General features: G+C 55.2%; 50 protein-coding genes (2 of these 50 running past the window's edge). 20 read left to right on the forward strand and 30 right to left on the reverse strand.

The features are described 5' to 3' along the window. From PGQ95_RS11690 to PGQ95_RS11735, 10 genes are all read right to left on the reverse strand, one after another. Window positions 1–873, reverse strand: the 5' portion of a protein-coding gene (locus PGQ95_RS11690) for a hypothetical protein (protein WP_430918176.1). It extends 288 nt beyond the left edge of the window; 873 of the gene's 1,161 nt are visible here — the first part of the coding sequence; it begins with the start codon at window positions 871–873; its stop codon lies beyond the left edge, outside the window. Beyond that, on the reverse strand, window positions 870–1,127 hold the full coding sequence (locus tag PGQ95_RS11695) for a PAAR domain-containing protein (RefSeq protein ID WP_087860650.1): 258 nt from the start codon (window positions 1,125–1,127) through the stop codon (window positions 870–872). The genes PGQ95_RS11690 and PGQ95_RS11695 overlap by 4 nt, the downstream gene beginning before the upstream one ends. A 39-nt stretch (window positions 1,128–1,166) precedes the next feature. Further along, window positions 1,167–3,545, reverse strand: coding sequence for a type VI secretion system Vgr family protein (locus PGQ95_RS11700; RefSeq protein WP_430918178.1), 2,379 nt, complete (start codon window positions 3,543–3,545; stop codon window positions 1,167–1,169). A 200-nt stretch (window positions 3,546–3,745) separates the two neighbouring features. After that, window positions 3,746–5,425: an OmpA family protein gene (locus PGQ95_RS11705; RefSeq protein WP_430918180.1), complete on the reverse strand. Its 1,680-nt coding sequence runs from the start codon at window positions 5,423–5,425 to the stop codon at window positions 3,746–3,748. Then, window positions 5,422–6,087, reverse strand: coding sequence for a type VI secretion system protein TssL, short form (gene tssL / locus PGQ95_RS11710; protein ID WP_430918182.1), 666 nt, complete (start codon window positions 6,085–6,087; stop codon window positions 5,422–5,424). The genes PGQ95_RS11705 and tssL overlap by 4 nt, the downstream gene beginning before the upstream one ends. Then, window positions 6,084–7,427, reverse strand: a complete 1,344-nt coding sequence (tssK, locus tag PGQ95_RS11715; protein WP_430918184.1) for a type VI secretion system baseplate subunit TssK — start codon at window positions 7,425–7,427, stop codon at window positions 6,084–6,086. The genes tssL and tssK overlap by 4 nt, the downstream gene beginning before the upstream one ends. A 772-nt stretch (window positions 7,428–8,199) precedes the next feature. Beyond that, window positions 8,200–9,207, reverse strand: coding sequence for a FecCD family ABC transporter permease (locus PGQ95_RS11720; RefSeq protein ID WP_183269062.1), 1,008 nt, complete (start codon window positions 9,205–9,207; stop codon window positions 8,200–8,202). Beyond that, on the reverse strand, window positions 9,204–10,160 hold the full coding sequence (locus PGQ95_RS11725; RefSeq protein WP_430918187.1) for an ABC transporter substrate-binding protein: 957 nt from the start codon (window positions 10,158–10,160) through the stop codon (window positions 9,204–9,206). The genes PGQ95_RS11720 and PGQ95_RS11725 overlap by 4 nt, the downstream gene beginning before the upstream one ends. Window positions 10,161–10,175: 15 nt before the next feature. Beyond that, window positions 10,176–10,958: an ABC transporter ATP-binding protein gene (locus PGQ95_RS11730; protein ID WP_430914533.1), complete on the reverse strand. Its 783-nt coding sequence runs from the start codon at window positions 10,956–10,958 to the stop codon at window positions 10,176–10,178. Window positions 10,959–11,444: 486 nt separating this feature from the next. After that, window positions 11,445–12,014, reverse strand: a complete 570-nt coding sequence (locus tag PGQ95_RS11735) for a tyrosine-protein phosphatase (protein ID WP_430918189.1) — start codon at window positions 12,012–12,014, stop codon at window positions 11,445–11,447. Window positions 12,015–12,192: 178 nt separating this feature from the next. Here PGQ95_RS11735 and PGQ95_RS11740 point away from each other — a divergent pair, with 178 nt between their 5' ends. Further along, the gene (locus PGQ95_RS11740; protein ID WP_430918191.1) at window positions 12,193–12,879 is read left to right on the forward strand and encodes an RluA family pseudouridine synthase; all 687 of its coding nucleotides are present in this window, start codon (window positions 12,193–12,195) and stop codon (window positions 12,877–12,879) included. A gap of 4 nt (window positions 12,880–12,883) precedes the next feature. Here PGQ95_RS11740 and tdcG read toward each other — a convergent pair whose 3' ends face one another. The 7 genes from tdcG to PGQ95_RS11775 form a co-directional block, all read right to left on the reverse strand. Beyond that, window positions 12,884–14,248, reverse strand: coding sequence for an L-serine ammonia-lyase (gene tdcG / locus PGQ95_RS11745; protein ID WP_430918193.1), 1,365 nt, complete (start codon window positions 14,246–14,248; stop codon window positions 12,884–12,886). Window positions 14,249–14,335: 87 nt separating this feature from the next. Next, window positions 14,336–16,630, reverse strand: coding sequence for a formate C-acetyltransferase (gene pflB, locus PGQ95_RS11750; protein WP_213316898.1), 2,295 nt, complete (start codon window positions 16,628–16,630; stop codon window positions 14,336–14,338). A gap of 32 nt (window positions 16,631–16,662) precedes the next feature. Further along, window positions 16,663–17,871: a propionate kinase gene (tdcD, locus tag PGQ95_RS11755; protein WP_087860639.1), complete on the reverse strand. Its 1,209-nt coding sequence runs from the start codon at window positions 17,869–17,871 to the stop codon at window positions 16,663–16,665. Window positions 17,872–17,899: 28 nt separating this feature from the next. Next, window positions 17,900–19,231 (reverse strand): threonine/serine transporter TdcC, encoded by a 1,332-nt coding sequence (gene tdcC, locus PGQ95_RS11760; RefSeq protein ID WP_045390456.1) that lies wholly within the window; start codon window positions 19,229–19,231, stop codon window positions 17,900–17,902. 21 nt (window positions 19,232–19,252) lie between these two features. Then, a complete protein-coding gene (gene tdcB / locus PGQ95_RS11765) occupies window positions 19,253–20,242 on the reverse strand; it encodes a bifunctional threonine ammonia-lyase/L-serine ammonia-lyase TdcB (protein WP_015366079.1) in 990 nt (329 codons plus the stop codon). Window positions 20,243–20,339: 97 nt separating this feature from the next. Next, entirely contained in the window at window positions 20,340–21,278 is a 939-nt protein-coding gene (gene tdcA / locus PGQ95_RS11770) for a transcriptional regulator TdcA (RefSeq protein ID WP_087860638.1), read from the reverse strand. A 584-nt stretch (window positions 21,279–21,862) separates the two neighbouring features. Next, a complete protein-coding gene (locus tag PGQ95_RS11775) occupies window positions 21,863–23,008 on the reverse strand; it encodes an MFS transporter (protein ID WP_430918197.1) in 1,146 nt (381 codons plus the stop codon). A gap of 91 nt (window positions 23,009–23,099) precedes the next feature. Between PGQ95_RS11775 and PGQ95_RS11780 the strand changes: the two genes are divergently transcribed. The 5 genes from PGQ95_RS11780 to PGQ95_RS11800 all read left to right on the forward strand — a co-directional run bounded on the left by PGQ95_RS11780 (window position 23,100) and on the right by PGQ95_RS11800 (window position 29,944). Further along, window positions 23,100–23,870, forward strand: a complete 771-nt coding sequence (locus PGQ95_RS11780; RefSeq protein ID WP_087860636.1) for an AraC family transcriptional regulator — start codon at window positions 23,100–23,102, stop codon at window positions 23,868–23,870. Window positions 23,871–23,992: 122 nt separating this feature from the next. Continuing rightward, on the forward strand, window positions 23,993–25,726 hold the full coding sequence (locus tag PGQ95_RS11785) for an alpha,alpha-trehalase (protein WP_430918199.1): 1,734 nt from the start codon (window positions 23,993–23,995) through the stop codon (window positions 25,724–25,726). 222 nt (window positions 25,727–25,948) lie between these two features. Then, window positions 25,949–28,069: a TonB-dependent siderophore receptor gene (locus tag PGQ95_RS11790; protein WP_430918201.1), complete on the forward strand. Its 2,121-nt coding sequence runs from the start codon at window positions 25,949–25,951 to the stop codon at window positions 28,067–28,069. 187 nt (window positions 28,070–28,256) lie between these two features. Further along, entirely contained in the window at window positions 28,257–29,108 is an 852-nt protein-coding gene (locus tag PGQ95_RS11795; protein ID WP_430918203.1) for a hypothetical protein, read from the forward strand. A gap of 14 nt (window positions 29,109–29,122) precedes the next feature. Next, window positions 29,123–29,944 (forward strand): TIGR04222 domain-containing membrane protein, encoded by an 822-nt coding sequence (locus PGQ95_RS11800; RefSeq protein WP_430918205.1) that lies wholly within the window; start codon window positions 29,123–29,125, stop codon window positions 29,942–29,944. 57 nt (window positions 29,945–30,001) lie between these two features. Here PGQ95_RS11800 and emtA read toward each other — a convergent pair whose 3' ends face one another. Beyond that, window positions 30,002–30,613: a membrane-bound lytic murein transglycosylase EmtA gene (emtA, locus tag PGQ95_RS11805; RefSeq protein ID WP_015366071.1), complete on the reverse strand. Its 612-nt coding sequence runs from the start codon at window positions 30,611–30,613 to the stop codon at window positions 30,002–30,004. A gap of 95 nt (window positions 30,614–30,708) precedes the next feature. On the opposite strand from emtA, the gene ldcA reads away from it, so the two are divergent. Both ldcA and PGQ95_RS11815 read left to right on the forward strand, forming a co-directional pair. Beyond that, window positions 30,709–31,623 carry a muramoyltetrapeptide carboxypeptidase gene (gene ldcA / locus PGQ95_RS11810; RefSeq protein WP_430918207.1) on the forward strand — a complete coding sequence of 305 codons (915 nt, stop codon included), beginning with the start codon at window positions 30,709–30,711 and terminating at the stop codon, window positions 31,621–31,623. 90 nt (window positions 31,624–31,713) lie between these two features. Continuing rightward, window positions 31,714–33,447 (forward strand): potassium/proton antiporter, encoded by a 1,734-nt coding sequence (locus PGQ95_RS11815; protein ID WP_015366069.1) that lies wholly within the window; start codon window positions 31,714–31,716, stop codon window positions 33,445–33,447. 16 nt (window positions 33,448–33,463) lie between these two features. Here PGQ95_RS11815 and dadX read toward each other — a convergent pair whose 3' ends face one another. Together dadX and PGQ95_RS11825 are read right to left on the reverse strand one after the other, a co-directional pair. Beyond that, complete coding sequence (dadX, locus tag PGQ95_RS11820; RefSeq protein ID WP_213316888.1) at window positions 33,464–34,534, reverse strand: catabolic alanine racemase DadX; 1,071 nt, start codon at window positions 34,532–34,534, stop codon at window positions 33,464–33,466. Window positions 34,535–34,543: 9 nt separating this feature from the next. Further along, on the reverse strand, window positions 34,544–35,842 hold the full coding sequence (locus PGQ95_RS11825) for a D-amino acid dehydrogenase (protein WP_087860629.1): 1,299 nt from the start codon (window positions 35,840–35,842) through the stop codon (window positions 34,544–34,546). Between the two features lie 321 nt (window positions 35,843–36,163). Here PGQ95_RS11825 and PGQ95_RS11830 point away from each other — a divergent pair, with 321 nt between their 5' ends. Next, a complete protein-coding gene (locus PGQ95_RS11830; protein WP_015705842.1) occupies window positions 36,164–37,696 on the forward strand; it encodes a SpoVR family protein in 1,533 nt (510 codons plus the stop codon). Between the two features lie 52 nt (window positions 37,697–37,748). On the opposite strand, the gene fadR is transcribed toward PGQ95_RS11830, so the two are convergent. Continuing rightward, the gene (fadR, locus tag PGQ95_RS11835) at window positions 37,749–38,468 is read right to left on the reverse strand and encodes a fatty acid metabolism transcriptional regulator FadR (protein WP_045390428.1); all 720 of its coding nucleotides are present in this window, start codon (window positions 38,466–38,468) and stop codon (window positions 37,749–37,751) included. Window positions 38,469–38,703: 235 nt separating this feature from the next. On the opposite strand from fadR, the gene nhaB reads away from it, so the two are divergent. The 3 genes from nhaB (at window position 38,704) to PGQ95_RS11850 (ending at window position 41,381) form a co-directional block, all read left to right on the forward strand. Then, window positions 38,704–40,254: a sodium/proton antiporter NhaB gene (gene nhaB / locus PGQ95_RS11840; RefSeq protein WP_430918209.1), complete on the forward strand. Its 1,551-nt coding sequence runs from the start codon at window positions 38,704–38,706 to the stop codon at window positions 40,252–40,254. A gap of 131 nt (window positions 40,255–40,385) precedes the next feature. Beyond that, a complete protein-coding gene (gene dsbB / locus PGQ95_RS11845; RefSeq protein ID WP_015705844.1) occupies window positions 40,386–40,916 on the forward strand; it encodes a disulfide bond formation protein DsbB in 531 nt (176 codons plus the stop codon). Between the two features lie 120 nt (window positions 40,917–41,036). Then, complete coding sequence (locus PGQ95_RS11850) at window positions 41,037–41,381, forward strand: DUF1971 domain-containing protein (protein ID WP_087860627.1); 345 nt, start codon at window positions 41,037–41,039, stop codon at window positions 41,379–41,381. A gap of 520 nt (window positions 41,382–41,901) precedes the next feature. Here the strand turns inward: PGQ95_RS11850 and PGQ95_RS11855 are convergent. The 3 genes from PGQ95_RS11855 to PGQ95_RS11865 form a co-directional block, all read right to left on the reverse strand. After that, window positions 41,902–42,348: a YcgN family cysteine cluster protein gene (locus PGQ95_RS11855; RefSeq protein ID WP_015366058.1), complete on the reverse strand. Its 447-nt coding sequence runs from the start codon at window positions 42,346–42,348 to the stop codon at window positions 41,902–41,904. Between the two features lie 93 nt (window positions 42,349–42,441). Then, window positions 42,442–43,101, reverse strand: coding sequence for a fumarylacetoacetate hydrolase family protein (locus PGQ95_RS11860; RefSeq protein ID WP_087860576.1), 660 nt, complete (start codon window positions 43,099–43,101; stop codon window positions 42,442–42,444). 17 nt (window positions 43,102–43,118) lie between these two features. Further along, entirely contained in the window at window positions 43,119–43,400 is a 282-nt protein-coding gene (locus PGQ95_RS11865) for a YcgL domain-containing protein (RefSeq protein ID WP_026612271.1), read from the reverse strand. Between the two features lie 126 nt (window positions 43,401–43,526). On the opposite strand from PGQ95_RS11865, the gene minC reads away from it, so the two are divergent. Genes minC through minE form a run of 3 tightly spaced genes read left to right on the forward strand, consistent with a single transcriptional unit; the run spans window position 43,527 to window position 45,337 of the window. Beyond that, the gene (gene minC, locus PGQ95_RS11870; protein ID WP_087860575.1) at window positions 43,527–44,228 is read left to right on the forward strand and encodes a septum site-determining protein MinC; all 702 of its coding nucleotides are present in this window, start codon (window positions 43,527–43,529) and stop codon (window positions 44,226–44,228) included. A 23-nt stretch (window positions 44,229–44,251) separates the two neighbouring features. Continuing rightward, window positions 44,252–45,064 carry a septum site-determining protein MinD gene (minD, locus tag PGQ95_RS11875; protein WP_015366054.1) on the forward strand — a complete coding sequence of 271 codons (813 nt, stop codon included), beginning with the start codon at window positions 44,252–44,254 and terminating at the stop codon, window positions 45,062–45,064. A 3-nt stretch (window positions 45,065–45,067) separates the two neighbouring features. Continuing rightward, the gene (minE, locus tag PGQ95_RS11880) at window positions 45,068–45,337 is read left to right on the forward strand and encodes a cell division topological specificity factor MinE (RefSeq protein WP_015366053.1); all 270 of its coding nucleotides are present in this window, start codon (window positions 45,068–45,070) and stop codon (window positions 45,335–45,337) included. Window positions 45,338–45,432: 95 nt separating this feature from the next. On the opposite strand, the gene rnd is transcribed toward minE, so the two are convergent. The 5 genes from rnd to PGQ95_RS11905 form a co-directional block, all read right to left on the reverse strand. Continuing rightward, on the reverse strand, window positions 45,433–46,548 hold the full coding sequence (gene rnd, locus PGQ95_RS11885; RefSeq protein ID WP_162750170.1) for a ribonuclease D: 1,116 nt from the start codon (window positions 46,546–46,548) through the stop codon (window positions 45,433–45,435). A gap of 242 nt (window positions 46,549–46,790) precedes the next feature. Further along, window positions 46,791–48,476, reverse strand: coding sequence for a long-chain-fatty-acid--CoA ligase FadD (fadD, locus tag PGQ95_RS11890; RefSeq protein WP_087860573.1), 1,686 nt, complete (start codon window positions 48,474–48,476; stop codon window positions 46,791–46,793). Between the two features lie 208 nt (window positions 48,477–48,684). Next, window positions 48,685–49,266 carry a Slp family lipoprotein gene (locus PGQ95_RS11895; protein WP_045390409.1) on the reverse strand — a complete coding sequence of 194 codons (582 nt, stop codon included), beginning with the start codon at window positions 49,264–49,266 and terminating at the stop codon, window positions 48,685–48,687. A 38-nt stretch (window positions 49,267–49,304) separates the two neighbouring features. Continuing rightward, complete coding sequence (gene tsaB, locus PGQ95_RS11900) at window positions 49,305–50,000, reverse strand: tRNA (adenosine(37)-N6)-threonylcarbamoyltransferase complex dimerization subunit type 1 TsaB (protein WP_087860572.1); 696 nt, start codon at window positions 49,998–50,000, stop codon at window positions 49,305–49,307. A 145-nt stretch (window positions 50,001–50,145) separates the two neighbouring features. After that, on the reverse strand, window positions 50,146–52,056 hold the full coding sequence (locus tag PGQ95_RS11905) for an ATP-dependent DNA helicase (protein ID WP_430918211.1): 1,911 nt from the start codon (window positions 52,054–52,056) through the stop codon (window positions 50,146–50,148). A 131-nt stretch (window positions 52,057–52,187) separates the two neighbouring features. Here PGQ95_RS11905 and PGQ95_RS11910 point away from each other — a divergent pair, with 131 nt between their 5' ends. Next, the gene (locus PGQ95_RS11910; protein WP_015366047.1) at window positions 52,188–52,532 is read left to right on the forward strand and encodes a RidA family protein; all 345 of its coding nucleotides are present in this window, start codon (window positions 52,188–52,190) and stop codon (window positions 52,530–52,532) included. On the opposite strand, the gene PGQ95_RS11915 is transcribed toward PGQ95_RS11910, so the two are convergent. Next, window positions 52,533–52,718: a YoaH family protein gene (locus PGQ95_RS11915; protein ID WP_045376054.1), complete on the reverse strand. Its 186-nt coding sequence runs from the start codon at window positions 52,716–52,718 to the stop codon at window positions 52,533–52,535. A gap of 85 nt (window positions 52,719–52,803) precedes the next feature. On the opposite strand from PGQ95_RS11915, the gene pabB reads away from it, so the two are divergent. The 4 genes from pabB to PGQ95_RS11935 form a co-directional block, all read left to right on the forward strand. Beyond that, the gene (gene pabB / locus PGQ95_RS11920) at window positions 52,804–54,159 is read left to right on the forward strand and encodes an aminodeoxychorismate synthase component 1 (protein WP_430918213.1); all 1,356 of its coding nucleotides are present in this window, start codon (window positions 52,804–52,806) and stop codon (window positions 54,157–54,159) included. A gap of 3 nt (window positions 54,160–54,162) precedes the next feature. Then, window positions 54,163–54,741, forward strand: coding sequence for a CoA pyrophosphatase (locus tag PGQ95_RS11925; protein ID WP_087860569.1), 579 nt, complete (start codon window positions 54,163–54,165; stop codon window positions 54,739–54,741). Window positions 54,742–54,904: 163 nt separating this feature from the next. Further along, window positions 54,905–56,269, forward strand: a complete 1,365-nt coding sequence (gene sdaA / locus PGQ95_RS11930; RefSeq protein WP_329502732.1) for an L-serine ammonia-lyase — start codon at window positions 54,905–54,907, stop codon at window positions 56,267–56,269. A 130-nt stretch (window positions 56,270–56,399) separates the two neighbouring features. Continuing rightward, on the forward strand, window positions 56,400–57,671 hold the 5' portion of the coding sequence (locus tag PGQ95_RS11935) for an EAL domain-containing protein (RefSeq protein ID WP_308958432.1). Its footprint extends 324 nt past the window's final position; 1,272 of the gene's 1,596 nt are visible here — the first part of the coding sequence; its start codon is at window positions 56,400–56,402; the stop codon falls past the right edge of the window.

Consider the following 57,671-nt stretch of genomic DNA (forward strand, 5'->3'; position numbering starts at 1 on the left):
CATCGCCCGCTGACAGACCTGCTGGATATTTTCCACCGCAGCGCCTTCATAAACCTCGCCGCGGGTCAGTCGCGCCTCCCCCTCCCGGGCCAGTAACCACAGCACGGCAGATTCACCCGCCGGTCTTGCGGAATCCGCCGTCGCCGCTACCGACTGGCACCCTGCCACCAGAATGAAACATCCGTCGCCGGCCGCATTCATTCGTGCGGTAATCTCCGATAAGCAGGCCTCGCCCTGCCAGGGTTCAGCCATATGCGGCAACTGAGCGGTGGGATAGCGCTTGCGCAGCTCGGCGCAAAATTCTTGCCATGCCGGTTCGCTGCCCTGCCAGTAACAGCCGCTCAGGCAGGGAAATTGATGGTCGCCTCGCTGCGCCAGCCATTGTTGCGCCAGCATCCTGGCCAGCTGCTGTTCGCGCAGGTCGATATCAACGATATCCGAGTGAATCAGCCGCAGCGCCCGCGCACCGGCCTCCAGTTTCTCTTTTGGCGTCTGATGTTCTCGCTTCAGCAGCGCATGCCAGTGCTCGGGTTCACACCCCACCGGCCCCAGCAGCACCGTTTCCACCAGCCCAACGCTATATTGATGCCGGGCCCACCACGTTTGATGATCAAAATCGATCAACTGCTGGTAGTACTGGGTATAGTGGACCGACAGGCGGTAATAAAGCAGACGCAGCATCCAGATGATGAAGACCAAAAGCACGGCGCTAACGATCGCGACGGCAATTAACGCCCCGCCACGCGCTTCGCCAGGCATTAACGCCGCGCCTCCACCGCTAATCAGCGTCAGCCCCGCGCCGACGGATAACCACCGTCCGTTGCGGGGCGGCGTGGCAGTTTTATAAGGCAGATAGTCGGTGAGCTGTCTCATAACGCGACGTCGCAATCAGGGCGTGAGCTCACCAGCGTACAGCCGCAGGCGCAACGATGCCCGTCAAGAGCCACCGGAGAACCATCCACTTCATACAGCGAGCTTCCTTCGGCTATGACCGTCAGGCCATGTTCATTGCAGCTCACCTGGTCGCCTTTGCAGGCGATGCCTTTACCAAAACAGAGATAATGGCCGCCGATCACCGTACCGCCATGCTCACGCAAGGTATCACCCTGCCGAATAATGGGTTTCAAGGTCTGTTCCTCCGGGTAAGTTATATCAATGGGCGATTGTCAGGCGGCACGCGGAACAAAGGTCTGAGCCAGTTCTTGCGCATGAATCAGGCAGTCTTTACATATCGATGTGGGAAGATCGGGAAGCGGAAACGTCTCGCCGGCCGGCCCCTGCATCTTATGCGTGCCTTTAAAACTGAGCAGACCGGGGCTGTGAAGATGGATTTCTCCCTGCGGCGTCAGGCGAATGTAGCCGCCGCCGCAGCCCAGGGTGATGCCATTTTTGGCGGTAAGCTGCAGATGTCCCTGCGTTGATTGAACGGTAACATCCTTCAGTGAAGTGAGCGCCAGGGTATCGCCGTGCGACTCTATCGCCAGCGGACCTTTCACTGATACCATACGCATCCCTTCGCGGTGGGACAGCAGCGAGATAGCGTTTTTGGTATTCACCGAAAGCCGATTGCCGCTGGCCAGCGCAATATCGCTGGCGCTTTGCAGGTACAACCCTTTACCACTCTGTAGCAGCGTCGTTTCCGCCGTCACGATGCCGATGCCTTTCGGCGCGCTCATTAGCAGGACGGGGCTCGCGAGGTTGACGGCTCTGCCGACGAACTGCTTTAACGTGCTGACATCCGGCGGGGTGTTGTAGTGGGTGCGGGCTATCTCCTGCCAGTCGTTGAGCTGAACAACGGCACTGCCGAGCAATTGACTCGCGGGATCCATTTCCACGGTCGCGCCCATCGCTTTCAGCTGTTCATCGGCGGTAATAAATATTCCCTTCCCGCCGCGGATCGCGCCGTAGCTGTCGGTGCGTAACTCAAATCCCTCACCGCGCGGCGTGTTCTGATGATCCACCAGGTGGCCGAGATTGAGTTGGCTCTTGCCGCCATATTCGGTGCTGACCTTAACGTGCTCTTTGCCCCGTGTATCATCAAGGCGAATCTTGTTATTCGCCGGCGTGCGCAGCACGTTGCGCTTGTAGTTGTAAAGCGTCACGTGGTCCTGGTGCGTGGAATCGTGCAGGGCGCCGGCAATATAGGGCCTATCGGGATCGCCCTGCTCAAAAGCGATCGCCACTTCGGTGCCCGCTAACAACGGCAGATGCAGGCCAAAAGTTTCACCGGCGTAAGGGCGCGACTGGCGCACCCACAGGCTTTCCTCGCCCGGCTGCCAGCGATCGCGGTCGAACAATAAGTTCACCCGATAACGTCCGTCGCGATCGATATGGCCGTAGAGATCGTTGATTTTGGTGCTGGTGACGCGCGCCGGTAACGTCCCGGCCATCTTGGGTTTGCTGATGATTGCCGGGCGAAAGCAGTAGGTCTCAACACTGGGAATGGCCTGAAATGTCACTTCGAAGCTGCGGTCGCGGCGGGCGCGACAGTGAATCGCAGCGATCGCCACACCCTGGCGCCAGAGGTCCGTCACCTCCTCGCCGCCGCTCACTTTTAGCTGCTGTCCGGGAGACAACGCCGCACAGTTTGTTTCTCCGTTCAGCCGCGTCTGCTGGTTGAGATAGCGCTCATGGCGAATACGGGCATAAAAGGCCCCGCTCTCCGGGTCCGGAGTATGCTGATAGCGATTACCTGGCGTCAGGTAGTTGTCCGCCCAGTGATAGGCTTCACCGTAGGTGGTACTATCGCCCCGGCTGACATTGACATTGAGATTCATATCCTCCGGCGCGTTACGATAGTTGTAGTCACGGGTGAAGACCGAACGCTCAACCACGCGGTGTCGGCTTTGTAAATCCCACACCGATTCGCTCCCGCCGTCATGCTGCCCGGAGGGGGCGACCGAGGGCAATACCAGCCCCGCCTCGTAGTGTTGCTGGTCGTCGTAGAACTCCGCTACATCAATATTGAGCCGGGTATCGGCGATAAAACGAAACCAGATCCCCACCTCGCCCAACAGGCGGGAGATAAAAGTCAGATCGTCCTCACCGTACTGCATCACCTGTTCACGCCGCGGATATTCATGCGCCAGTTGAAAGACAAAATCTTCACCGCGCATCTGGTGACGGGTTCTGAGGATGTGCTCCACAATCTGCGGCGCCGACATGTCCTGATAAATCCGATTCTGATGGCTCTTCGACAGTAGCGCCAGACGCGGCTGTAACGTCAAGGCGTAGCGCGTTTCCTCTTTTGAGGTGGAAAGCCGTTCAAAAGCGGTGATCACTCCCTGCACAACGCGCACCGGTTGCTGGATCTTAATGCCAAATCCCTGGTCAACCGGCGCCTGCAAGGTCAACGAGGCATTTTTCAGCAACATCTGCTGCGGGGTGATGGCACGATCGCTGCTGGTAAATTCAATGGTATAGCGGAAAGGCTCGCTTAAGTTTTCCTCGCCTTCGAAGCACAGAACGTCCAGCAAGGAGTGACAACCATGCACCTGTAAAAGATGATGACTGTGGTTGAAAAACAAAGGCTTTATGTCATTCATGGTTTATTTTCCTGTATCAAACGCCATTCTCTTTATCTCCCTTCCATCGCTTTCAGCCACGCTACCGCCCGTCGCTGTTTCCTGTTGATAAGGAGCCCAAAAGCGCACAAGGTTGGGCAGGTTGTGTTGACCCCGGTACCCGGCAACAAAAACGACGGACAGGAAAACCTGTCCGCGCAGAGCGTCATGAGATGGTCGGTTTAGAAAGCGCCATCCGCCGGGGATGAAGCGGAGGTTGTCGCAACACGGCAGGCATCAGCCTGCGGCACCAGGCTAATTTCAACCCGGCGGTTGAGCGCCCGGCCTTGTTGCGTCTCGTTGCCGGAGACAGGACGGCTTTCGCCATAGCCCTGTACCGCAAAACAACTTTCCGGCACGTCACCGGTGTCGCGCATCCAGTTGCGCACCGATTCGGCACGCTTCAGAGAGAGTGTCTGGTTGGATTTATCATCACCCACGCTGTCGGTATGCCCGGCGATGACGATAAGCCAACCTGGCCTGGCCTTTATCCCCACCAGCGAGTTCACCAGCAGCTTTGTGGAGCCCGGTTTCAGCGTCCACTTGCCGGTATCGAAAAGAGACATGCTGTCGAGGCGGATAATTTTCGGCACGATTTTTTCTACCGCTTTCGGCGGAGGCGGGGGGACGTAGGAGCGAATCGCTTCCAGTAACGGCTGGCGCAGACGCTCGCCGCGATAGAGCCCAAGGCTGAGCGCCAGCGGCGCGCCGTCACGCGCGAAGGCGTCCAATTGCGCCGCATCCTGGCGTAAAATCTGTACGGCGCGGGCTTTTGCTGCATGGTCGTCCATCGCCGTCCGTTCATAACGCTGAACATCAAAACCAACCCGCTGGAGGAGTTGATGGTTATTCCATGCGCTGCAGCACAGCGCAATCAGAGCCGCGAGGGAGAACAGACAGAATGCCCGCCGCAGAGCACGGCTTTTCGGCGTAATGCCGCCGCCCTGCGGCAGTATCGGCAAAATAAAATCCGGCAGTTTCCGCGCATCGGCAGCAATTTTCGGCAACCAGCCCGGTAGTGAGTTGAGGGAAGTATGCTCAGACAGCCAACGCTGCCATAGATTATCCGCCACGGCAGGCGCCCCGGCTGGCGTGAAATGATACAGTACGACCGCCGGAGCGATCGGGGGAACATCGTCGGTGGCCGCCGTCAGTACGCTCAACGCTATCTGCTGCGTAAAGCGGGCAAACGCATTCATCCTCACCAGCGCCGCCAGGCGATGAGCGCCATCAGCCTGCATCAGCCAGCTTGCGCTGCTGAACGGCACGCCGTCAGGCAGCCACATCTGCATCGTCTCTTCGGCACGCGCTGTCTGCCATAACGGTTCCAGCGATGCGCCGAACAGGGTGCTGTTCAGCAGTAACGGTATCGCCCGACGGGTATCACGCCGCACCTGAGCAAGCTGCCAGCGTAGCTCGCGAAACCGGGCCGTCAGCGCCGCGTCATCATCATGTTGTTGCGGCTGCACGCAGTACATCACCGCCAGCTGGGCGATGAGCGCCGGCCGCTCACGCTGCAAATAACGCGCCGTCTGCTGCAACGCGGCGGTGGCGACTCTCAGCCAGCAACCCTGCGCCGTACGGTAAACCGCCCCTTCTCCCGGCCAGTCCGCCGTGTCGCCGCAGACCAGCACAACCGGCTGTCGATACGGCGCCGACGGTAGCTCAACCAGCCAGTCGGCATCCGCAGGTCGCTCACGTTGTTGGCGCCCGACGTAGACCAGCCCGGCCGCTACGCCTGCCGCCATCAACCCAACAGCCAGCACCCGGCCGCCGGTGGATAACGGCAGAAACAGCAGGATCATCAACACCGCCAGCAGCCCGCCCCACAGCCATAGCAGGCGCTGATAGCGCGCGCTCATTGTCCGCCTCCCAGTCGCAACGCCGCCACCAGGGTATCCAGCCAGTAGTTTAATCCCAACCACAACGCGGCTACCGCCGCCAGCGACAATCCAAGACAAACCGGCCAACGGCGCAGCCAGTCAGCCATGCCTCGGCGCCCGGAGAGGGAGGCCAGTATCGGCAGATGCGGGTCGCACGCAAACAGCGGTACGCGCTCGCCAAGCGCGCTGACAAGCGCTGCGCGCGCCGGATCATTGAGGCTATAGCGCCCCTTAAAGCCCAGCGCCAGTACCCGATGAAAACAGGTCAGTACAGCTATATCCGGCGCCGGTTCGCGCAACGTCTGGCGTATACGCTCATAGAGCGCATCTCCGGCTTCCATGCCGCCAAAATATTTGACCTCAAGCGGCCGGTCGTACCAGGCGATACAGGCGTCATCTTCCTCTTTGCGGCCTTTCGCGGTTTCATCCAGCAGCGCGCACCACGCATAGAGGATGTGCTGGCGGTTCGTCTCGCTGACATCAGCGGCGACCAGCTGCGCCATCACCTGTTCAATGTTATCTACACAACGCTGCCAAAGAAGTTTCCCCTCCCCCTCGGCCAGTTTGGCGCCAAGACGCAGTTCCGTCACCGTTAGCCAGCTATCCGCCAGCAGAGCATCAATATTGATATCCTGGGTCATGAGCGCAGCACCGCATACAGTTCGAGTTCAGGATCGCCCAGCAGGCCGGGCACGTAAAAGACGCAACTCCCTTCCGCCAGCATCGCCTGCGCTGCCGGATGAGTCATATCAAGGGTGAAATACTGATTCTCAAGGCGCAGCGGAATAGCGGCGGGAACATGGCTCATGGCTTTCAGCGGAATGCCCGGCTGCGAACCGTTGACCACCCGGTCAACCTCATCGGGGCTGCCGGTTTTACACTGTTGCGGAAATTGCTCCAGCAGTTGCGACGCAGGCAGCGCGGAACGCACCGAGAGATAAAAATCGGCTTCTTCGCGCAACCTTGGATCGTGCAGGCGGGCATGCCAGCGCTTACGCCGGTCATCGTGCGTCATTTCAATCGCCACAACCCGGGATGGCAGGCTGGCTTCGAGCAGTACGCCGAGTAATTTGAATAGCGGTGGAAAGACTTCGGTCAGCGCCTGATGGCGATAGGGCGGGATATCCGCCGTGGTGTGGTCAAGGGAGAAAGTCAGCAAGCTGCCCGCCAGGCTGGCCAGCGCTTCATACAGCCGTTCCGGATGTACCTGGGGATGACGCAGAAAATGGCTCAACACCGGCTCCGCGCTGTTGAGCGCGTTCAGCAACCAGAACAGTGATACATCCGCCACCGCAAAATCCGCCATCCTGGCGTTGCTCTCCCGGCGCATGGCCATCAGACGTTGCAGGCGCGTGCGCAGCTGATTCGTCAGTTGTTCCGTCTGTTCGTGCAGCCAGCGGCTGGCTAACACTTTCAGTAGCGGTGGGATAAAGTCCTCATCCAGCGACCAGCACTCCTGACTGTCGCGACGTAGCCTGGCGAGGGCGACGGTTTGATAATCGCCGTTATCGTCATCCGCAGCGCGCAGCGTCAGTTGCGCAAGCATCACCGCAATTTGTCGACTGTCTTCGCCATATCTGTTGCGCACTTCTCGCCAGGTCTGGCGCCAACGTACCGGACGCTCTGCACGTTGCTCCACCTGCAAGCAGTTGCCGCCGTTGCCATGCTCATGGGGCAACGCCAGCACCACCGTTAATTCATGGCAGTCCGCTTGCGGCAATACCATGGCTTCAGGCAGCGCATCAGCATTATCACTGTCAATTAGCGTTCCATCAGGAAAGCGTACGTACAGGTGGCTGGCTTTCAGTGTCCCTTGCTTTAGCAGAGCGGCGTCAAATTCGACGCGGATGACGCCCCAGGGATTCATCACTCCCAGACGGGCGATACATTCGCTTTGCCAGGCCGCCTGGTTCACCTGTTGTTGAAAATGTTGTGGGGAGATCATCTGACCCCTGCCCCACAGTGGTCGTAATGTCTTCATCGCACCTCCTGTGCGTTACTCTCGCTTCTCTAATAAGGTGTTCTTAAACTGCAAATTTAATTTCACCTTGCTAACTCACTGGCAAACGGCACTCAGAAACAGAAAAACTTGAATTATTGTTATTGGTATTTATTTTTTCTTGAACGAATATTGGGTGGGCTTTAATATTACCGGAACGACTAACGGCCAGGGATTTAAGCGTCAGTTTGACGGCCCTCTGTTCAATTTCGATATGCAGTGACAACAGTGAAGGAATACGGGTATTGAGTCGCTCACCTGGGCAAGCGCTGTTCATTACACCCCTTATATATCTGAACCACATCAGAATGAATCACTGGTTACCGTTAACCACCCGAATTAATGAACTATATTTAGATTGATATCAAGAATATTCATCACGGGAATAGCGAATAAAATAACCAACAATTGCAATATCTCAATATATCGCGTGGCCTCATGTGTTTTGAGCAGGGAATTAAACCAGGAACTTACCAACTAACGGGTCATGCGCCAATGATGTCTGTTTCATTGATATAAATCATTACTTACCGCCATGCCGCAACAATCGTGGCCTGAAAAAAATTTCTGTCCAATTATATTTTTGGCGAATCATTTAAAAAAAACCACCTCGTCCAAAAGCGCTCTATCCAGAAAAGTTCCCCCTTCAACGACGGAGAGTACCTTTATAATCGGCGAGTCACATTCATTTAAATAATAGAACCCATTATTTGCGCGCAATAATGGGTCAACCGCTATTTTCCCGTGGCTCGGCTTATCGTGTTGCCCGCATTAGCAGGCTAACAATAAACGCGCCGCCAAGCCCGGCAGTAATAATACCAATCGGTAATTCTTGATTCGCTATCAGACTTCGACTAAGTATATCGCCGCCAATGAGCAATATCGCGCCCAGCAGACCGCACATTGGTACGGCCAGCCGGTGCCTGACGCCAACGACCCGACGCGCCAGATAAGGCACCATCAGGCCGACAAAACCAATGACCCCGGTTAAAGAGACCAGTAAAGCGGTAGCCAACGCGCAGCAGAGAAAGGTTTCGCTTCTCAAACGCTGCACATCGACGCCCAGCGAGCAGGCCGTCTGCTCCCCCGCCAGCAGTGCATCCAGCGCCCGCCAGCGACGCAGGGTAAATCCGCTCAACAACCCCAGGCTCAATAATGGAATGAACAAGTTGTCCCATCGCGCCAGTCCCAGACCGCCCAACGACCAGAATAGCAACGAACCGGCCGCTCGCTGGTCGCCGGAAAAGACCAGATAGCTGGTCAGCGCGCTGAAAAGAAACGACACCGCCAGGCCGCAGATAATTAACTGTTCCGCTCGCCTTAGCTGATTGACGCGAAACAATATCATCACCGCCAGCGCGGATAATATCCCGCCGACGAAGGCCGAGACCGGCAGCGTAAACGCCCCCAGTACATCGCCGAAGCGGGTAATCACCAGCACCGCGCCGGCGGAAGCGCCTGAAGAGAGACCAAACAAAAATGGATCGGCCAGTTCGTTACGTGTCGTGGTCTGTAACAGCAAGCCGGCGATCGCCAGTCCTGCGCCGGTCAACGCCGCCAGCAGGCTCCGTGGTAGACGTAAGTCAATGACGATAGTTTTCAAAATTTCGGGAACGGGAGCGGATGATATCCCTAACGCTGATATCACTTGTTGCCATGAGAGTTCCACACTCCCCAACCGCAGGCTCGAAATCATCAAGCCGCATAAAACCACGGATGCCAGCGCCGTCCACAGAAGAAAACGTTGCACTGACGGCTTCATTTCACGTCCGTGGCATATAAGAGATGCGCCAGCTTCTCAACCGCCGCAATATTCGCCGGGCCCGGAGTCAATTCAGCATACTGTAGCTTAAGATAACGCTGCTGCCGGACGGCGGGCGTCAATTTCATCAGTGGATGAGATTCCAGCACGTGCTGCAGCGCCTCGGTTCCCGTGCCGGTTTGGTAATCGAGCAGAATAATCACCTGTGGTTCGCTGGCCGCCACCGCCTCCCACGTCGTCGTGGTCCAGTTCGCGTCCAGAGTATCCATCACGTTGCGTCCCCCGGCCGCCTCGATAATGGCCGTCGGCATCCCGTACTTGCCGCTGGTAAAAGGTTTATCTTCGCCGGAGTCATAGACGAAGACCCGCTGCGGCTGCATATCCGCTGCCCTGGCTGGCAGATTCGCCAGGCGACGCTTCCACCCTTCCACCAGCGCTTCGGCCTGTTGTTGCTTGCCAAAAATCTTGCCCAACTTGAGTTCATCGTTGTACAGCAAGCCCATATCGGCTTTCTTCCCGCGCCCGCCGGCCTGGACGCAGCTTTCACTGAGTACCAGCGTGTTAATCCCATATGGCGCCAGCGTCTGCGGCGTCACATCACCGCCGATTTTCATGCCGTAGTTCCAGCCGGCGAAGAAAAAGTCCGGCCGAACCGCCAGCAGCGTTTCCAGCGACGGGTATTTAGGCGCCAGCTCGGGGATGGTCCCCATCGCTGCTTTGAAATGTGGCGTAAGTTTGTACCAGCCGGTGATGCCGGTTAGCCCCACAATACGCTCCTGGAGATCGAGCGCAAAGGCCATTTCCGCCATATTAAGATCGTTAATCACCGCACGCTGCGGGGGTTGATTAAAGGTGATGGGCTTACCGCAGCTGTCCACGGTAACGGGAAAGGGATTAGCTAACGCTAACGGGCTACTTAACAGCAGCCATAAGATAGTTAAAAGTCTGTTCATATTTACTCGAGGTCATTAAGCGCGATGAGGAACTTCAAAAATGCGTAGCGCTTTACCGCTAACGGGATGCGCCACGCGAAAACTGGTCATGCCAAAAACCGGATAGCTTACGTTGGGGTGCAGCGCAGCCTCGGGTACGTCGCAAATCATCTGCTTGCCGTGGTGGATAACCAGCATTCGGTCGGCAAAGGCTTCAGCCGCGGCAAGATCGTGTAACACCGCAATCACCGCAACTTCTGTGCGCTTTACCAGGGTAAGCAACTCGCTTCTCGCCAGCGGATCAAGGTGATTGGTCGGTTCATCCAGCAGGAGTAATGCGGGTGATTGCGCCAGCGCGCGGGCGAGCGCGGCGCGCTGGCGCTGACCGCCGGAGAGGTTGCCCAGCGGGCGATGGCGTAAAGGCTGCAGCCCCGTATCGCTAATCACGCTATCCACGATGCGCCGTCCCTGTGCCGAGGAGGGTGATTCACGATACGGTAAACGCCCCAATTGAACATACTCTTCCACCGTCAGGCGCAAATCAGGGGTATCGTTTTGTGACAGGAAAGCAATATTCCGCGCACGCGCTTGAGGCGACAGTTGCCGTAGTGGACACCCCTGCCAGTACAGCGTTCCTTTATCCGGGCGAGCGTCGCCAATGATCGTCCGCAGCAGGCTTGATTTACCACTGCCGTTGGGGCCAATGACCGCCAGCTTTTCGCCGGTATGGAGCGTGAACTGGATATCATCAAGTATCGTTGTACCACGCCGGGCGTTAAGACTTATCCCGTCAACGTGCAGGATCGCAGGTTCGTTCATATGATTCATAAGCTATGTTATAACATAACAATTGTTGTACCACGTTCGCCTACCAACTGCAATTCCGCGCCTGTGGATTTTTTACTAACGATTCGAGTAAAATACCCACACTATAAAAATAACAATTTAAATATTCAGTAAATTCATAAAAGGGATGTAAAAATTACACAGCAATTATTATTGCTGTGTTTCATTCTTATTAGCGCGGTGATTTTACTATATCAATGCATTATATATCGCAGTTGGTATATTGGCGAAAACCATTCTTCATAATAAAATCACAGGGAATAACATGTACCTACTCGGCAACTTAATAATAATTATATGGTTTTTCTATAGTTTAGTAGGCGGTAGCTTTGCCGCTGTATTCATTTGGCTTTTCTACAAAAGAATCAATACATTCAGCCGTTTTATAGCACTGTGGTTTAGTTGTATAGCCCTCATTTTCATTATAATGATTTTTCGTATATTATAAATTAGGATTAGTTAATAAACTCCCGCTGATAAACTCAGAACCCGTGCTCGCAATTGTTCTACATCGATCGACTCAATATAGCGGGCAATGTCGGGATAATACTGTTGGTGATAGCCATATTCCGGGCGGTGCAGTTCCGCCAGCACTTCTGACTTTGTCGCACGGCTAAACAGCAGTTGGTAGAGCGCGACAATCATCCCGGTACGATCGCTGCCGTGCCAGCAGTGTACCAGCGCCGGTTTTACCGCACGATGTAAAAAGCTCAGCGCAATCACCACATCATCGTCGTTAATCGCAGCCGCGTTCATCGGCACCCTATACAAAATAAGCCCCGTGCCCTGCGCTTCGTGAGCATCGCTGTGCCACTGGCGCAAATTTAACACTGAGCGTATTCCTATACGCTCCAGGCTCTGCATCTGCAGTCGATTGGGTTGCGCCGAACGATACAACTCAGGCGTGACGCGATAAAAATTATCCGGCATATTTTCGCTTGCCGCAGCGGATAATCCTGCGGTAAGGCTAATTAATAATAGTAACCATTTAACGCAAGAATAAATACCATCCTTAATTAGCAATATCATGAATAATCCTTTTCATTTGCCGCGAAATATTTACGCTGCAAGTTGAATATCTAATAATACCCGTGAGCGCAATCCGAATTGTTAGCCGATCCAATCTCCTTTGATAGCCATCAAATTCATTCGCCTGTGGCCGGTAATTTCGCTATCATCCGCCCTCACCCTTAAGCAGCGCCTGCCCATGCCTACCGTAATAGATACCTTTATCGCCCCACCTTGTTCCGCGCAGATTAACATCCTCTACAAGGACGAACACTTGTTGTTGATCGACAAACCCAGCGGTCTGCTCAGCCTGTCGGGGAAGAACCCGCAGAACCTGGATTCAGTCCATCATCGCCTGGTGCAGGATTTTCCGGGGTGCACGCTGGTGCATCGGCTCGATTTCGGGACGTCCGGGCTGATGGTGGTGGCGCGTAACAAAACGATCAACGCCGCGCTGTGTCAGCAGTTCAGCCAGCGGGCGGTAAGCAAGGTTTATCACGCTCTGTTGTGTGGGCATCCAGAGGAAGATGAAGGGGTGATAGACGCGCCGATTGCCAAAGATCCGGCGCTGTTTCCACGGATGGCGATTAGCGCGCGTAACGGTAAACCGGCGCGCTCGCGCTATCAGGTGCTATCACGGGAATGGTTGCCAACAGCCAGTGGTTCGCTGGCGGTAACTCGCGTACGATTGCAACCGGAAACCGGACGCACCCATCAGCTACGCATCCACTGCCAGCATCTCGGCTATCCGATTCTCGGCTGCGATCTCTACGGAGGGCTGGCGGCACATCAGGCCTCACGCCTGATGCTCCACGCCAGCGAACTGCATTTTCACCATCCGGTCAGCGGTGAAGCGATAGCGGCGCGCCAGCCCACTCCTTTCTGATTCGTCAGTCGCAAATTACTTTTATCGCCAGCCCGCCGCGCGAAGTTTCACGATATTTATCGTTCATGTCTTTGCCGGTTTCATACATCGTCTCAATGACGTTGTCGAGACAGACCCGCGGCTCGCTGGTTCGGCGGAGCGCCATCCGCGCGGCGTTAACCGCCTTCACCGCATTGATAGCATTGCGTTCGATGCAGGGGATTTGCACCTGCCCGGCCACCGGGTCGCAGGTCAGACCGAGGTTATGTTCCATCGCAATCTCCGCGGCGTTGCATACCTGCGCCGGGCTGCCGCCAAGGAGTTCCGTCAGCCCCGCCGCCGCCATGGAACAGGCCACGCCAATTTCTCCCTGGCAGCCAACTTCTGCGCCAGATATAGAGGCATTCATCTTATACAGTGAACCGATAGCCGCCGCAGCCAGCAGATAGCGAGCAATCGAGTTGGCATTGACCGGACGGCGAAACTTGTCGTAATAGGCCAGAACCGCGGGGATAATCCCGCATGCGCCATTGGTAGGCGCAGTGACGACCCGGCCACCGGCGGCATTCTCTTCGCTCACCGCCAGCGCGAACATATTGATCCAGTCGATGACGTTCATCGGATCGCGGGAGAGGCTGTCGCTGGCCACCAGCTGTCGGCGCAGCGCCGCCGCCCGGCGCGGCACGTTGAGCGGCCCCGGCAGCACGCCCTCGGTATTCATTCCCCGCTCAATACCGTTACGCATCACCGCGTAAATGGCGGCGAAACCAGCCTCGATTTGCCCCTTATCGCGCAGCGCCAGTTCGTTTTGCATCATCAGGCCAGAGATGGAAAGACCATTATGCTCGCACAGCTGAAGCAGTTGATGGGCGGAGCGGAAATCAAAGGGGACCGGCGTTGCGACATCGTGAGTCTGGCCAAAACGCGCTTCCTCAACGATAAACCCGCCGCCAATTGAGTAATAGGTTTTGCTGAGTAGCGGCTGCTGATGATCCCAGGCGCTGATACGCATACCGTTCTCATGGCGGGCCAGCGCGCTATCATGAAATACGATGCTCTCCGGCAGCGGGAAATCGACCTGCCGACTCCCCTTCGCCACCGGCAGACGGCCGCTCTCTGTCACCCGCTGAATAAATCCCGGGATGGCGTCAATATCGACATCCTGCGGACTATTGCCCGCCAGCCCCATGATGATGGCGACATCGGTCGCATGCCCTTTGCCGGTCAGCGATAGCGAACCGTACAGATCGACGACAATGCGCGAAGTCTGCGTCAGGTCGCCGCTGCTCCCCAGCTCAGTGATAAAACTTTTTCCTGCATTCATCGGCCCCACCGTATGGGAACTCGAAGGGCCAATACCAATTTTGAAAATATCGAAAGCGCTAATCATATCTACACCTCGGTTTACCGTGCAGTGAAGACCAGGTTTCACACCGATGATAAAAAATGGGGCGACCATGATCGTCGCCCCGTTGCGTTACAGCGCCTGGGTGAAGGTTCGCGAAATGACATCCTGCTGCTGTTCGTGGGTCAGCGCATTAAAGCGCACCGCATAGCCAGAGACGCGGATGGTCAGGTTCGGATAATTTTCCGGATGAGCAATGGCATCCAGCAACATTTCGCGGTTCATCACGTTGACGTTCAGATGCTGGCCGCCCTCGATCCGCTCTTCGTGGTGGAAGTAACCGTCAAGCAGACCGACGAGGTTGGTTTGTCGGACGCTCGCCTCTTTGCCTAACGCCGCCGGGACGATCGAGAAGGTATAAGAGATTCCATCCTTCGCGTAGGTAAACGGCAACTTCGCCACGGAAGTCAACGAAGCGACAGCCCCTTTGCGATCGCGGCCATGCATCGGGTTTGCTCCCGGCGCAAACGGCGTACCGGCGCGGCGGCCATCCGGGGTATTACCGGTTTTCTGGCCGTACACCACGTTTGAGGTAATCGTCAGAATCGACTGCGTGGGCACCGCGTTACGGTACGTCGGCAACACCTTAATTTTCTTCATAAAGCGTTCAACGAGATCGCAGGCAATACTATCGACGCGCTGATCGTTATTGCCGTACTGCGGATAATCGCCTTCAATCTCAAAATCGATCGCCAGGCCGCTGTCGTCGCGGATGGGTTTCACCTTCGCGTGCTTAATAGCCGAAAGCGAATCCGCCGCCACCGACAACCCGGCAATCCCGCAGGCCATGGTGCGGTATACGTCGCGGTCGTGCAGCGCCATCAGCGAGGCTTCATAACTGTATTTATCGTGCATGTAATGAATGATGTTCAGCGCGCTGATGTACTGCACCGCCAGCCAATCCATGAAATGATCGAGGCTGGCCATCACTTTGTCGTAATCCAGCACGTCGTCCATCAGCGGCGCGGTTTTCGGCCCGACCTGGATTTTGAGTTTCTCATCCACCCCGCCGTTGATTGCGTACAGCAGCGTTTTGGCGAGGTTGGCGCGAGCGCCGAAGAACTGCATCTGTTTGCCGATAACCATCGGGCTGACGCAGCAGGCAATGGCGTAATCATCACTGTTGAAATCGGCGCGCATCAGGTCATCGTTTTCATACTGCAACGAGGAGGTGACGATCGAGACCTGGGCGGCGTATTTCTTAAAGGCAATCGGCAGCGCTTCCGACCACAATACGGTAAGGTTGGGTTCCGGCGCCGGGCCCATGGTGTGCAGCGTATGCAGATAGCGGAAGGAGTTTTTAGTCACCAGCGTGCGGCCATCCAGCCCCATCCCGCCAATCACCTCGGTTGCCCAGATGGGATCGCCGGAGAACAGCGTATCGAATTCCGGCGTACGCAGGAAACGCACCATGCGGATCTTCATAATGAAGTGGTCGATCAGCTCCTGCGCCTGTTGTTCATTGAGGATCCCGGCGTGGAAGTCGCGTTCGATATAGATATCGAGGAAAGAGGCGGTACGCCCCAGCGACATCGCGCCGCCGTTTTGCGATTTCACCGCCGCCAGATAGGCGAAGTATAACCACTGTACAGCTTCCTGGGCGTTGCGCGCCGGGCGGGAGATATCGCAGCCGTATTTCGCCGCCATCTCCTGCATTTGCAGCAGCGCGCGGCGGTGCTCCGCCAGCTCTTCACGCAGACGAATAGTGGCTTCCAGATCCTGCCCGCGCTCGAGCGTTGCCTGCAGATCGGCAAACTGCAGCTCACGTTCACGCACCAGATAGCGGATGCCGTATAGCGCCACCCGGCGGTAGTCGCCAATGATACGCCCGCGGCCATAGCCGTCCGGCAGCCCGGTCAACACGCCGGATTTACGGCAGCGCAGCATATCCGGCGAATAGGCGTCAAACACCCCCTGATTGTGGGTTTTACGCAGCTCGCTAAACAGATATTCAAACTGACTATCCATTTCCCGGCCATAGGCATCAAACGAGCTTTTAATCATGTTAATGCCGCCAAACGGATGCAGCGCGCGCTTGAGCGGTTTATCCGTTTGCAGACCGACAATTTTCTCCAACGCTTGCTCAATATAGCCGGCATCATGGGCGGTAATGGTGGTGGCGATATTGGTATCAAAATCAACCGGCGCGTGGGTAGCGTTCTCTACGCGAATGCCGGCCATCACTTTTTCCCACAGCGCGGTCGTCGCCGGCGTCGCCTCCGCAAGGAACGATTCATCCCCGGTATATGGTGTATAGTTGTGCTGAATAAAATCACGGACATTAATTTCTTCTTTCCAGTCCGTACCGTTAAATCCGTGCCATGCTTCGGCGTACAGCATATCGCTGGTATCGATATTTACCTTCATGAAAATAATCTCTCTACAGGACCACAACGTAATTAAGCAAATTCCAGGGATGTGTTAATTTTGCCTAAATGAATAGCATCGAGCGCAATCATCTTCTCTTCATTAGTGGGGATGACTGCAGATATCACGCGTGCCTCGCGGGAAGAAATAATGCGTTCACCGGCGGAGTTGGGTTGTTTATTTAGCGCATCATTCAGGCTGACGCCGAATACCGCTAAATGCTCAATCACCAGTTGGCGGATTAATACCGAATTTTCGCCGATACCGCCGGTAAAAATAATCGCGTCAAGGCGGCGTAGCGAGGCGGCATGGCCGGCAATGTGGCGGGCAATACGATGCACGAAGGTTTTAATCGCCAACCGCGCGCGTTCATGCCCCTCATGCCAGGCTTTTTCCAGCACCCGCAGGTCGGATGACAATCCGGATATCCCCAGCAGGCCGGACTCCTTATTCACCACGCGCTCCAGATCGCTGAGCGTCTGGTTAGTTTCGCCGGCAATCCACGCCATCGCGCCAAAATCGACATCCCCGCTGCGGGTGCCCATCATCAGGCCTTCCAGCGGCGTCATGCCCATCGAGGTGTCTACGCTGCGGCCGTTGCGTACCGCGCAAATCGAGGCGCCGTTGCCAAGATGGGCAATGACCAGCCCGCTATCCTGCTCGGGTAAATCAAGCAGCGCTAGCGCGCGCTGAGACACATAACGGTGCGAAGTGCCGTGGAAGCCGTAGCGACGCACGCCCAATCGCTGGTAATAGTCCCACGGCAGGCCGTAGAGAAATGCCTCTGGCGCCAGCGTCTGATGAAAACTGGTATCAAAGACCGCCACCTGCTGTACGCCCGGGAATAACTGCTGCGCTGATTCAATACCGCTGAGATTGGCGTAATTATGCAGCGGTGCCAGCGGCGACACCTGGCGAATATTGTCGATAACTTCATCGGTAATGATCGCCGATTCGGTAAATATGCTGCCGCCGTGCGCGATACGGTGGCCAATTAACGCCACGCTATCCATTAAATCGCGTTTTTCTAATTCAAATGCGATCGCCTTCAATGCACCTTCATAACTGCGGTGAGCCAGCTTAGCCGGCTCTCCCCCATTTATTGACAGGAACGCATTTTCAGAATTAATGCCATCTGCAATACCAGCCATTAATACTTCACAGCTGGCGGCATCCAGTACTGAAAATTTAATTGAAGACGAGCCGCAGTTAATGACCAGTACTACCGGATATTCATTCATGTCATCACTCCGCTCGTCCTGAGCTTAATTAAAACAGTTTGTAAACGATGTTCAGAATGGTCAGCAGACCGATTACCGTGACGAAAACGTTGTCCAGGCGGCCGCGATATTTCGCCAACGATGGCGCTTTACGGATGGCGTACATCGGCAGCAGGCACAGCAGCGAGGCAATAATCGGCGCGCCCATCGCTTCAATCAGGTCGAGAATGTTGGGGTTGGCGTAAGCGACGATCCACGTTGAGCCCATGATAAAAATCATGCTGATGGTGTTGAGCTTGCCGCTGGAAACTCGGGTTTTATCGCCTTTGTAGCCAAACTTCAGCACCAGACCGTTCAGGCCTTCCAGGGTGCCGAGATAGTGGCCGAAGAAGGATTTGAAAATCGCCACCAGCGCGATGATTGACGCGCCATATTCAAGCACCGTAGCAAAGGTGGATTTGGTGCCGGACAGCGAGGCGAAGTGGTTCGCCAGGTAAGAGAGAACCGGGATATTCTGCGCTTTGGCATCCGCCATATTCTGCGGCGACAGGGTAAACAGGCAGCTGAAGGCGAAGAACATTACCACGGCCACCATCAGCATGCTGGCGCGAGAGATAATCTGTGAACATTTGCGCTCGGTGAACTCGCGACCAAAGTCTTTTTCATACTCTTCGCGCTTGGAGACCACGAATGAAGAGACAATTGGCGAGAAGTTAAACGAGAACACCATAATCGAAATACCCAGCCAGACGGTCACCAGAATACCATCGTGGCCGGTCAGCGAGATCTCGCTTAAATTCACCTGATCGATAACCGCGGAGTTCCAGTAAGGGATCAGCGACAGCGAAATCAGCACCAGGCTGGCGATAAACGGCCATACCAGATAGCTCATTACCTTCACCATCAGATCTTTACCGAACCAGATGACAAACGCCATCAGCAGCAGCAGGAACAGCGCGACAAAACCGCGGTTCAGCGCCGGCAGCTGCAGCTGGTTTTCCCAGAAGGTCATAAAGGTATTGGTGATCGTCACGCCGTAAATCCACAGTAGCGGGCAAATCGCGAAGAAATAAAGGAAAGTAATCACCACCCCGCCGGTTTTACCAAAGTGCTCCTCTACCGTTTCAGTGATATTGCCGGAAGGATTTGAGCCGGAAAGGCACAGCCGGGCCAGCGCCCGATGGCAATAGAAGGCGATCGGGTAGGCCAGCACTAACATCAGTAAGATGGGGATCAGGCCGCCGAAACCGGCGCGGATCGGGAAGAATAATACCCCGGCGCCAATGGCGGTGCCGAATAAGCCCAGGGTCCAGGTGGTGTCCGATTTGCGCCAGGACGACTCTTTTGTCTGGCTGGATACAATGCTATCTGTAGTACTCATATCCTTTCCTCATCAAAAAGATTAAGCGTCAACTAAACCAGTAATTTGCGATACGCGAGACAGGTCGATATTGCCGCCGGAAATAATGCTGACGGTTTTTCGGTTTTGAATATAGCTGTCCAGTTTACCGCTTAATAATGCGGCACAGGCTAACGCCCCGGCCCCTTCGGTAATGACTTTATTGCGTTGAATAAGTGCGACCATACTGTTGCGAATTTCGTCTTCGCTGACCAGCACAATATCGTCCACTAATTCACGCACGATTTGATAGGTAATATTCCCTGGACGAGAAACGTCGCAACCGTCAGCCAGGGTGGCATTAGTGCGATGATTGGTAATTTCTCCGGCGTAATACGAGGCGGCCATGCCGTGAACATTTTCCGACTGCACGCCAATAATACGAATAGTCGGGTTAATCGATTTAATCGCCACCGCGATGCCGGCAATTAAACCGCCGCCGCCAATCGGCACAATAACGTTATCGACATCATATAAATCCTCCATGATCTCCAGACCAATCGTCCCCTGGCCGGCTATCACTTTCGGGTCATCGTAGGGAGGAATAAATATACGCCCTTCCATTTCGACAATTTCACTGACTTTGGCGATGGTGTCGTTAAAATTATCGCCATGTAGCACCACTTCCGCCGAATAGTCGCAGGTGGCGGCCACTTTTGATTTTGGCGCGCCCTTCGGCATTACCACTTTGCCGTCAATGCCGAGCATAGCGCAGGAGAGTGAAACGCCCTGCGCATGGTTACCGGCGGAACACGCCACCACGCCTTTGCGCTTTTCAGCATCGGTCAGCGAGCTGAGTTTATTAAACGCGCCGCGAATTTTAAAAGAACCGGTGCGCTGCATATTTTCAAACTTAAGGAAGATTTCGCCTTTGCATCGTTCGCTGAAATAATTCGAACGCGGCATCCCCGTTTTATATATTTTACCTGCCAATCTTTTCTTCGCTTCGAGGATATCTTCAATAGCAACCGGAAGATCGTATGTAATATGCATGAGAACCTCTTAACCTGGAATTAAAAAAAAATAGCGTTAATGGGCAGCGATTGATAAATAAATCGCAGCTTGAGTTTCGATTAATATAAATAGACAATCAATCCACACTGATTAATTGTCGTCGTCGGCAACCGCTATGGGCTGAATATTCTTTCGCTAATTCGACTAACGCCGAGGCCGCGCTTTTTATGCGATAATTCTTCGACCATACCGCAGCATAATGCGCTACGGGTAACGCGTCCTCGACAGGAATAGTAATAAATTGATTAGAGCCAAATGGTGCGGTCATATCACAAGGAATAACCGTCAGGAAATCAGCATTGAGAACAAGATTATAAATAGTAACGACAGAGTCTGTTTTAACGATGTTTTCATTGTTGATGCCGCTGCGTTGAAGCGTGGCGAGGAGTTCACTGTAGTAACCCATATTGGTTTGCGGCAATACCCACTGTTCGTGTTGTAACGATGCCAGCGTGGCACTGCCGCTACGCGTTCGCGATTTGCTGGCCACCAGCACGAACTCTGATTCAAATAGCGGTTCGACATGTAGATCGTGCAGCTTCATTTCATCGCTCAGCGTGCCGATGGCGAAATCGAGACGGCCATCGCGGATCGCCGGCAGGAACGAAGAAAGCTGCGCTTCGTACATCGAGACCTGTGCTTTTGGAAATAACTTTTTGAATTTATGGATCATGTCCGACATAAAAGTGAAGCCGATCAGCGACGGGAAACCGAAAGAGACGTCAACGACGGTGCTGCAGGTCATACTGTGCATTTCGTTAACCATATTTTTCATTTCGCGGGTAATCGATTCCGACCAGCTCAACAGCACCTGTCCGGCTTCAGTCAACGTAACACCGGTATTTTTACGGACAATGAGCTCAGTGCCGAAATAGTCTTCAATATCATTAATTGTTTTACTGACTGCAGGTTGAGTTAATCCTAATTCTTTCGCTGCTGAACCAATCGAACCACTTCTGATCACCTCCTGGAATACAACCAGGTGCTGAGTTTTAGGGAGCGGAATAGTATTCATATTGGTTATCCACGTTAATGACTTTGTTGACGGCGGGAAGTGTATCAAATGATGATCCGCTGGTTGTGTGAGACTACTCACAAAGCCCTTCCACCTATAATCAACCTTATCCATAAAACAAAATAAAACAATTAAAATCAATAACATAAAAGCAAAAACATGAAATTAAGCATGATTTTAGTCAAAGAAATATGAGGGGATAAAAAATATTTATGGGGATAAAAAAGGTTAATTTTTAAGCTAAAAATGAGCAGGAAAAGGGTAATTTTCAAGCAATAAAATGAGGTATTTCACATTATTTTCTGATTAAACCTCAGGTGTAAACAATCAAATAAAATGAGAAAACTGTATTTATTTCGATTCATTACGGGATGAGGTCACAATTTTTCACGTTATTTGTATGTAAAGATATGTTTCATTAATTTAATTGAAAACAAAAACAAACAATAATTTATCATTTTAAACATTATTTTAACTTCATTTTTTGGCTATTTTATAGCAGGTAATTCCTTGATTAAAATCAATGTCGATTTTTCATCTACCAACAAAGCTACTAAATAGTGATTTGTGCTAATCATCACAAATCAGGAAAACTCATCAAGCATGTGCCGCAGATAACGCCAACCGGTTAGCGCGCTAACCACCGCGCAGATTGCCAGCGTGATACCCAACGATTCCCCCCACCCCACAAATGCCAGCCCCAAGCCGATAATCAAATAATAGGCCAGGCCAAAAAGCGCGCCGGCGCTACCACGACATTCGGCGTAGTCGCTAAGCGCCGTACCCAACACCACGGGGATCGCCATGGCATATGCCGCCGCCACCCCCATCATCGGCAGTAAAAAGAACAATGAATGCGTTAACAGGCCGACGCCTGCGCTGGAGAGCAGTAACAGCAGACCGGCACAGATAAAAATGTGCCGTTGAGCGGCTCCACGTCGTAGCAACAGACGATTCCCCTGCGCGCCGGCTAACGCCCCTGCCGCCAGCGCCATACCGCTATAGCCAAAAGCCTGCACATCCAGTCCCTGCCGGGCAAAAAGGAAAGGTCCCTGGCTGTAATAGCTGAACAAACCGATATTCAATGCCGCAACTAACACTACCGCTAAACGGATTTTCGCATCCGCCAGCATGCGCAGCATTAACGGCCAGAGCGTCTGATCCCCTGTTCGCGGCGGCCGGGTTTCCGGCATTACCACTGCGCACAGCAGCAATAATGCCGCCGCCAGCAGCGCCAACGCCCCGAAGACGCCATACATTCCCCACTCCCCCGCCAGCACGCCGCCAAGATAAACGCCAATGGCCGGGCTGATAGCCAGCGCCATGCCGACGAAGGAAAAGATGGCCGCCAACTGCCGGCCATCAAACGCATCGCGCAATACCGTTTGCCCAACCACCGACCCGATAGCCGCGCCGAAAGCCGCTACGATGCGAGCCGCCAGCAGCACGCTAAAATTTGGCGCCGCCAGCGCCAGCATACAGCCTGCGGTATACACCGCCAGACCGAGCAATAACGCCGGCCGCCGTCCACGCCGGTCGCTGAACCAGCCCCAGAACAGCACGCCGATGGCAAAGCCGATGAAATAGACCGCCAGCGTCTGCGCCGCATCGGCGGCGCTAACGGAAAAATGTGCGCTGATATCAGTCAGCGCCGGGCTATAGATGGTTTCCGCGATTTGCGGAAACATGAGTAGTGCGGTAACCAGCGCCATCGCCGAATGACTTAACATATCCACCTCCCTTATCAGAGGCGCCATTGTAGGGAGCGGCATAATCGGCGATTATAAATATAATGACTTTTAACATCGAGAATCAGACATCATGGCATGGCTCAGCGCGGATGCATCCTTTGACCCTGATACGCTCAATACGCCGCTGATTGGCGTGCAAGCGACCCTTAACGGCGATCATGACGATGGTCTGCATCATCATCAAATGGGGCAGATGCTATTTACCCGTCAGGGTTGTATCCGGCTGACGTTAAACGATGGCGCGCTATTGTGTATGTTGCCGCCGACCCGCGCGGCGTGGATCCCCGCAGGCGTCACCCACCGCGCCGAAATGCAGCACATCGTTGATTACCGTTCGGTGTGGTTCGCCACTACCTCATACCCGCAGCTGCCCCGTCAGCCTGCGATTCTCAACGTTACGCCGCTGCTGCGCGAGTTGCTCGAACGCATTAGCGCCAGCCCGTGGGATACCGACTGGCGACAGAGCCCGGCCCGGCATCTGGCGGCGCTCTGCGTGGCGGAAATCGGCGCGGCAAAACAGGAACCGATGATGCTAACGCTGCCGCAGGATAAACGCCTGCGTCATCTCAACGGCAATGCGCAACCACCGCTACTTCAGCAACTGGCTGCGCAATGCGGCGCCGGAGAAAAGACCATCAGCCGCCTGTTTCAGCGCGAAACCGGCATGTCATATCAACAATGGCGCCAACAGTGGCGGCTAATGAAAGCTGTAGAATTGCTGTCTTGCGGCCAGCGCATCACGGATGTCGCCCAGGCGCTGGAGTTTGCCAGCGATAGCGCCTTTATCTACTTCTTCCGTACCCAGACCGGCAAAACGCCGGGACAATACTTCACCAGGTAAATACTCTGTTTTCGGCCAAAATGTTAACTCCAACACGCGAAGCGGCCGATATTCGGCTAAGGTTTTCTGATGGCCGTTCGCAGTGGCGCGAAGTCAGCAAAACGCAAAATGGAGAATTATCGATGACGAGATCGGTTCTACGTCGCCCGCAAACCCTGACATACCTCATTCAACTGGCGCTGGGAGGCGCAATGTTAAGCCTGGCGACATTTGCCGTTCAGGCTGATGAAAACCCCGCCCCGGTGCCGCAATCGCCTGATGAACTTTTAGGCCCGCTATTTAACGACGTGCAGAGCGCGAAACTCTTCGCTGACCAAAAAACCTTCGCCGATGCGGTACCGAATAGCGATCCGCTAATGATCCTTGCCGACTATCGGATGCAAAAAAGCCAGGCCAGCTTCGATCTGCGCCATTTCGTCGAGATCAACTTCACCCTGCCGCGTGATAACGATCAATACGTGCCGCCGAAAGGGCAAACATTGCGTCAACACATCGATGGGCTATGGCCGGTATTAACCCGCAGCACCGTCGAGGTAGAAAAATGGGATTCGCTGCTGCCGCTGCCGAAACCTTATGTGGTACCCGGTGGACGCTTCCGCGAGGTTTATTACTGGGATAGTTATTTCACCATGCTGGGCCTCGCCGAAAGCGGGCACTGGGATAAAGTGGAAGACATGGTGGCCAACTTCGCTGCCGAAATAGACCGTTGGGGCCATATTCCAAACGGCAACCGCAGCTACTATCTGAGCCGTTCGCAGCCGCCGTTCTTCTCCTTTATGGTTGAGCTGCTGGCCAGCCACGATGGCGATCGGGCGCTAAAGACCTGGCTGCCGCAGATGGAAAAAGAGTATCGCTACTGGATGGAAGGCGCCGAGGCGCTGACGCCCGGCAACGCCAATAAACGCGTGGTGCGTCTGGAAGATGGCGCGCTGCTTAACCGCTACTGGGATGATAACGATACGCCTCGCCCGGAATCCTGGCTGGACGATGTTACCACCGCCAAAAACAATCCTAACCGCCCGGCCACCGAAATCTATCGCGACCTACGTTCCGCCGCGGCCTCTGGATGGGACTTCAGTTCTCGCTGGATGGATAATCCGCAGCAATTGGGGACTATCCGCACCACCAGCATCATTCCGGTCGATCTCAATGCGCTGATGTTCCACATGGAGAAAACCATCGCCCGCGCCAGTAAGGCCGCTGGCGACAGCGCCAAAGCCGGGCAGTACGATGCGTTAGCGAACGCCCGCCAGAAAGCGCTGGAAAAATATCTGTGGAACGATAAAGAAGGCTGGTATGCCGATTACGATCTGAAGAGCCATAAAGTCCGGAATCAGCTGACCGCCGCGGCGCTGTTCCCGCTGTACGTCAAAGCGGCCTCCAGCGAGCGCGCCGCGAAAGTCGCCGCGGCGGCGGAAAGCCGCCTGCTGAAGCCCGGCGGACTCACCACCACCACGGTCAATAGCGGCCAGCAATGGGACGCGCCAAACGGCTGGGCCCCGCTGCAGTGGGTAGCGGTGGAAGGTCTGCAGAACTACGGTCAGAAAAAAGTGGCCATGGAGGTCACCTGGCGCTTCCTCAGCAACGTACAGCATACCTATGACAGCAAGCAGAAGCTGGTAGAGAAATATGACGTGAGTTCAACGGGTACCGGCGGCGGCGGCGGAGAGTATCCCCTGCAGGACGGCTTTGGCTGGACCAATGGCGTGACGTTGAAAATGCTCGACCTGCTTTGCCCGCAGGAAAAACCATGTGATGCCCTGCCGGCGACCCGTCCGACGCCGGCAGAAAGCGCTGCCGGTAAGCAGCCAGCCGCGAACGATGCCGTGGCGGCTCCGGAGAAAAAAGCCCAATAATCCCCTGCGCGCGGCGATATCTTCGCCGCGCTATTACCATCGACATCACCCTATCATCCGCTCGACAGCCAGCAAAATGTCTTCTTGCTCTGAGGAGGACTATTTTGCTTGATCATGCAAAAGCAAACGATAATAATTCGCATTATTTTTAACGAAAAAGCATTTCGTTTATTTCCGCGGCGGCGCACAGGAGTGCCAGACCGCGCTATTCAGGATTATGGCATGATCTCCTCTGTTGACTTCAAACGCTCCGCGCTGGTATGCGCCCTCGCGGCCGCCTTCCCTCTCGCCGCGCAGGCGGAAGATACTCTAATCGTTACCGCAAAGCCTGATGACTCCGCCAGCGCGCAGACTCAAGGCTATAGCGCCAAAACGTCAACCGGCGCCACGAAAACCGATCAGCCGTTGATAACTACCGCCCAGTCGGTATCGGTGATCACCCGCCAGCAAATCGCCGATCAGGGCGCCAATACCGTAAGCCAGGCGCTACAGTATACGCCGGGGGTTTATTCCAGTTTTGGCGGCGGCGCGACGCGCTTTGATACTATCTCGCTGCGCGGCTACCACGGCGGCGATGTCGATAACCTGTTCCTTGACGGCATGCGCCTGATGAGCGACGGCGGCAGCCATAACGTACTGCAGATCGACCCATGGTTTATTGAGCGCGTCGACGTCATCCGTGGCCCCTCTTCCGCCCTTTACGGCCAGAGTGTGCCGGGCGGGGTGGTCAATTTGACCTCCAAACGGCCGCAGTTCAGCCAGCAGGGTCACTTCCGCCTGACCGGTGGTACGCAAAATACTAAGGGCGCGGCTTTTGACTATACCAACGCTATCAATGACCAGTGGGCCTGGCGGCTCATCGGCATGACCCGCAGCAGCGACACGCAGTATGACCATACCCGCGAAGAGCGCTACGCGATTTCGCCTTCCTTGCTGTGGCAACCGGATAGCGATACTTCGCTGCTGTTGCGCGCCTACCTGCAAAAAGATCCCTCCGGAGGCTACCACGGCTCTCTGCCGCTGGATGGCACCCGTTACGCGCACAACGGCCGTAAACTTTCACCCAGCACTAATGAAGGCGATCCGGGTGATGGCTACCAGCGCCGCGAACAGATCTACAGCTACGAGTTCAATCACCAGTTTAGCGATGTCTGGTCGGCCTACTCCGCGGGCAGCTATACCCATACGAATGTCTCGCTGGATCAGGTTTATCAGGTTGGCTGGGTAGGTGACAGCGACATGCTTTCCCGCGGCTACAGCGGTTCCCGCGGGTCGCTGGACGCCTGGTCAACCGATAACCGCCTGCGCGCCGATTTCGCCACCGGTGAACTGGCGCATACGCTGATCCTCGGCGCTGAGTATCATCGCTTCCGCAACGATTTGTGGACCGGCGCTGGCGGCGCAGCGCCGCTCAATCCGTTCACCGGCAATACGCCGCAAACCGGGCATACCATCACCTACAGCGATAATAATAATCGCCGTTATTACCAGACCGGGCTTTATCTACAGGATGAAATGGTGTGGAACCGCTGGCATCTTGATGTTTCCGGGCGCTACGACCGCATCGTTTCACAGCAGGTAAGCGACACCTCAGGCACGTCAAACCGCCGCTCCGACGATCACATCAGCGGCCGCGCCTCGCTGCTGTACGCGCTCGATAACGGTCTTTCGCCCTACTTAAGCTACAGCCAGGCGATTACCCCGGCGATGCTGCCGGGCGCCGACGGCACGTTATTAAAACCCACCACCGCCGAACAGGTGGAAGCCGGCCTGAAATTCCAGCCGCCGGGCAGCAGCGATTTGTATAGCATCGCGATTTACGACTTGATGCAAAAGGATGTCGCCACCCGCGATCCGAACATCGCCACCGCCACCTATATTCCCGCCGGAAAAGTGCATTCGCAGGGCGTAGAGCTGGAAGCGCATAATCAAATTACACCGCAATTGAGCACTATTGCCTCTTATACCTGGAATCGCCTGCGCTTCCAGGACACGAAAGACGGCACCGATAGTAATACGCCGCAGCTGTCGCCAGATCAGATGGCCTCGTTCTGGGCGCGCTATCAATTGCCGGCGGGCATTACCCTTGGCGCGGGCGTGCGCTATATCGGTAAGCAGTGGGCCGATGACGCCAATACCGAACGTTTACCTTCGGTCACCCTGATAGATGCGATGGCGCGCGCCGACCTCGGAGCGTGGTCGACAGCGATGAAAGGCGCCTACATTCAGGTTAACGCGAATAATATCGGCGATCGTGAATATCTTTCCGGCTGCTACGGCACCGGCAACTGTTACTGGGGGGCTGAACGCAGCGTCACGGCTACCGTGGGTTACGATTTTTAATTTCCCTCAACAATATAAGCCTCCTGAAATAATTCGGAGGCTTAGTTTAATAAGTCACGTAAATATCTGGTTAATATTTTTTAATAAAAGCCGCCAGACAAACTAAATTTGTTGTTTAACCAGAACTCCACTATTAAACTAGATAAAGGTCTACGCGCTACGTTACGGCTATCACAGGGAGTGAGAATTGAACAATTTAATCAGCTTTATCTCTGATTTATCCCCGCTGTCCTTTATGGGTTACCATATATTATCAACGATAGTGATATATATTCTGGTGATGATTATTATCTCAAACACTCGTCCTTCTGAGAAAAACACGCCGATACCACCACCTTACTCCATATCTCCTTCGTTTCTTGCCTGGCTACGGGGCAGAGCCACCGTCGTTATTCAATTAGCCATGTTCAGGCTTTTAAGAAAAAACTACGTAACCATTATTTATTCCGCTGAGAATATCGAACTGCACGCCAATCAGCAGTATGCGGAGTGCAAGATGACTTGTGTAGAAAAAATACTCTTTGACCATTTTTCTACGCCAAAACCCAGCGCCCAGAATTTACCCCTTTCTCTTTACGTTGCCGATAAAAACCATTGGTCAGACGATCCCCACTGTAGAGGCCTGATGCTCAGTCCGGCACAACACACGTGGAATATGATCCTGATATTCGTGCCATCGATTATTTTAATTGCCACCTATACGTGGAAAGTTCTTTTTAATAACCATACCATTATTCATTCCGGAGTATTCAGCTGGCTTACCATGTTTATTGGTACCGGCCTGTGGTTATTGCTGTGGATAATAACCACGTTAAATGCCACTCGTCTGGATCGGGAGGGTATCTCGGTTAATATACTTGGTTTATATATTGATAAATTAAAGGACACCCTTATCGCCGACGCAGAGACAACAACGGATGAAACAGCTGATTATTATATCGCCATCGGTAGGACAAATTTGCTGCCTGAAAGATATCGCGAGTATGTAAAAATTATAAAGCAAGTAAACTATCCCGGCTCAGTCGTAAAACTTGATTAACAGGGAAACGCATCATGTGGACTCTTATTATGCATATGCACCCTCTGCTGTTTCTCGGCTGTTTTATCGTTATCGTCCCGGCTATTTATCTTTCTATAGGAATCATTATCGCCCTGACGCGGCCTGCGGCTAAAGCCCAACAGTTAACGCCCGGGAACGACCCATGGCTTCTTGCCTGGGTTGACGGCGGCGGCACGCGGGTCATTCAGTTAGCGATGTTCAGTTTGTTACATAAAGGATATCTGTGGATCCCCGAACCCGGGCAAATGTTGGCTAACGGACGCTATGCAAGCAATGAAATGAACGTCATTGAAAGAATTTTATTTGACCATTTTGAGGTACGAAAACCATGTCATGAAGATCTGCCTACTAGCCTGCATATCTCCAACCTTAACATCTGGCAGGATCAGCATAAAAGCCCAGAGTTGACCTTAAGTATGCTACGCCGCCGATGCAATTTTCTGTTGTTCAGTATCCCCTCACTCATCTTAGCGGCAATATTAGCTTGTCGAATATTTATCTACGTCGATGTCGCTGAAAACACTTTTTGTTGGATATTGATGGTTACAGGCAGCCTGTTGTGGTTCACGGCATGGGGTTGCAACGTCTGGGATCATAATCGTCTGGATTTTAAAGGGGTCTCACATAATAATTCTCATGCGCTTATCGGATTATTACGCGAAAAATTAGCCCAGACTGGCGATGAAATGGATGAGGCCACGGCTATGCTGGCGGTTGCGGTTAGTGGTATCGAGTCCCTTCCTGAAAGTTACCGCGATTACAAAGACTTAATTGGTCCCGTCAGCTACATCAGTTCAATTCGTCACGAGAGTTAGGATTATCTGAAAGGCACCCCGCAAGGCGAATCCTGCCCGGCGGGGTGAGAGGAGACGCTACATCGCGTCCAGCGCTTTCTGCAGTTTCCAGATATAGCGCGGCGCCTGTGGGGCTGGATGCTTTTTCGCCACGTGTTCAAAGAACTCATCGGCATCGAGATCGTTAATCTCGTCGATGGCGTCCTGGCGATTCGACGAGAAGGTGCGCAGCAGCGCGCCCGCGCCGTTGGCATAAGAGACCACGACCGCATAGCGCATCACCTGCGGGTCCTTAATTCCCGCCAGCGGGCCGTTTTCCAGAATGCTCAGGTAAGCGGCGCCCATCGAGATATTGCGTTCCGGATTCTTCAGCTCGCTTACCGAAGGCTGGCCACGCCAGCCCATCCGTTGATAGACATCGCGCCCGGAGGTCGACGGCTTCAACTGCATCAGCCCTACCGCGCCGGATTTACTGACCACCGAGGGATTACCGCCGGACTCAATCGCGATGATCGCCGTTATCAGCTGCGGGTCTACTCCCCACGCGGCGCCGGCTTTTTCGCTAATCGGCATCCACTGCATCGACCGCTTCACCGGGACTTCCGGGTTCCACGGCGGATTGGTGTAATCGTGCTTTGAGCTACAACCGGCCAACAATACAAATAAAAAAACAAACCATCTCAATTTCACACATCTATCCTTATTGGCTGAAGTTTGCCGCACGGAGATGACAATAAACGTTCCAGGCGGCATGATAACCCTTTCATTCTTTGCAAGGAATTGCCATGTCTCAGTTTTATCTGGTCGCCCCTTCCGGTTACTGTATCAATCAACAGGCTGCGGCCCTTGGCGTGGCCCGTCTGCAGGAGGCCGGTCATCAGGTACTGAACCAACAGGCGATCTCCCGTCGACAGCAGCGTTTCGCCGGCAGCGACAGCGAACGCCTGGCCGATATTAACCAACTTGCGGCCCTAGAGGGAAAAAACCGCATCGTGCTGGCGGTACGCGGCGGCTATGGCGCCACCCGGTTACTACCGCAAATCGACTGGCAGGCATTGTCCGCGCGCCAGCGGCAGGATCCGCTGCTTATCTGCGGCCACAGTGATTTCACCGCCATCCAGATGGGACTGTTGGCTAAAGCCAACGCTATCAGCTTCAGCGGGCCGATGTTAGCGGGCAATTTCGGCGCAGAAACCCTGAATGCGTTTACTGAACATCACTTCTGGCAGGCGCTGCGCGAACCGGAGTTTACCCTCGAATGGCAAAGCGATGGCCCGGCCTGCCGCGCCGAAGGCACCCTGTGGGGCGGCAATCTGGCGATGGTCACGTCGCTCATCGGCACGCCGTGGCTACCGCAGATTGACGGCGGTATTCTGGTGCTTGAGGATATCAACGAACACCCGTTCCGCGTGGAGCGTATGCTGCTACAGTTGCTCAACAGCGGGATCCTTGCCCGCCAACGGGCCATTGTGCTCGGCAGCTTTACCGGCGCGCAGCCCAACGACTACGACGACGGTTACGATCTACCCACCGTCTACGCCTGGCTACGTCAGCAGCTCGCCATCCCGCTGCTGACCGGACTCGAATTCGGTCATGAACAGCGCACCGTGACTTTGCCTCTCGGCGCACAGGCACGGCTGGTCAACAACGCCTCTGTCGCAACGTTAACGATAAGCGGCCATCCGGTGCTGGCGGAATAAAAATTCCTCTCCGCGAGTATCCTGAAAACGCGCGGATTGTTAAAATGGTGTAATTTTCACCCCTTCACGCTGACAAGGAGTACGTGAACATTGGACGCCGCTGCGGTCATTAGTCTGTTTATCCTGGGTTCTGTTTTAGTAACCTGCAGTATTTTATTGAGTTCTTTCTCCTCGCGCCTCGGCATCCCGATTCTGGTTATCTTCCTCGCCATCGGTATGCTGGCAGGCGTTGACGGTATCGGCGGCATTCCTTTCGATAACTATCCTTTCGCCTATATGGTGAGTAACCTCGCGCTGGCGGTGATCCTGCTGGACGGCGGGATGCGCACCCAGGCCAGTTCGTTTCGCGTCGCGCTCTGGCCCGCGCTGTCGCTGGCGACGGTCGGTGTGCTGATAACCTCCGCCCTCACCGGAATGATGGCGGCATGGCTGTTCAAGCTCGATTTAATCGAAGGGCTGCTGATTGGCGCCATCGTAGGCTCCACCGATGCGGCGGCGGTGTTCTCGCTGCTCGGCGGTAAAGGGCTTAACGAGCGCGTAGGCTCGACCCTCGAAATTGAATCCGGCAGTAACGACCCGATGGCGGTATTCCTCACCATTACCCTGATTGAGATGATCCAACAGCACGAAGCAGGACTGAGCTGGATGTTTGTGGTGCATATCATTCAACAGTTTGGCCTGGGCATCGCTATTGGTCTCGGCGGCGGTTATCTGCTGCTGCAGATGATTAATCGCATCGTCCTGCCTACCGGGCTCTATCCCCTGCTGGCGCTAAGCGGCGGGATCATGATTTTCGCCGTCACCACCTCCCTGAATGGGAGCGGTATCCTCGCGGTCTATCTCTGCGGTTTCCTGCTCGGTAATAAACCTATTCGCAACCGCCACGGCATTCTGCAAAACTTTGACGGCCTGGCGTGGCTGGCGCAAATCGCCATGTTCCTCGTCCTCGGCCTGCTGGTGACGCCGTCCGACCTGTGGCCGATAGCGATTCCGGCGCTACTGCTGTCTATGTGGATGATCTTCATCGCGCGTCCGCTGTCGGTATTCGCCGGCCTGCTGCCGTTCCGCGGTTTTAATCTGCGCGAGCGGGTGTTTATCAGCTGGGTCGGATTGCGCGGCGCGGTGCCGATTATCCTCGCCGTTTTCCCGATGATGGCCGGGCTTGAGAACGCGCGGCTGTTCTTTAACGTCGCCTTCTTCGTGGTGCTGATTTCACTGCTATTACAGGGAACCTCACTGTCCTGGGCGGCGAAAAAAGCGAAGGTCGTGGTACCGCCGGTCGGCTGGCCTATCTCACGCGTCGGGCTGGATATCCATCCGGAAAATCCGTGGGAGCAATTTGTGTACCAGTTGGGTGATGATAAATGGTGCGTTGGCGCAGCGTTGCGCGATCTCCACATGCCGCCGGAGACGCGTATCGCCGCACTCTTCCGCGACAACGTACTGCTGCATCCTACCGGCAGCACGCGGCTGATGGATGGCGATATTCTTTGCGTTATCGGCCGCGAGCGCGATCTGCCGGCGCTGGGTAAAATGTTCAGCCAGTCGCCGCCGGTCTCGCTCGATCAGCGGTTCTTTGGCGACTTCATCCTTGATGCGGAAGCTAAATTCGCCGATGTGGCGCAGATTTATGGCCTCGACGGCGGTGAAGAGTTTCGCGAGCATCAGCAGTCGCTGGGCGATGTGATTCAGCAGCTGTTGGGCGCCGCGCCGGTCGTCGGCGATCAGGTGGAGTTTGCCGGTATGGTGTGGACGGTCGCCGAAAAAGAGGACGACCACGTACTGAAGGTGGGTGTGCGGGTCGCGGAAGATGAGGCGGAGTGATCCGCCTCACACAAAGTTACACCGTCACTACCGGCACGCGTGGCGCCAGGGCGCACATTAATTCATAACCGACGGTGCCGCTGGCCGCAGCGACATCGTCAATCTTAATCTCCTGTCCCCATAACTCGACCGGCGCGCCAATACCCGCGTGCGGGCAAGGCGTCAGATCTACCGCCAACATATCCATCGAAACACGTCCGACGGTGGTGGTGCGTACGCCGTCGACCAGCACCGGCGTGCCGCTCGGGGCGACGCGCGGATAGCCGTCGGCATAACCGCAGGCGACAATGCCGATGCGCTGCTCGCCGGATGCCTGATACAGCCCACCATAGCCCACCCGTTCGCCGCTTTTCAGCGTCTGTACGGCAATCACTTCACTGCTGAGGGTCATCGCCGCTTTCAGGCCGCTATTGGCAATATCCCGCCACTGACCCGACGGCGATGCGCCATACAGCACAATTCCCGGACGCACCCAATCAAAGTGCGCTTCCGGATGCCACAGCGTTGCCGCTGAGTTCGACAACGAACGCGGGCAGTCCAGCCCCTCCGCCGCCTGCTCGATACGGCGCATGGGCTCCACGATGCCCTCCGGGTTTTCCGCATCAGCGAAATGCGACATCAGCGTCATTTCACCGACGTTGGCGAGCGATCGCAGCTGTTGCCAGACGGTATGCACTCGCTCGGGCATAAAGCCCAGCCTATTCATACCGCTATTCACTTTAAGATAAATATCCAGCGGCGCATGCAGTTTAGCCTGCTGCAGGGCTTTAATTTGCCAGTTGCTGTGTACGCTGGTGGTCAGACGATACTTATCAAGCAGCGCCAGTTCATCGGCGTGAAAGAACCCTTCCAGCAGTAGAATCGGTCCTTTCCAGCCCTTTTCCCGCAGCAAGATTGCCTCTTCGAGATTGAGCAATGCGTATCCATCTGCGGCGTTTAGCGCCTGCCACATCCGCGCCAGGCCGTGACCATAGGCATTCGCCTTCACCACCGCCCAAACGCGTGCCCCAGGGGCGGCGCGGCGAACAATCTGTAAATTCTGACGTAAAGCCGACAGATCAATGCTGGCTTTTACCGGACGAGACATGGAGGCTCCTTAGTTATGCACGCCGTGCAGATGCTGAGCGCGAGCCGGCGTAAAGCCCGGGCTGTAACGCGCCACGGCCAGATCATCATAAGGGATCGCCGGCGTACGCCCGGAGATCAGGTCGCTCAGAAGCTGCCCGGACCCGCAGGCCATGGTCCAGCCCAGCGTACCGTGCCCGGTGTTCAGCCACAGGTTTTTGTACGGCGTACGGCCAACCACTGGCGTACCGTCCGGCGTCATCGGCCGCAGGCCGGTCCAGAAGGTGGCCTGCTCAACGTAGCCGCCGCGCGGGAACAGATCGCGAACCACCATCTCCAGCGTCTCGCGGCGCGGCTTCAGCAACTCTTTATTGAAGCCGACAATTTCCGCCATCCCGCCAACGCGAATACGCTTATCGAAACGGGTAATCGCGATTTTGTAAGTCTCATCAAGGATAGTCGATACCGGCGCGCCGCTCTCTTCGGCAATCGGAATAGTCAACGAGTAGCCTTTCAGCGGATAGACCGGGATATCCACCAGCCCTTTGAGCATCGCGGTGGAGTAAGAACCAAACGCCATCACGTAGGCGTCGCCCTTAATAATTTCCTCGCCGCATTTCACACCGGCGATTTGATCGCCTTCGTAAAGCAGCGCATCGACGGAGGTATTAAAGCGGAAAGTCACCCCTGCCGCCTCGGCCATCGCCGCCAGACGGGTGGTGAAGAGTTGGCAATCGCCGGTTTCATCGTTTGGCAGGCGCAGGCCGCCGGTCAGTTTATGACTGACTTCCGCCAGCGCCGGTTCAACTTCCAGCAGGCGGTTGGCTTCCAGCAGTTGATACGGCACGCCGGCCTCTTCCAGCACGGCGATATCGCGAGTGGCGTTCTCATACTGTTTTTCGGTGCGGAAAAGCTGCAGGGTTCCCCCCTGGCGGCCTTCATACTGGATACCGGTGGTTTCACGCAGCGCCTTCAGGCAATCGCGGCTATATTCCGCCAGGCGCACCATACGCCCTTTGTTTTCCATATAGTGGCGGGTATCGCAGTTACGCAGCATCTGCCACATCCACTTGAGCTGGAACTGCGTGCCGTCAAGGCCAATCGCCAATGGCGCATGGCGCTGGAACATCCATTTAATTGCCTTCAGCGGCACGCCCGGCGCCGCCCACGGCGCCGCGTAGCCGGGAGAGATCTGCCCGGCGTTGGCGGCGCTGGTTTCTTCAGCGGGCCCTGGCTGACGGTCGATAACCGTCACCTCATGTCCCGCCTGGCTTAAATACCAGGCGCTCGCTACCCCAACCACCCCACTTCCCAGTATGACGACTCGCATAGCCACTCCGTAATAGTTAAAGAACAATCATCTAATTACAAATTGATAACCCAGATGAAAATATTATTCAACATACGCTTTATTTATGGTGACTCATCTCACACCAAACCGCACCAGCACTGACACCAGAGATTTACGATCTCGTGCTGCGCTTTATTTTTCCTCAGCATAAAATGCTAAGTAAATGTTAAATCAAGGCCTTTAGGATTGCGAAATCGCGAAGAAAAGAAATTACCCGCAGACGCAGTTTGTTATGGCGTGTTCTATGCTTGATAAGAGGTTCTCCACAAAGAGAGAACCACCAACAACGAGGGCGCGCTAATGGCTACGATTGATTCCATGAACAGGGACACCACCCGGTTAAGCGATGGACCCGACTGGACTTTTGAACTGCTGGAAACCTATCTCGCCGAGGTCGATCGGGTGGCGAAACTGTATCGTCTCGATACCTATCCGCATCAAATCGAGGTGATCACCTCCGAACAGATGATGGACGCCTATTCCAGCGTCGGGATGCCGATCAATTATCCGCACTGGTCGTTCGGCAAAAAATTTATCGAAACCGAGCAGGCGTATAAACACGGCCAGCAAGGTCTGGCCTATGAGATAGTCATTAACTCCAACCCTTGTATCGCTTATTTAATGGAGGAGAACACGATTACCATGCAGGCGCTGGTGATGGCGCACGCCTGTTATGGGCATAACTCCTTCTTTAAAAACAACTATCTGTTCCGCAGTTGGACCGATGCCAGCTCAATCATCGACTACCTTATATTCGCGCGTAAATACATTACCGAATGTGAAGAGCGCTACGGCGTCGATGAAGTCGAAAAATTGCTCGACTCCTGCCATGCGCTAATGAACTACGGTGTCGACCGCTACAAACGCCCGCAGAAAATATCGCTGCAGGAGGAGAAGGCGCGACAGAAAAGCCGCGAAGAGTATCTGCAAAGCCAGGTGAACATGCTGTGGCGCACCCTGCCAAAACGGGAAGAGGAAAAAGCCATCGAGGCAAGCCGCCGCTATCCTTCCGAACCGCAGGAGAACCTGCTGTACTTTATGGAGAAGAACGCGCCGCTGCTTGAGTCGTGGCAGCGCGAGATCCTGCGTATCGTTCGTAAAGTCAGCCAGTATTTTTATCCGCAAAAGCAGACTCAGGTTATGAACGAGGGCTGGGCGACGTTCTGGCACTACACCATCCTCAATCATCTGTATGATGAAGGAAAAGTGACTGAGCGCTTTATGCTGGAGTTCCTGCACAGCCACACCAACGTGGTGTTCCAGCCGCCCTACAACAGCCCGTGGTACAGCGGGATCAACCCCTACGCGCTGGGTTTCGCCATGTTCCAGGATATTAAACGTATCTGCCAGTCGCCTACGGAAGAGGATCGCTACTGGTTCCCGGATATCGCCGGCTCCGATTGGCTGGAGACGCTGCATTTCGCCATGCGCGATTTTAAAGATGAGAGCTTTATCAGCCAGTTCTTGTCGCCGAAGGTGATGCGCGATTTCCGCTTATTCACGGTACTCGATGACGACCACAACAATTACCTGGAAATTTCCGCCATTCATAATGAGGAAGGTTATCGGGAAATTCGTTCTAAGCTGTCGGCGCAGTACAACCTCAGCAACCTCGAGCCGAATATTCAGGTCTGGAACGTTGACCTGCGCGGCGATCGTTCGCTGACGCTGCGCTATGTGCCGCATAACCGCGTGCCGCTGGATAAGAGCCGCCGCGAAGTGCTCAAACACGTTCACCGCCTGTGGGGCTTTGACGTGATCCTTGAACAACAGAATGCCGATGGCAGCGTTGAGCTTTTGGATCGCACGCCGCCGCGGCAGAACGCGCTGTAAGGCTGAAAAAAATGCCCGGATTATCCGGGCATTTTTATATTATGGGCCGTGCTTAGCGCATATTGATGGCTAAATCGCCGGGCAGCGTTTTTTGCATCCGGTGCCAGATCTCGCCGCTGTTGTGACCATAGGCACGGACGATTTCGTACACTTTATCGTGCTGACTCTCTTCACACACTTTCGCCAACTGGTGATAGAAGCCCAGCGCCAGGCTCCGCGCTTCCGGGTTAGCAAAATAGTGACGGCCGATGCGGGTATATAGCCCCTTCATGCCGTTGAGGATCAGACCGTAGATCGGGTTGCCGGAGGCAAACGCCAGACCACGGAAGATGTTGTAGTCCAGTTCGGCGAAAGCATCGGCATGATCTTCAACTTCACGCGCGGTAGCCAGTACCTCCAGCGCTTTGTCCGGGTGCTGGCGGAAGGCGGTACGAATAAAAATCGTTGAGATATTGGTACGCACCGACAGCAAGTTATCAATCAGCTGCGGCACGCTATCGTGGTCGAGGCGCGCCAGCGTCTCAAGGATATTCAGTCCGGAGGTTTCCCAGAAGTTGTTCACTTTCGTCGGTTTACCGTGCTGGATAGTCAACCAGCCATCACGGGCCAGACGTTGCAACACTTCGCGCAGAGTGGTTCGGGTCACACCAATCAGTTCAGAAAGTTCACGTTCAGCAGGGAGAATGGATCCAGGCGGGAAACGGTTATTCCAGATACTTTCAATGATGTACTCTTCCGCGAAACCCGCAGGGCTTTGCGCCTTAATGACCATAGTAAGATTTCCATTACACAGCGTTGCAATTTGCACTCATCATACCAGAGCAGCCATACGCCAGATAGCATCTGAAAGTAATTAAAAGGGGATCGCCGTTTCATTTTCAGCTTTTGCTTAACGCCTTCCATTACCTGTAATGCGCCGCGAAGAAAGTTGCTTCCCTTTTTGCTCAACTGGTAATCTTGCAATAGTTACGCATAAAATCATATTGTTTGACGGAAGGACCTCTGTCGTGGAAATGTCTTATGGCCGCGCCCTGTGGCGCAATTTTCTTGGCCAGTCGCCAGACTGGTACAAGCTTCTCCTGATTATCTTCCTGGTGGTTAACCCGCTGGCGTTTTATCTTCAACCGTTTGTTGCCGGTTGGCTGTTAGTGGTGGAGTTTATCTTTACCCTGGCGATGGCGCTCAAATGCTACCCTCTTCTACCAGGCGGCCTGCTGGCGATAGAAGCGGTGGTGATCGGTATGACCAGCCCCGAACATATTCGCGAAGAAATAGCCAATAATCTCGAAGTCCTGCTGCTGCTGATGTTTATGGTGGCCGGGATCTATTTCATGAAGCAGCTCTTGCTGTTTATTTTTACCCGCCTTTTGCTGGGGATCCGCAGCAAGATGCTGCTGTCGCTGGCCTTCTGCGTTGCCGCCGCGTTTCTCTCCGCCTTCCTCGACGCGCTCACCGTCGTGGCGGTAGTCATTAGCGTGGCGGTCGGTTTCTATGGTATCTATCATCGCGTCGCCTCCGCGCGCCCTGATGATAACGACATGCTTGATGACAGCCATATCGATCAGCATTACCGCGACGTGCTCGAACAGTTCCGCAGCTTTTTACGCAGCCTGATGATGCACGCCGGCGTCGGTACCGCGCTCGGCGGCGTGATGACCATGGTCGGCGAGCCGCAGAACCTGATTATCGCCAAAGCCGCCGGCTGGCACTTCGGCGAATTTTTCATTCGCATGTCGCCGGTCACGCTGCCGGTACTGGCATGCGGCCTGTTGACCTGCCTGCTGCTGGAAAAATTCCGCCTGTTTGGCTACGGCGAGCCGCTGCCAGTCCCGGTACGCAAAGTCCTGCAGGATTTCGACGACCGTAGCCGCCAAAGCCGCAGCCGCCAGGATCGGATGCGCCTTATCGCTCAAGGGATCATCGGCGTGTGGCTGATTACCGCCCTCGCCCTGCATCTGGCGGAAGTTGGCCTGATTGGCCTCTCTGTCATTGTGCTGGCAACCACCTTCTCCGGTGTGACCGACGAACACGCCATCGGTAAAGCCTTTACCGAAGCGCTGCCATTTACCGCTCTGCTGACGGTCTTTTTTGCCATTGTGGCGGTGATTATCGATCAGCATCTGTTTGCCCCAGTGATTGAGTTCGTCCTGCAGGCATCGCCGCATGCCCAGCTATCGCTGTTCTATCTGTTTAACGGCCTGCTGTCGTCAATCTCCGATAACGTCTTTGTCGGTTCGGTGTATATCAACGAAGCAAAAGCGGCGCTGGAACATGGCGTTATCAGCCTGCAGCAGTTTGAAATGCTGGCGGTCGCCATTAACACTGGTACCAACCTGCCTTCCGTCGCCACCCCCAACGGCCAGGCCGCGTTTCTGTTCCTGTTGACCTCGGCGCTGGCGCCGCTGATCCGCCTCTCTTATGGCAGAATGGTGTGGATGGCGCTGCCTTATACCATCGTGCTAACGCTGGTCGGCCTGCTGTGCGTCGAAACCCTGTTAATGCCGGCCACCCAGTGGATGCTCAGCCACGGCTGGTTGACCACGCCGATACTGCCGTAATTGCCCGGCCCGTTACCCGGGTTCGCCCGGGTAACGAATATTCATTTACGTAATATTTTCCGACTAGCGGATGGCGTCGCGGTAGTTTTCGTTTACACTGCCATGATTTAGCATGTTCCAGGGAAATGATTATGTTGCAATACTTAAACCAGTGCTCAAGGGGACGCGGCGCCTGGCTCTTGATGGCGTTAACCGCTTTTATACTTGAATTAGTGGCGCTGTGGTTCCAGCACGTGATGCTGCTGCAGCCCTGCGTGTTGTGTATTTATGAACGCTGCGCCCTGTTTGGCATCATGGGCGCCGGTCTGGTGGGCGCTATCGCGCCGAAAACCCCGCTGCGCTACGTCGCGCTGCTGATCTGGCTGTACAGCGCCCTGCGCGGTCTGCAGCTAGCATGGGAGCACACCATGATTCAGCTGCATCCTTCCCCGTTCCAGACCTGCGATTTCGCTGCGCGTTTCCCGACGTGGCTGCCGCTGGATAAATGGTTGCCGCAGGTATTCGTCGCCACCGGCGACTGTTCCGTGCGCCAGTGGGAATTCCTGACGCTGGAAATGCCGCAGTGGCTGGTAGGCATCTTTGCCGCTTATCTGGTTATCGGACTGCTGGTGTTGATCGCTCAGCCATTTAAAGCTAAAAAACGCGATCTTTTCGGCCGTTAAGTGACCCGGCCAAATGGTAAACGCTCCTCCGGGGGCGTTTTTTTATGCCAGTAAGTTGACGACGCCCCTTTAAAGTTGCATATTAAATACATCTTATTTGCATCCACTAAGGAGCTCACCATGTCTCATCTGCGAATCCCAGCTAACTGGAAAGTTAAACGCTCCACTCCGTTCTTCACTAAAGAAAATGTTCCGGCGGCTCTGCTCACCCATCACAATACTGCCGCTAACGTTTTCGGCCAGCTGTGCGTTATGGAAGGAACGGTAACCTACTACGGTTTTCATGACGAGCAGGCTACCGAGCCGGAGGTGAAAGTCGTCATTAACGCCGGGCAGTTCGCCACCAGCCCGCCGCAATATTGGCATCGTATCGAGCTCAGCGATGATGCCCAGTTCAACATTAACTTCTGGGTTGAAGATGAAGCCCACGGCGAAGACGGCCTGTTCCACGCAAAGAAAAGCTAATCCCCTGATGCGCAAGCGGTTGATCATCGACATCCGGATGTTTAAAGTCGTTACCCGAAAGGCTCGTCTTTCTTGAGTCTGAAATGGGATAAGTCACCATGAGCATAGTCTGGTATATGACGCTAATCTGCATTGTCGTGGCGTATTTAATGATGAGTTTCCTGCCCATCTGATCGCCGCAAGCAGCCATCGCGCCGGGGAGACCTGGCAGCTCGTCAACGCCCCCTCAGCCCGGCCATCGCGCCGGGTCTATTTTTATCTACATCTGCTTTACAAATATTCCTAAAGTTCCCCGCCCCCGCGCCGATGATGAAATGCCAAACGCACCTGGTGATGATGACTTAAATGTGGGGTTTCCGATGAGTAGAAACGGCTGGCGTTCTCTTAGTGTTGTTATTTTTCCATGCGCTTTATTGTGGGCAGGAATTATCTGGCTGGCATTGAGAATGATGGGATATTAATGCGAATAAAGAACCGGGCCGCGCAGGCAGGGAATGCCCGGTTCAGTGTTTTGACGCGTTTACTGCGCCCAGTCTGGTTTGTTTAAAATATGGTCCTGCCAGTCGACGACGGTAGACTCTTTAACCGCAATATGGCGCACGGAAATACGTTCGCCGTGCATCGCCACTTTTGAGCCGGTCAGCAGCGGATGCCAGTGCGGCAGCGCTTTACCTTCCGCCAGCAGGCGATAGGCGCAGGTGTGAGGCAGCCATTCGAAGGTCGGCAGATTATCACGCGTGAGTTTGATGCAGTCCGGTTCGTACTCGAAGCGACGCTCGTAGTTACGGCACTGGCAGGTTTTAATGTTGAGCTGACGGCAGGCGACGTTGGTGAAGTAAATCTCGTCGGTATCTTCATCCATTAGCTTATGCAGGCAGCACTGTCCGCAGCCGTCGCACAGTGATTCCCACTCCGCGTCGGTCATTTCATCCAGTGTTTTTTGTTGCCAGAAAGGTTGTTCGCTCATTGGGATGTCCGTCATTACAATTCAGGGTGCACCTTATAACCAGTCTGGCACGACGATGCAAGTTTTGCCGCCCCAAAAGGCGGCAAGCGGACGTTACAGCACGCGGGTGGATAACGTCAAACCATTGAAGCCGACTTCCAGCTCATCTCCGCTGGCGAGCGGCCCGACCCCGTCCGGAGTCCCGGTCAGAATGATATCGCCCGCTTTCAGCGTAAAGAAGCGCGACATATAGGCAATCAGCGGTACGATCTTATGAATCATATCGGCGGTCGTCCCCTGCTGGCGAACTTCACCATTAATCTTCAGGCTTAGCGGCGTATTTTGTGGATCGCCGCTGAACTCGGCAGCAGGGATAAAACCAGAGATCGGACAAGCGTTATCGAATCCCTTGGCTTTCTCCCACGGTTGTCCGGCCTTTTTCATCTTGCCCTGAATATCACGTAGGGTGAGATCCAACGCCACGCCATAACCGGCAATCGCCTTACGCACGTGATCTTCGCTGGCCTGGCGCAGCGTACTGCCGATCAGCACCGCCAGTTCAACCTCATGGTGCACCGATCCCAATCCTTCAGGCAGTACCAACGGCTGGCGGATATCACATAGCGCCGTTTCAGGTTTAATAAACAGCACCGGTTCCTCCGGCATCGCGCTGCCCATTTCCTTAATATGTTTTGCGTAATTACTGCCAACGCAAACCACTTTGCTCACTGGATAATCCAGTAACTCACCCTGCCAGTTATGATGTTGGTACATTATTTTCCCTCAATGGGTTAATCGGATTTATTCCCCTGTTCCGCGAGGTGTTTCTTAAGTAAATTCTCAGGAGGGGGAGGAAGTTGAAGGTAATAGCCCTGATCGACGAGCGCTTGTTTTACTTTCTCGAGGTCAGCGTTAGCCAGCGTCTTGCGCCCGTCGAGCGGCAATAGCATGGTCATCTGCGGGGTGCCGAAGCTTGCCATTAGTTCCGGCGGGACGCGCGAGAAATCGTCCTTTTTTTCGACATATAAATAGGTTTGTTCACGTTTAGTACTTCGATAGATCACACAAAACATAGATTTACTCGGAATTAGACCCGTGGTCACTTGCCTCAATATATGAGTGACTATAACATGCCTTTTAGTCTTCGGAATATCACCGCACTTCGGCGGATGATAAACAGCAAATTGAGTAAGGCCAGGATGTCAAATACGCCAATCGAACTTAAGGGCAGTAGCTTCACCTTATCTGTCGTTCATTTGCACGATGCAAATCCCGAGGTTATTCGTCAGGCGTTAGAAGACAAAATCGCCCAGGCTCCCGCTTTTTTACGTCATGCGCCGGTGGTGGTCAACATCAGCAGTATTGAAGAGAGCGTCGACTGGCGCCCGATGCATGAAGCTATCGTCGCCACCGGTTTACGCATCATGGGCGTGAGCGGGTGTAAAATTTCCCGCCTGAAAACGGAAATCGACCGCGCCGGGATCCCGCTACTGACGGAAGGAAAAGAGAAAATCGTTCGTCAGGCGCCGCCGCCGGAACCCGTCGCACCGCCACCAGTTGCTACGCCGATCACAAAAACGCGTTTGATTGATCTGCCGGTACGTTCCGGTCAGCGCATTTATGCGCCACACTGTGATCTAATTGTTACAAACCATGTGAGTGCCGGCGCGGAACTTATCGCTGATGGTAACATCCATGTGTATGGCATGATGCGGGGACGTGCGCTGGCTGGCGCAAGCGGCGACAGAGATGCCCAAATATTTTGTACTAACCTCGCGGCGGAACTGGTGTCCATCGCAGGGGAATATTGGCTGAGCGATAACATCCCAGCTGAATTTTATGGCAAAGCGGCGCGCCTGCGTTTAGGCGACGGCGCTTTGACAATTCAACCGTTCAATTAATCCCTTTTTAACAAGGAATTTCTATGGCACGCATTATTGTTGTGACTTCGGGTAAAGGGGGCGTTGGTAAGACCACCTCCAGCGCGGCCATCGCTACTGGTTTGGCCCAGAAGGGAAAGAAAACTGTCGTTATCGACTTCGATATCGGCCTGCGTAACCTCGACCTGATTATGGGATGCGAGCGTCGGGTGGTTTATGACTTCGTCAACGTTATCCAGGGCGATGCCACTCTCAATCAGGCGCTAATCAAAGATAAGCGTACTGAAAATCTCTATATCCTTCCGGCTTCTCAGACCCGTGATAAAGACGCGCTGACCCGCGAAGGCGTAGATAAAGTTCTTGAAGAACTGAAAAAGATGGATTTCGATTTTATTGTCTGCGACTCCCCTGCGGGCATCGAAACCGGCGCGCTGATGGCGCTGTACTTCGCTGACGAAGCCATCATCACCACTAACCCGGAAGTCTCCTCCGTGCGCGACTCCGACCGTATCCTTGGCATTCTGGCCTCCAAATCCCGCCGCGCGGAAAATGGCGACGAGCCGATCAAAGAGCACCTGCTGCTGACGCGCTACAACCCAGGCCGCGTGAACAAAGGCGACATGCTGAGCATGGAAGACGTGCTGGAAATTCTGCGCATCAATCTGGTGGGCGTGATTCCGGAAGATCAGTCCGTGCTGCGCGCATCGAACCAGGGCGAGCCAGTCATTCTGGATACCGTTTCAGATGCGGGTAAAGCCTATGCGGATACTGTGGATCGTCTGCTCGGAGAAGAACGTCCTTTCCGCTTCATAGAAGAAGAGAAGAAAGGTTTCCTCAAACGCCTGTTCGGAGGATAAATTATGGCATTACTCGACTTTTTTCTCTCGCGAAAAAAGAACACGGCTAACATTGCGAAAGAACGCCTGCAAATCATCGTCGCGGAGCGCCGCCGCGGCGACGCGGAGCCACATTACCTGCCGCAGCTGCGCAAAGATATCCTGGAGGTCATCTGTAAATACGTACAGATAGATCCTGAGATGGTCAGCGTACAGCTGGAACAGCGCGATGGTGATATTTCGATTCTCGAGCTGAACGTGACCCTGCCAGAAGCTGAAGAGTCGAAACCCTGACCCTGTTGTCTTATTAACGGCATCTCGCCGTAGGATTAAAAAAACCGGCCACGCCACGCGCGGCCGGTTTTTTATGGCCTGAATAGCGCCCGGCGCTAGCGAGGATAGTCGTTGAGCAGCGCTTTCAGACGATCGGCCATCAATTCACCACGCCAGCCTGAAACCAGCTCTGGCTCGCCGTTTTTCGTTTTCAGCTGCCAGTGCCAGTTCAGCAGTTGGTTGATCTGGCGGCGCGACGCCAGCAGTTCGGCGCTCACCCCCTTCTCGGCGCTCACTTCCTGTACCAGCGCTTTAATATCTTTAAAGGCTTTGCGGTACCCCGGCATATCGATCAGGTTTTGCAGCGGCTCAGGCAGCGCCGATTCCGGCAAGGCCTGCGCTTTCTCAACCAGGCTAATCAGCGTCTTACCATGGAAGCGAATTTCGCTCCCGGATAAACCGAGGCTATCAAGTTCGCCGAGGCTGGTCGGCATATAGCGCGCCACGCTCCATAGATGCTCTTCGCGTACCACAAAGTTCACCGCCAGGTTACGCTCGCGCGCTTTGCGCAGACGCCACTCCGCCAGCAACTGCAGGCAGCCCAGCTGACGCGTACGCAGTTGCCAGGCGTTACCGATTTCCCGCCACGCATCCGCCGGGTCAAGGACTTCCTGACGGCGCTGCTGCATCAGGTGGCACTCGTTCAACGCGGCCGGCAGCCAGCCCGCGTGGTCGGTTTCCGCCATTAATTTGCTGGCTATCGGCAACAGATACCAGACATCGGCGGCCGCATATTCGCACTGACGCTCGGTCAACGGACGGGCCAGCCAATCGGTGCGTGATTCGCTTTTGTCCAGCGCAACGCCGGAATACTCTTCAACCATTGAAGCGAAGCCCCACGACATCGGGCGCCCGCAGAAGGCGGCCAGAATCTGGGTGTCGATAAGCGGCTGCGGCATCAGGTTGAACGCGTTGAGGAAGACTTCTAAATCTTCGCTGCCCGCATGCAGGTATTTGGTGACATCCTGGTTGAGCAGCAGCTCGCGCATCGGCGCCCAGTCGTTGATGGTCAACGGATCGATCAGAGAAACCTGTTTGCCGTCGAACAGCTGCAGCAAACCAAGCTGCGGGTAGTAGGTGCGGGTGCGAACAAACTCGGTATCCAGCGCAACCGCGGGTGCCGTGCTTGCCGCTTCACAGATAGCGCGCAGGCCATCGTCGGTGGTGATCATCTGATAGTTCAAATCATACTCTCTTAACTTGCGCCCATAAAAAACGCCGGCTTAGCCGGCGCGAGATTAATGACAAACCTCATGCAATCGTTGGGCTTGCAGATTGCACCAGACAAATAACAAGGAAAATCAATTTATTGATTTTCGGCTGATAACCACAAAGAAGGAAAAACCACGCTTTTTCCTTCTTTGTCAGTAATCTTGACGCCGGCTTCGCCGGCGCCTGGCGACTCACTCGTTACTTAGCCTTTATTGTCTACTTTAGCACGGGCTTCGTCACGCAGTTCTCGTCGTAAAATTTTTCCGACGTTGGATTTCGGTAGCTCGTCACGGAACTCCACCAGCTTCGGTACTTTGTAGCCGGTCAAATGGCGACGGCAGAAAGTAATCAGCGCTTCTTCGGTTAACGCGGCATCTTTCTTCACCACGAAAATTTTTACCGCTTCGCCGCTACTGCCGGACGGTACGCCGACGGCGGCCACTTCCTGTACGCCGGCGTGCTGCATCACAACATCTTCGATTTCATTCGGATAGACGTTAAAACCGGAAACCAGAATCATGTCTTTTTTGCGATCGACGATGCGCAGGAAGCCTTCATCATCCATCACCGCGATATCGCCGGTATGGAGCCAGCCATCTTTAATGATTTCATCGGTGGCATCCGGACGCTGCCAGTAGCCCAGCATCACCTGCGGCCCTTTGATGCAAAGCTCGCCCGGCTCACCCGGCGCGACTTCATTATCGTCATCATCGACCAGCTTAGCTTCGGTCGAGGGCACCGGCAGGCCGATGCTTCCGCTGTGGTAGTCGATATCATGCGGGTTGACGCTCACCAGCGGCGAGCACTCCGTCAGGCCGTAGCCCTCCAGCAGATACTGACCCGTCAGTTTCACCCAGCGCTCCGCTACCACCTGCTGCACCGGCATGCCGCCGCCGGCGGAAAGATGCAGCGAAGAGAAATCAAGCTGCTGGAATTCTTTATTGTTCAAGAGCGCGTTAAACAAGGTATTCACCCCGGTCATCGCGGTGAAGGGATATTTTGCCAGCTCTTTTACCAGGCCCGGAATGTCGCGCGGATTGGTAATCAGCAGGTTCTGCCCGCCGAGTTCGATAAACAGCAGGCAGTTCATGGTCAAGGCGAAGATGTGGTACAGCGGCAGCGCGGTCACTACCAGCTCTTTACCACGGTGCAGTAGCGGACCGTAGGTCGCATTCACCTGTTCAAGGTTAGCCAGCATATTGCGGTGGGTCAGCATCGCCCCTTTCGCCACGCCGGTGGTACCGCCGGTGTACTGCAGGAAGGCAAGATCGTCCGCGACGATTTCCGGCTTCACGTACTGCATACGGTAGCCATGCTGCAGGGCGCTACGAAATGAGATGGCGTCCGGTAGATGATATTTCGGCACCAGCCGCTTAATGTACTTCACCACAAAGTTGACCAACGTCCCTTTAGCGGTAGAGAGCTGGTCGCCCATCCGCGTCAGGATGACGTGTTTTACCTGGGTTTTATCGACTACTTTCTCCAGGGTATGTGCGAAGTTGGAAACGATCACAATCGCCGCCGCGCCGCTGTCATTGAGCTGGTGCTCCAGTTCGCGCGGGGTATACAGCGGGTTAACGTTGACGGCAATCATTCCGGCACGCAGGATCCCAAACAGCGCCACCGGATATTGCAGCAGGTTAGGCATCATCAGCGCGACGCGATCGCCCTTCTGTAGCCCTAATCCTTGCTGGAGATAAGCGGCGAAAGCGCGGCTGCGCTCTTCCAGCTTACGGTAGGTCATCACCTCGCCCATGTTGATAAATGCCGGCTGATCGGCATAACGGGTAGTGGCGTGCTCAAACAATTCAACCAGGGATTGATAGCGGTCAGGATTTATCTCCGCCGGAACATCGGCGGGATAACGGTTTAGCCAAACCTTTTTCACTGCTTCACCTCTGAAATAGTTATTCGTCGTCATCACAGCCCCTGATCAACAAACATTTTGTTAACATTATATTAACTCAGCGTACCAGTTTATTAATTAGGCGTTTTTCAGGTTGCGAAGCGCGTCACTATTTATTTTTCTTATGAGACTAAAAAACACGAAACAGCGGGCTAGCCGCTGTTTCTATTCCATTATAAAAACAACAAAATCATTCCGTTACGACGTTTCTGACCTCAGCCGGGCCCGGGTTATACCAACCCCAGCCGCCGTATCCGTAGCCCCATGGGCGCGGGCCGAGCATCCACGGGTCAATGGGCTGCGGCGGCATCACCACCTGCTGCACCACGTTCCAGCGTTTATAGCCGGTGGCATTCATCAACATGAATTTATACGGCGTTGCGCCAACTTTACCGTCGACAACGCCGCTAATCGGCCCAACCACGGTTACCAGCTGGCCGCGGAAATCGACCGGGTCAAGGAAACCGCTCACGTCGGCGAGGATACGGCCGCGTGAAGGTTCGCCCAGTTCCGGCCGCGCGCCGCTATCCAGCGGTACGGTGGCAATTTCTAAGCGGGTTTTCCCCTGCTGATTCTGCACGTTGACGACCTTACCGCCAAAACGCGCTTCCTGGCCGATATACAGCTGCGGCGCGTTCATCACCCGCACTAAATCCTGCTGCGGCGTCGGGCTGGTGCCTTTAATAACATCCGGCACCGACACGCAACCGCTTAGCGCAACGGCAACCGCCGCGGCTAACAGCCAACGGACGCCCTGTTTTTGACCCGCCATGATGCGACTCCTTCTCTCAGTCTTCTCTCTACTGAGATTCACTCGCGGCCAGGAAGTTTCTTCCACGCCACTTCGTTTCGCAAATAAACTGGTTCCGCATGCTCAACGGCCACGGTTTTTCCTGCCGCCAGCAGATGAATGGCCAGCGGCAGCATATCTTCAGCCGCCGGCAGTTCAATCTCGCCGCTGCTTAAAATCAGCCCGCTCTCTTTCGCCAGATCCGGCCACGCCTGCCAGCCAGTGCCGACGGTAGCCCATTCGCCAGAAAGCAGCGCCAGGCGTTCGGCAACCGCAGCCGGTTTGAGAACCGCTTCAGTTTCTTCACCGTGCCAGACGCCATTTTCGTCGCGCTGATACTCAGCCCAGTACACTTCTCCCATACGCGCGTCGATGGCTGCCAGCACGCGAGTAGCGCCGGTTTTGCGCCACGCGCCCTGCGCCATCGTCGCCAGCGTAGAAACGCCGATCATCGGCAGCTCAGCGCCCAGCGCCAGTCCTTGCGCAATGCCGATACCAATACGTACGCCGGTAAAGCTGCCCGGACCGCGGCCAAAGGCCAGCGCGTCAAGTTCATTCAGCGTAGTGCCGCTTTCAGTGAGGACCTCCTGCACCAGAGGCAGGATACGTTGGGTGTGTTCGCGGGGACAAATTTCAAAATGGGCGCTCAGGGCGCCATCATTCCACAGCGCCGCGGAGCACGCCTCCGTGGCGGTATCAATAGCCAAAATTCGCATGGGTGGTCACGCTCTCGTTACATAATCCAGGTTTTAGGGCGGTAAATTCATCGGCTGACGGAGTCACCGCTGCCGCACCGCCCGAAATCCATTGGGGATAGCTGATTAACAAAATGGCGCGCAGCTTACCACATTTTGCGACGGATTACCTTGCCGGCGGCACGGCGAGAAAGCGTACCGCCCGGCGGATATCACGGGTCCGCGGCGCGGGTGGCAGGCTGGCCAGGAACACGGCGCCATAGGGGCGCATCACCAGCCGGTTGTCACAGATAACCAGAACGCCGCGATCGTCAATATCGCGGATCAGGCGACCCACGCCTTGTTTGAGGGAAATGACGGCATCCGGCAACTGAACTTCATCGAACGGGTCGCCGCCGCGCAGGCGGCAATCTTCCATTCGCGCTTTGAGCAGCGGATCGTCCGGCGAGGTAAAAGGCAGCTTATCGATAATCACCAGCGACAGCACGTCACCGCGCACGTCAACTCCTTCCCAGAAGCTACTAGTCGCCACTAATAGCGCATTGCCGGCGCTAACAAACTGCTGCAGCAGTTGGCCTTTGCTGGTCTCTCCCTGCAGCAGTACCGGCAGCGTCATGGTGGCGCGGAACTGCTCAGCCAGATCGCGCATCATGGCATGCGAGGTGCAGAGCATGAAGCAGCGTCCATCGTTGGCCTCAATCAAGGGTTTCAACATTGCCGCCAGATGACGGGCAGCGCCAGGCTGATTCGGTAGCGGTAGGTTACGCGGTACGCAGAGCAGCGCCTGATGCTGATAATCAAATGGGCTGGGCAACAGCAGCGTCTGCGCGTCATCAATGCCGAGACGAGCGGTAAAGTGGTGGAGATCGTCATTCACCGACAGCGTCGCCGAGGTAAAGATCCAGCTCCCCGATTTTTGCGCCATTACCTCTTTAAACTTCTCTGCCACCGTTAACGGCGTCAAGGCGAGGGTAAAATGACGCGACGTGCATTCATACCAGTAGCTATAGCCAGGCTGATTGATCTCCTTGAGCCGCTTCAGGCGGCCACGGTAGAGCGTCGCGCGCTCAAAGGCGGCGTCGAGCAGCGCCGAACGGCCAAGGGAGAGTTTGGCAACGTCGTAACACAGTTCAAGCGCGTCATCGAGCAGCAGCAGCGCGCGCTGAATGTGGCTATCCGCCAGCAGTTCGCGCAAGTTGCCGCGATAGCCCGGATCGCCCAACTGCAGCCGAAAATCCTGCGCGCTTTGCGCCAGACGATCGGCGCATTTTTGCAGCTGTTGGGTATCTTTCAGTTCGGTACGGTAGGCAATGGTAATGTCTTTGGCCAAATCCAGCAGCTGGCGGCTGGAGAGCGACTGGCCAAAATACTGGCTGGCGATATCCGGCAACTGATGGGCTTCATCGAAGATCATCACTTCCGCTTCGGGGATCAGTTCGGCAAAGCCGCTCTCTTTTACCACCATATCGGCAAGAAACAGGTGATGGTTGACCACCACCACGTCAGCATCCATCGCCTTCTTACGCGCTTTAACCACAAAACAATCTTTGTATAACGGGCAGTCGCTGCCGAGACAGTTATCGTTGGTGCTGGTGACCAGCGGCCAGGCCTGAGAATCTTCGGCGACGCTGGCGCAGGTGCTGATATCGCCATCCTGCGTCTGATTAGACCAGGAGCGCAGAAGAATAACGTCACTTAACGTTTGTACCGGCAGATCGCCGCCCGCCAGCGCCTGCTGCTCAAGGCGTTCAAGGCACAGGTAGTTTGAGCGCCCTTTTAACAACGCCAGTTTGCCAGTGAATTTAAGCGCTTTAGCAACGGTCGGTAGATCGCGGCTGTAGAGCTGATCCTGCAGCGCTTTCGAACCCGTGGAGATGATCACCTTTTTCTTCGCACGCAGCGCGGGCGCCAGATACGCGTAGGTTTTACCGGTGCCGGTCCCTGCTTCCACCACCAGCGGCCGGGAGGCTTCAATGGCCTCACTCACCGCTACCGCCATCTGGCGCTGCGGCTCGCGCGGCTTAAATCCCGGTATCGCCATGGCCAGCTGGCCGTCTGCTGCAAAATCGTCGATCACGTTGCCCCCTGGTTATTTGGACAGTGATTATGTCAGGGAGGACGGCGTTTCGCCAGCCCGGGTAGTGACGCGGACGGAACATTATGGCAGTCTTGCCGCAGCCAAATGGATAGAACAACGAGGAAAGATAAATGACAATTACGCGTATTGATGCCGAAGCCCGCTGGTCTGATGTGGTCATTCACAACCAAACCATTTACTACACCGGGGTGCCGGAAAACCTCGACGCCGACGCGTTTGAACAGACCGCCAACACCCTGGCGCAAATTGACGCGGTGCTGGAAAAACAGGGCAGCAATAAGTCACGTATTCTTGATGCCACCATTTTCCTGGCCAATAAAGATGATTTTGCGGCGATGAATAAAGCCTGGGACGCCTGGGTGGTTGCCGGTCACGCGCCGGTGCGCTGTACCGTACAGGCGACCCTGATGAAGCCGCAGTATAAAGTTGAGATTAAAATCATCGCCGCGGCGTAGTTACTCGTCTTCTTCGTCATCTTCGAAGCGCGCTACTATCCGGTCGCCGGTATGCGTGGCGCGCAGTTCATCGGCCACCAGGGCGATTGCCTGGCCGCTGCTCATCCCCTGCGCCATCAATTCCTGAATACGTTCGACCGCTTTTTGCTGTTGCTCATGGCTCAGCGAAGGTAAACCTGCAAACATCACTCACTCCTGCTACATTGTGGGGCGTAATTATTTCACGCCGTCCGCCATTTCGCCAGTGGGCGGCACATTAGGATCGAGGTTAATGTTGTCCCCCGCTATTATTACCCTGCCCTGGCGTGCGGATGCCGCCGAACGCTATTTCGCGCCGTTAAGCGCGATGCCGTGGGCGATGCTGCTGCACTCCGGCTTTGCCGACCATCCGTATAGCCGTTTCGATATTATCGTCGCCGAACCGCGCGCGACGCTGGTTACCCGCGGCGAGCAAACCTGGGTCAACGACGGTGAAGGCGAATTTGTCTCGCAGGACGATCCGCTGCAGCTGCTGCAACAGCAGTTGGATCGCTGTCAGTTAACGCCGCAGGCCGATGAAAACCTGCCGTTTCTCGGCGGCGCGTTGGGGTTATTCGGCTACGATCTTGGCCGCCGCTTTGAACGTCTTCCCGCGCAAGCGCAGGCTGATATAGCCCTGCCGGAGATGGCGGTCGGCATTTATGACTGGGCGCTGATCGTCGATCATCAACGCCAGCAGGTATCGCTACTGAGCTACGACGATCCGCAACAGCGCCTGCAGTGGCTGGAATCGCAAACGCGCCAGCCGGCTGAATCTTTCTCCCTGACCTCCAGTTGGCAATCAAATATGAGCCGCCAGCAGTACGGCGAAAAATTCCGCCAGGTGCAGGTGTATCTGCGCAGCGGCGACTGTTATCAGGTCAACCTGGCGCAGCGTTTCCAGGCCCGCTATCGCGGCGACGAATGGCAGGCATTTTGTAAGCTTAATGCCGTTAACCGCGCGCCGTTCAGCGCCTTCATTCGCCTGGCGGAAGGGGCGATTTTAAGCCTGTCTCCGGAGCGATTTATTCAATTGTATCAGGGCGACATCCAGACGCGCCCCATTAAAGGCACGCTGCCGCGACTCGATTCTCCGCAAGAAGATGCGCGCCAGGCGGTAACGCTTGCCCACTCACCGAAAGATCGCGCAGAAAACCTGATGATTGTCGATCTGATGCGCAATGATATCGGCCGCGTCGCCGTGCCGGGCAGCGTGCGCGTACCGGAACTGTTTGTGGTTGAACCTTTCCCGGCGGTGCATCACCTGGTGAGCACCATCACCGCACGATTGCCTGCTACGCTTGATGCCAGCGATCTGCTGCGCGCGGCCTTCCCTGGCGGCTCCATTACCGGCGCGCCAAAAGTTCGCGCTATGGAGATTATCGATGAACTTGAACCGCAGCGACGCAACGCATGGTGCGGCAGCATTGGTTATCTCAGCCTGTGCGGCAATATGGATACCAGTATTACTATCCGTACGATCACCGCCTGGCAGGGTCAGCTTTACTGTTCCGCGGGCGGCGGTATCGTGGCGGACAGCGAAGAGGCAGCGGAATATCAGGAAACTTTTGATAAAGTTAACCGTATTCTGCATCAACTGGAGAGCTAGAACATGGCGGCTAACGCCCTCGACCTGGACGACTTTCTTTCCCGTTTTCAGCTGCTGCGCCCACAGCCCTCGCCGCAGTCGCTGAACCAGCGCCAGGCGGCGGTACTGGTGCCGATTGTCCGTCGCCCGCAGCCGGGACTGTTGCTGACCCAGCGTTCGCCGCTGCTGCGCAAGCACGCGGGCCAGGTCGCCTTCCCCGGCGGCGCAGTTGATAACACCGACGCAACGTTAATCGCCGCCGCGCTGCGCGAGGCGCAGGAAGAAGTGGCGATCCCGCCGGAAGCCGTTGAAGTGATCGGCGTGCTGCCGCCGGTCGACAGCGTCACCGGCTTTCAGGTGACGCCGGTTGTCGGCATAATCCCCCCGAACCTGCACTATCATGCCAGTCAGGACGAGGTGTCTGCGGTGTTTGAAATGCCGCTTGAAGAAGCGCTGCGCCTGGGTCGCTACCACCCGTTGGACATCCATCGGCGCGGTAATTCACATCGCGTCTGGCTATCGTGGTACCAACATTATTTTGTCTGGGGAATGACCGCCGGCATTATTCGCGAGCTGGCGCTGCAAATCGGCACCCGTCCTTAGCTATAATAAGTAATGAGAAGCCGCTCGCACTATTAGTAAAACCAAGGTTATCCATTAGTTTAATTCATGTGAATAGTTAAGCTGACAACCCGGTTCCCTCTTACACTATGCGCAGTTATTACATCGTTACCGCAACCGCGGTAACCCTGTCAGGAGTGTTATCGTGATTAGTATATTCGACATGTTCAAGGTGGGGATTGGTCCCTCATCTTCCCATACTGTAGGGCCGATGAAGGCCGGTAAACAGTTCGTCGATGACCTGGTCGAAAAGGGATTGCTTAATGAAGTGACGCGCGTCGCCGTTGACGTCTATGGGTCGCTTTCATTAACCGGCAAAGGCCACCACACGGACATCGCCATTATCATGGGGCTGGCGGGCAATCTGCCTGCAACGGTCGATATTGACGCGATCCCGGCATTTATCCGCGACGTAGAAACCCGCGGCCGTCTGCTGCTGGCAAACGGGCAACACGAAGTCGACTTCCCGGCGGATGACGGCATGCGTTTTCGTAGCGACAACCTGCCGCTGCACGAAAACGGCATGACTATCCATGCGTGGGCCGGCGAGAAAGAAATTTACAGCAAGACTTACTATTCAATCGGCGGCGGTTTTATCGTCGACGAAGAGCATTTCGGCAAAGAAGACACGAGCGAACTGCAGGTTCCGTATCCGTTTAAATCGGCGCAGGAAATGCTGGGCTACTGCAAAGAAACCGGTCTGTCGCTCTCCGGCATGGTGATGCAAAACGAACTGGCGCTGCACAGCAAGCAAGAGATCGAAGCCTATTTCGAAAACGTCTGGCAAACCATGCGCGCCTGTATCGATCGCGGCATGAACACCGAAGGCGTGCTGCCGGGGCCGCTGCGCGTGCCGCGACGCGCTTCGGCGCTGCGTCGTCTGCTGGTCGCCAGCGATAAACTGTCTAACGACCCGATGAATGTTGTCGACTGGGTGAACATGTTCGCGCTGGCGGTCAATGAAGAGAACGCCGCAGGCGGCCGCGTCGTTACCGCGCCGACCAACGGCGCCTGTGGTATCGTTCCGGCAGTGCTCGCCTACTACGATCACTTTATCGAGTCCGTCAGCCCGGATATCTATATTCGCTACTTTATGGCCTCCGGCGCGATTGGCGCGCTGTACAAGATGAACGCGTCCATTTCCGGCGCCGAAGTCGGCTGTCAGGGCGAAGTCGGCGTGGCCTGTTCAATGGCGGCGGCGGGGCTGGCTGAACTGCTCGGCGCCAGCCCGGAGCAAGTTTGCGTGGCGGCGGAGATCGGCATGGAACATAACCTCGGCCTGACCTGCGACCCGGTCGCCGGCCAGGTTCAGGTGCCGTGCATCGAGCGAAACGCTATCGCCTCCGTGAAGGCGATTAACGCCGCGCGTATGGCGATGCGCCGCACCAGCGAACCGCGCGTCTCTCTCGATAAAGTTATCGAGACCATGTACGAAACGGGTAAAGACATGAACGCCAAATATCGCGAAACCTCTCGCGGCGGCCTGGCGATCAAAGTCCAGTGTGACTAAAACACGTCTGTGAAATGCGCCCTTTCCGGGCGCATTTTTCTTTTTCTCCCACCAACTTATCTTACCCACTACACTTGCTTTAAGCCGGCTGTTACTCTTATTCCTCTATTTAGCCGACAGGGCGCCTCGCATGCAAAATGCACAGAAGGTCATTTCGACGTACCGCCGCAAGCGCATTCTGGTGTGCCTGGCCGTTGCATTTCTGACGCTTGCCGTCACCCTGACAATCCGATTTATTTCACAGCGTAGCCAAAATCAACAGCGCATCCAGACGGTGACCCGCAATATGGTGATCGCGATGGACAATATCCTGCAGCCGCTGGCGGCAAAACACGCTACCCTGCTGAGTATGGTCGGCAAACCCTGTCAGGATGTGCATCTTGAGCTGCGTAAAACCGCGGCCACTCTGCAGACCGTACGCTCAATCATCCTTGTTCAGTCCGGGATGGCCTACTGCTCCAGCATTTTTGGCCCGCGCCATGTGGCCATTCATCAGCTACAGCCCACGCTGCCGACGGTAAAGCCGCTGCTGGCCTTTTCAACCGATAACTCGCTGCTCAAAGGCACGCCGGTACTGATCCAGTGGTATCCCTCCACCGTGAGCGGCGCCGACGGCGCGTTGTTAATTATCAATATCGAGCTGCTTGGCGAATTGATTCTCAAAGAAAAATCATCGCTCATAAGCGACATCAGCCTCACGGTCGGCAACAAGAGTTTTCTCAGCGATGTCGGCGTCGTCGAAAGTCATCAGTTGCCGGGTCTGCCGATAATTTACCGGCAAAGTTCCAGCCAGTTCCCCTTTACCATCAACATCAGCGGCCCAGGAGCCTCCGCGGTGGCCTTAGAAGAGCTGCCCGCTGAATTACCGCTGGCGCTGATGTTCAGCCTGTTGATGACCGGTATCGCCTGGCTGACGACCGCAGGACGAATGACTTTCTCGCGCGAAATAACCCTGGGTATCGCCGCCCACGAGTTCGAGGTATGGTGCCAGCCGCTGCAGGATTTACGTACTCAGGAATGTTGCGGCGTGGAAATTTTGCTGCGCTGGAACAATCCGCGCCGCGGAAATATCTCGCCGGATGTTTTTATCCCTATTGCTGAAGGCTACAACCTGATAGTCCCCCTCACCCGCTACGTCATCGCTGAAACCGCCCGTCGGCTGCATTATTTCCCGCAGGATGCCAATTTTCATATTGGTATTAACGTGGCGGCGCGTCATTTCAGCAACGGCGAGCTGCTGCGCGATCTGCACACCTATTGGTTCAGCGCTAATCCGGTACAGCAGTTGGTGGTCGAGCTGACTGAACGCGATGTCCTGCGTGAGGGCGATCATCACATGGCGGAGCACCTGCATTTTAAAGGCGTCCAGCTGGCCATTGATGACTTCGGCACCGGCAACAGT

This window comes from Klebsiella sp. 141240 (assembly GCF_050600805.1).
In the GTDB taxonomy this organism is placed as follows: domain Bacteria; phylum Pseudomonadota; class Gammaproteobacteria; order Enterobacterales; family Enterobacteriaceae; genus Klebsiella; species Klebsiella aerogenes.

Bases quoted from the DNA above. Each gene is read 5' to 3' on its own strand.
- PGQ95_RS11700 (WP_430918178.1), bottom strand. From the start codon at position 3,545: ATGAATGACATAAAGCCTTTGTTTTTCAACCACAGTCATCATCTTTTA.
- PGQ95_RS11705 (WP_430918180.1), bottom strand. From the start codon at position 5,425: ATGAGCGCGCGCTATCAGCGCCTGCTATGGCTGTGGGGCGGGCTGCTG.
- tssL (WP_430918182.1), bottom strand. From the start codon at position 6,087: ATGACCCAGGATATCAATATTGATGCTCTGCTGGCGGATAGCTGGCTA.
- tssK (WP_430918184.1), bottom strand. From the start codon at position 7,427: ATGAAGACATTACGACCACTGTGGGGCAGGGGTCAGATGATCTCCCCA.
- PGQ95_RS11720 (WP_183269062.1), bottom strand. From the start codon at position 9,207: ATGAAGCCGTCAGTGCAACGTTTTCTTCTGTGGACGGCGCTGGCATCC.
- PGQ95_RS11725 (WP_430918187.1), bottom strand. From the start codon at position 10,160: ATGAACAGACTTTTAACTATCTTATGGCTGCTGTTAAGTAGCCCGTTA.
- PGQ95_RS11730 (WP_430914533.1), bottom strand. From the start codon at position 10,958: ATGAACGAACCTGCGATCCTGCACGTTGACGGGATAAGTCTTAACGCC.
- PGQ95_RS11735 (WP_430918189.1), bottom strand. From the start codon at position 12,014: ATGATATTGCTAATTAAGGATGGTATTTATTCTTGCGTTAAATGGTTA.
- PGQ95_RS11740 (WP_430918191.1), top strand. From the start codon at position 12,193: ATGCCTACCGTAATAGATACCTTTATCGCCCCACCTTGTTCCGCGCAG.
- tdcG (WP_430918193.1), bottom strand. From the start codon at position 14,248: ATGATTAGCGCTTTCGATATTTTCAAAATTGGTATTGGCCCTTCGAGT.
- pflB (WP_213316898.1), bottom strand. From the start codon at position 16,630: ATGAAGGTAAATATCGATACCAGCGATATGCTGTACGCCGAAGCATGG.
- tdcD (WP_087860639.1), bottom strand. From the start codon at position 17,871: ATGAATGAATATCCGGTAGTACTGGTCATTAACTGCGGCTCGTCTTCA.
- tdcC (WP_045390456.1), bottom strand. From the start codon at position 19,231: ATGAGTACTACAGATAGCATTGTATCCAGCCAGACAAAAGAGTCGTCC.
- tdcB (WP_015366079.1), bottom strand. From the start codon at position 20,242: ATGCATATTACATACGATCTTCCGGTTGCTATTGAAGATATCCTCGAA.
- tdcA (WP_087860638.1), bottom strand. From the start codon at position 21,278: ATGAATACTATTCCGCTCCCTAAAACTCAGCACCTGGTTGTATTCCAG.
- PGQ95_RS11775 (WP_430918197.1), bottom strand. From the start codon at position 23,008: ATGTTAAGTCATTCGGCGATGGCGCTGGTTACCGCACTACTCATGTTT.
- PGQ95_RS11780 (WP_087860636.1), top strand. From the start codon at position 23,100: ATGGCATGGCTCAGCGCGGATGCATCCTTTGACCCTGATACGCTCAAT.
- PGQ95_RS11785 (WP_430918199.1), top strand. From the start codon at position 23,993: ATGACGAGATCGGTTCTACGTCGCCCGCAAACCCTGACATACCTCATT.
- PGQ95_RS11790 (WP_430918201.1), top strand. From the start codon at position 25,949: ATGATCTCCTCTGTTGACTTCAAACGCTCCGCGCTGGTATGCGCCCTC.
- PGQ95_RS11800 (WP_430918205.1), top strand. From the start codon at position 29,123: ATGTGGACTCTTATTATGCATATGCACCCTCTGCTGTTTCTCGGCTGT.
- ldcA (WP_430918207.1), top strand. From the start codon at position 30,709: ATGTCTCAGTTTTATCTGGTCGCCCCTTCCGGTTACTGTATCAATCAA.
- dadX (WP_213316888.1), bottom strand. From the start codon at position 34,534: ATGTCTCGTCCGGTAAAAGCCAGCATTGATCTGTCGGCTTTACGTCAG.
- PGQ95_RS11825 (WP_087860629.1), bottom strand. From the start codon at position 35,842: ATGCGAGTCGTCATACTGGGAAGTGGGGTGGTTGGGGTAGCGAGCGCC.
- PGQ95_RS11830 (WP_015705842.1), top strand. From the start codon at position 36,164: ATGGCTACGATTGATTCCATGAACAGGGACACCACCCGGTTAAGCGAT.
- fadR (WP_045390428.1), bottom strand. From the start codon at position 38,468: ATGGTCATTAAGGCGCAAAGCCCTGCGGGTTTCGCGGAAGAGTACATC.
- dsbB (WP_015705844.1), top strand. From the start codon at position 40,386: ATGTTGCAATACTTAAACCAGTGCTCAAGGGGACGCGGCGCCTGGCTC.
- PGQ95_RS11850 (WP_087860627.1), top strand. From the start codon at position 41,037: ATGTCTCATCTGCGAATCCCAGCTAACTGGAAAGTTAAACGCTCCACT.
- PGQ95_RS11855 (WP_015366058.1), bottom strand. From the start codon at position 42,348: ATGAGCGAACAACCTTTCTGGCAACAAAAAACACTGGATGAAATGACC.
- PGQ95_RS11860 (WP_087860576.1), bottom strand. From the start codon at position 43,101: ATGTACCAACATCATAACTGGCAGGGTGAGTTACTGGATTATCCAGTG.
- PGQ95_RS11865 (WP_026612271.1), bottom strand. From the start codon at position 43,400: ATGTTTTGTGTGATCTATCGAAGTACTAAACGTGAACAAACCTATTTA.
- minC (WP_087860575.1), top strand. From the start codon at position 43,527: ATGTCAAATACGCCAATCGAACTTAAGGGCAGTAGCTTCACCTTATCT.
- minD (WP_015366054.1), top strand. From the start codon at position 44,252: ATGGCACGCATTATTGTTGTGACTTCGGGTAAAGGGGGCGTTGGTAAG.
- minE (WP_015366053.1), top strand. From the start codon at position 45,068: ATGGCATTACTCGACTTTTTTCTCTCGCGAAAAAAGAACACGGCTAAC.
- rnd (WP_162750170.1), bottom strand. From the start codon at position 46,548: ATGATCACCACCGACGATGGCCTGCGCGCTATCTGTGAAGCGGCAAGC.
- PGQ95_RS11895 (WP_045390409.1), bottom strand. From the start codon at position 49,266: ATGGCGGGTCAAAAACAGGGCGTCCGTTGGCTGTTAGCCGCGGCGGTT.
- tsaB (WP_087860572.1), bottom strand. From the start codon at position 50,000: ATGCGAATTTTGGCTATTGATACCGCCACGGAGGCGTGCTCCGCGGCG.
- PGQ95_RS11910 (WP_015366047.1), top strand. From the start codon at position 52,188: ATGACAATTACGCGTATTGATGCCGAAGCCCGCTGGTCTGATGTGGTC.
- PGQ95_RS11915 (WP_045376054.1), bottom strand. From the start codon at position 52,718: ATGTTTGCAGGTTTACCTTCGCTGAGCCATGAGCAACAGCAAAAAGCG.
- pabB (WP_430918213.1), top strand. From the start codon at position 52,804: ATGTTGTCCCCCGCTATTATTACCCTGCCCTGGCGTGCGGATGCCGCC.
- PGQ95_RS11925 (WP_087860569.1), top strand. From the start codon at position 54,163: ATGGCGGCTAACGCCCTCGACCTGGACGACTTTCTTTCCCGTTTTCAG.